The following is a 56,585-nucleotide window of genomic DNA, read 5'->3' on the forward strand; positions in this document are numbered from 1 at the left end:
GCCTCGATGCCTCTGATCTTCAGGCAGACCTGTCTGGCGCCGTCGACGGCCTGCCCCTCGTCGGCGACGAGTCTCGGGTCCACTTCCTCAAGATCGTGCAGCAGCATCTCCTGCTGATCGGCGTCCGGGGACGGTATGGACTGGGGTGCCGCACCGGTGACCGTGGTGGAGCCGACCTCGTCCTGAGGTATTCCTTCGTCGTCCGAGCACGCGGTGAGTGCGGCGGCGGCCGCCACCGCGCACAGGGCCGTGACGGTCATACGCCGCATGCTTCTCGCCGTTTCCTTGCTCCCCATCCCTCTGCTCCGCCCCTCTTCTCTTGGCTTTGCTCAACTCCGGTGAACTGCCCGGTGATTGACCGTGAAAGTAGCCGAATCGGAGTCGGCACGCGGATCGCTGCCGGGCTCTTGGTGGCCGGTGGGGTGGGCGCGGTCGCCGGGGTGGCGTGGGAGCGGGTGCGGGAACTGGTTGACGAAACGGGCTTTTTGGCCTGTCGGGGGTGGGAGTTGCCGTAAGGTCCCCGGGTGAACATGCTGCCCCGCACCGCCGAAACCCTGGTCCTTCGCACCGACTTCTCGCGTCCAGCGGCCTGGAACGCGGTCCGCTCCGTGACGGCGACTCCCAGCGCCGACGGCTTCCTGCCCGGCGTGGAGTTCCTGGACGATCCGGGCTATCGGGACCTGACGGTGGCGGAGCTCCTCGCGCTCGTGCCGAAGGGGGACGAGGACGGGGGCGAGTACGCGCACCCCATCCTCGTCGTGGCCGACACCGTCGCCCTCGCCTCGGGTGAACTTCCGCTGCTCGTCGTCGACTTGTGGGAGGAGCGCGGGCGCACCATCCGCGTCGTCGCCACCGAGCTGTGGGGCATCGAGAACAATCTGTCCCTCGCCAACATGGACTTCTTCGAGTTCGCCGAGTCCGTCGACGAGGACGGTGTCTTCCGGGGGTTCTGAGTCAGGTCCTGACGCCGGGGCAGGATGAGTTCTCACGCCAGTGACAGGAACAGCTTCTCCAGCTCCTCCTCCGTCAGCGGGGGCTGTTCGCCGTCCGCCGCGTTCATGCAGTCCCGCATGCCCGATGCGATGATCTTGAAGCCCGCGCGGTCCAACGCCCTTGACACCGCTGCGAGTTGCGTGACCACGTCCTTGCAGTCGCGGCCCGCCTCGATCATCGCGATCACTCCGGCCAGCTGGCCCTGCGCGCGGCGCAGTCGCTTGAGGACCGCGTCCATGGCCTCCTCGTTGCCGGTCATGAGCGCAGGGCGGCGCGGGCGGTGTCCAGGGCGCCGGGCTCGGGGCGGTTGAAGGGGAGCCTGCCGAGGAGCGCCGCCATGCCGCAGGTATTGCTCACGCCGGAGTAGACCAGGCCGGACGCGACCCCGGCGGCCAGCAGGCGGCCCTTCGGGGCGCGCCTGCCGAGGGCGATGCCCAGCAGGACCAGGGAGCCCGCGGTGAAGCGGACCTGGCGGTCCATCGCCCAGATGGCGCGGCCGGGGCGGGGGGCCGTGTCGACGGCGAGTCCCTCGGCGGTCCACGCCTGCGTGCCGCCCGCCAGGCCGACCGCCGCCACGCCCGCCTCCGCCAGCCTCGCGCAGGCCGTGGCCGAGCGCTGACCGGCCGCGCAGACCACGACGATGCCGCGGTGCTCGGCCGCCGCCCGCAGGTCGGGAAGCAGGTCGTCGAGGTGCTCGGCGGGCACGTTGACCGCGCCGGGGACATGCCCGGAGGCGTACTCGGCGGGGGTGCGCACGTCGACGACGAGGGTGCCGTCGGCCGGGCGGGCCTTCAGCTCCGCCGGGGCGAGCGTGGCGGTGTTCGCCGGGTTCTTGGTGGTCTTGGTGTGTGTGGTGCTCATCGTGATTCTCGGGCTCCAGACATGTGGTGGTGTGCTTCCGGTTACGCGGCCTGCGTCGCCGCCCACGTCGCGTACCCGCCGTCCAGGTTCGCCGCGTCGCGGCCCAGTCCGGCCAGCAGGCGCAGCGCCGTGTGGCCGCGGAGGCCGACCTGGCAGTGGACGACCAGGTCGCCGTCCGGCAGCTCGGTGGCGCGCTCGCGCAGTGCGTCGAGCGGGATGTTCACGGCGCCCGGGATCGCGCCCCGGGCGTGCTCGGTGGGGGTGCGGACGTCGACGACGGTCGCGCCCGCGTCCCGTACCGCCGCCAGCTCGTGCCACTGGACGGTGCGGTCCGTGCCGGTGGCGATGTTCTCGGCGATCATCCCGGCCATGTTGACGGGGTCTTTCGCCGAGCCGTACGGGGGTGCGTACGCCAGCTCCAGATCGGCCAGCTCGGGGGCGGTGAGGCCGCCCGCGATGGCGGTCGCGAGCACGTCGATGCGCTTGTCCGCGCCGTCGGCGCCGACCGCCTGCGCGCCCAGGATGCGCAGGTCGGTGGGGTCGTAGAGGACCTTCAGGGCGATCGGGGAGGCGCCGGGGTAGTAGCCCGCGTGCGAGCCGGGGTGGAGGTGGACCGCCTGGTGGGGGCGGCCCGCGGCGCGCAGCCGCTTCTCGTTCCAGCCGGTCGCCGCGGCCGTCAGCCCGAAGACCTGGACCACCGCCGTGCCGGTGGCGGGCCGGGCCGTCACCGGGCGCCCGGCGATCGCGTCGGCGACCAGGCGGCCGTGCCGGTTGGCGAGGTTCGCCAGCGGGACGAGGGCGCTCTCGCCGCTCAGCCCGTCGCGCTTCTCCGCCGCGTCGCCCACCGCGTAGACGGCGGGGTCGCTGGTGCGGCCCGTCTCGTCCACGGCGATGCCGCCGCGCGGGCCGATCGTGAGTCCGGCGGCGCGGGCGAGGTCCACGTCCGGGCGGACGCCGATCGCCATCAGGACGAGGTCCGCGGGCACGGTCCGGCCGTCGTCAAGGAGGACCTCGCCGTCGCGGACCTCCTTGAGCTGGGTGCCGAGGGCGAGGCGGACGCCGCCCGCGCGGAGCTCGGCGGCGAGCGGGGCCGCCAGCTCCGGGTCGAGCGGCGGGAGGACCTGGTCGGCGAGCTCCACGAGGGTCACGTCCAGGCCGCGGTGGCGGAGGTTCTCCGCCGCTTCCACGCCGATGAAGCCGGCGCCGACGACGACGGCCGTGCGCGCGCCCCCGTCCAGCTCGGCCGCGATCCGGTCGGTGTCCGAGACGTCCCGCAGGGTGAACACCCGCTCCACGCCCGGCAGTTGGGGGACGAAGGGCCGGGCGCCCGGGCTCAGGACGAGACGGTCGTACGTCTCCGTGTACTCCTCGCCGGTCGACAGGTTCCGCACCCGCACCGTCCGCGCGGCCGGGTCCACGGCGGCGGCCTCGTGGCGGACGCGCACGTCGAGCCGGAAGCGGGCGCGCAGGGCCTCGGGGGTCTGCACGAGCAGGGCGTCCCGCTCCTCGATGACACGGCCCAGGTAGTACGGCAGTCCGCAGTTGGCGTAGCTGACGTGGGCGCCGCGCTCCAGCACGACGATCTCCGCGCGCTCGTCCAGCCTGCGCAGCCGCGTGGCCGCGGACATGCCGCCCGCCACACCTCCGATGACCACGACCTTCACGGGTGCCTCCTGGCTCACTTGGATCGACTCTATACCCCCGAGGGTATCAGCTATACCTAGGGGGGTATCAAATCGGGCATTCGTGGGCTCGTGCTCGCCATACGTACAGTGGCCCTTTGCCCAGCGGCGGCACCGGGATCAGGTGCCGCCCTCGCATCCCCGCACCCTCGTGGCAGGAGCTTCTTGTGCGCATACGTAAGCCGTCGGCGTCCGTGTCGGTCTCGGCGGGACTTGCGGCCGTGTTCTGCCTGGCCATGTCCGCCCCGGCGTACGCGGCGGAAGTGACCGTGGCGGAGGGGCAGGTGAGGGAGGCGGGTCCGCACGGGACCCTCCGGTATCCCAGTGTCACCAGCTGTCTGACCGTCACGGTCCGGCTGGGCGGGGGCGGTCTGGTCGGTGCGCACGCGAGCCTGTTCCAGGTGCCGGGTGAGCTGCGCTCGGACCAGATCCTGAGCCGTGCGAAGAGCGTGGTCGGTGCGCGTCCGGTCGGTGCGGTGGAGGTCAGGGGGGCGGTCGGTGCCTGGCACCCGAGCTACTTCAGCAAGGCGATCGAGAGCTATGGGGAGGGCGAGGAGGTCCCCGTCCCCAAGGGCCGTGACTTCACCGGGGTCGCGGGAGCGGTGGCGAAGGGGCTCGGCGTACCGGAGGGCAGCGTCTCGGTGCAGGACGTGCCGGACGGGGACCAGGTCGTCGGCTAGCGAGCCTGCGGGAGGGTCTTGATCCAGTCGTCGACCGTGACGACGTCCGCCCACTGCGGGAACAGCTTCTCCGTGAGGAAGCGGTGCGTCCCGGGGTCGAGGTCGAGACAGCCGTCCGCCAGAACCGTGAGGCCGAAGTCCAGGTCGTTGGCCTGGCACACGGTGTGCAGCACCACTCCGCTGGTGGCGATGCCGGCGAGGACGAGGCTGTCGACGCCGTGCGTTCTGAGGACCAGGTCCAGGTCGCTGCCCGAGAACGCGCTGCCGCGCCTCTTGACCACCACGGTGTCGCCCTCCTGCGGAGCGACCGCGTCGTGGATTGCGGTGCCGGGCTCGCCCGCCTTGAAGAGCCCGGCCCGCAGCGCCGAGGTGAGCCCCTGGTGGCGCGGGCTGACGCGGGTGTCCGGGCGCAGCTCGATGACCACGTAGATCACGGGTATCCGGCGGGCGCGGGCCGCGTCGATCGCCCGGCGCAGGCGCGGCAGAAGGCCGGGGTCCGCGCCGGGGCTGCCGTCCGCGATGCGCACGATGTCGCGCTGCACGTCCATCACGAGGAGCGCGCTGTTCGCCGTGGTCATCTTCTCTGTCCCTTCGCCGGCGGGTGTGCGGGTCTGCGGGACATCTTGATCACTTTCCTCACCAACCCGTCAACAGCAGGGAGTTGAGGAGCAGAGCCAGTGCCGCCTGCGCGGCCAGCCAGGCGCGCGGGTGCGTCAGGAACGCGCCCGCCGCCAGGAGCCACGCCGCGAACGGGAGCCAGATCCGCTCCGTCTCCGCCTTGCTCATCCCGGACAGGTCGGCCATGAGCAGCGCCACGGCCGCCGCGGCGACCAGGGCGGCCAGGCGGCGCTCGGGGGAGGACAGCGGGAGCCGCAGTGTGGTCGCGGTGCGGCGGAGGGCGGCCGCCGTCGCCGGGCCCACGAGCAGGGCCGTACAGGCGAGGTTGGCCCACACCCAGTAGCCGTAGGGGCGGATGCCGCCCGCGCCCTGGTGGTAGCGGTCGACCAACAGACGGTACGCCTCCCACCAGTTGAAGCCCGCGAGCGTGAACGCCAGCGGCACGACGGCCAGTCCGGCCAGGACGTACGGGAGGGTGCGCAGCCGGTGGGCGCCGGTGCCCAGGAGGAGCGTGGCGGCGGCGAGCACCGCGAAGAGCGTGAGCCCGTACGAGAGGTAGCAGGTGAGGCCGAGGAGGAGGCCCGCGGCGCATCCGGTGAGGCGGGGGCGGCGGCCCGTCACGGCCAGGGCGAGGAGCGCGACCGCCCACGCCGCGACCGCCGTGAAGTAGCCGTCCGCCGACGTGCCCATCCACACGGCGGCGGGCGCCAGGACGAGGAACGGCGCCGCCCGGCGTGCGAGCGCCTCGCCGGCCAGGGCACGGACCGTGACCAGGACCGCGGCGCCCGCCGACGCCCCGACGGTGATGCAGAAGACCCCGGCCCACGCCCCGCCGCCGAGCCCCACGCGGTCGAGGAGCACGAACGTGAGCGTCGCCGCCGGAGGGTGGCCCGCCACATGCGGGGGCCAGTGGTCGGGGGAGTCCAGGAGGATGTGGCGGGTGAAGTCCCGCAGGGTCCCGGGGACGTCCTGGAAGCGGTCGATGACCTGCAGATACTCGTACTTGGTGGTGAGCCGGTCCGCGATGCCGCGGCGCCATCCGTCGATGAGCGCGAGGGACCAGGTCCACGCCATGGCCGTGCCCCAGGCGGCCGCGAGCAGCGGGCGCCAGGGGAGCCGGGCCGCCAGGCGCGGACCGTACGCCACGACGGCGGCCGCGACGAGGACCGCCGCGGGGGTGCCGGGGCCGATGTGCGGGCCCCAGTTGGCGTACAGGGGTGGCCAGCCGACGTGCAGGGTGCCGTCGCGGCGTTCGATCGCGGTGCCGACGAGGGCGGCCGCCGTGACGAGGGCGACGGCGACCGCCACGGCCCACAGGTCGCGGGCCAGGTCTCGGGAGAGCGTAAGAGCGGGGGTGGGGGAGGAGGTACGGGCGGACGTACGGGGAAGATCGTGGGGCACAGGGGAACGCTAGGACGCGTGACCCGTTCAGATGGGGCCACGCGTGCGGACGTCAGCGTTTCGTCATGTGTTCCGGAGCCGTTTCGGGGGTCCGCCCGGCCTACGGTCGGCGCATGTCACGGTTGTCAAGGTCGCCGCTTTCCCCCTCGTCCCCGGGTTTCTGGCGCAGTCCGCTGCGCGGTCCGTGGTTCACCTCGGTCCTCGGCGTCGTACTGCTCCTCGGGATCACGGTGCTGTTCCTGACGGGCCTGTTGTCGTACGCGGCGTACAACCCCGATCTGTCGCCGGTCAACGACAAGACGCCGGACAAGGGGCTGCTCGGCTTCTATCTCTTCTCCTGGCCGACCCGTCCGTCCTGGCTCTACCGGTTCACCCAGGGCGTGCACGTCACGCTCGGCATCACCCTGATCCCCGTCCTGCTCGCCAAGCTCTGGTCGGTGGTGCCCAAGCTGTTCGCGCTGCCGCCCGCGCGCTCGCTCGCGCACGCGCTGGAGCGGCTGTCGCTGCTTCTGCTGGTCGGCGGGGCGCTGTTCGAGTTCACCACGGGCGTGCTCAACGTCCAGCTGGACTATGTCTTCCCGGGCTCCTTCTATCCGCTGCACTTCTACGGGGCGTGGGTGTTCTTCGCCGCGTTCGTCGCGCATGCGGTGCTGCGGGTGCCTGCTGCGGTGCGGAATCTGCGGGGGATGCGGGAGTCGCGAGCCGGGGCCACCGAGGTGGCGGCGGAGGCGGAGAGTCCGCTGGTGTCGCCGCGGCCTGCGGGCGCCACGGTGTCGCGGCGCGGGGCGCTCTGGTTCGTCGGGGGCGGCTCGCTGCTGCTGTTCGCGACCACGGTGGGGCGGAGTTTCGACGGGCCGCTGCGGCGGACGGCGCTCCTCGCGCCGCACGGCGGCGCCGATCCGGGCAGCGGGCCCGGCGGCTTCCAGATCAACAAGACGGCCGCGTCCCGGGGGATCGTCGCGGCGGAGACGAGTGACGAGGCGTGGCGGCTCGTCGTCGAGGGGCCGCGCGGACGGACCGTCCGGCTCAGCCGGGCGCAACTGCTGGAACTGCCCCAGTACGAGGCCGAGTTGCCCATCGCCTGCGTGGAGGGATGGTCCACCTCCGATCAGGCGTGGCGGGGCGTGCGGCTGCGTGACCTCGCCGCGCTCGTCGGCCATGAGGCGGGCTCGGCGCCCGGCGTTCTGGTGGAGTCGCTGCAGCGGCGCGGCTCGTTCCGGCGGGCGGCCCTGCGGGCCAACCAAGTACGCGACCCGCGTGCCCTGTTGGCGCTCGACGTCAACGGTGCGCCGCTGACCCCGGACCACGGCTACCCGGCCCGGATCATCGTGCCCGCGCTGCCGGGGGTGCTCAACACGAAGTGGGTGTCGCGGCTGACCTTCGGTGATCCGGCCGGGCTCGGCGGGTGAGGAGATGCGGAGATGCGGAGTGAGGGGACGGGGAGATGGAGTGACGGAGAGATGGCGCGAGGAGCGAGGGAGCGAACTGTGATGCGGCGTCGTGTGCTTGATGTGCTTCGTCCGCGCCGGCCGAAGGTGGGCAGTCCGCTTCACATCCTGTTGCTGTGCTGCTCGTTCGCGCTGGCCGCGTACGCGGGAGTGCGGCTTCTGGAGGGGGACTGGTTCCAGGTCGCGCTGTGGTTCGTGGGGGCGGCCCTGATTCATGACCTCGTCCTGCTGCCCTTGTACGCGGTGGTGGACCGGGCGGCCACGGAGGCGTTCGGCGCGGTCGGGCGCCGGGAGTGGGTGATGTACGTCCGTGTCCCGGCCGCCTTCTCGGGGCTGCTGCTGCTCGTCTGGTTCCCGCTCATCAGCGGCCGGGTGACGGACCGTTACACGTCGTCGACCGCGCTGTCCGGGGACGGGTTCCTCGCCCGCTGGCTGCTGATCACGGCCGTGCTCTTCGGTGGCTCCGCGCTGCTGTGGGTGGGGCGGTCGCTGCGGTCGCTGCGGCTGCGCAGGGCCACGAAGCGGCGGTCGCCGGCCGCCCACTGATCCACGGGGCGCCAGCCGAGGGGGCGGGCGTACCGGAGGAGGGCCGGGGTGCCGAGGCGGGCCCAGGGGAAGGGGGTGCTCGGTGTGGGGGTGGGAACGGGTTCTGGCTCCGGTCCGGATCCTGCAAGGGGGCCGACGAGGCGGACCGTCGCCCGCTCGTCGATGTCCACGAGTGCCGTCTCGGCGATCAACAGGCCGCCTGGGGTGAGGAGTTGGGCCAGGCGGCGGAGGAGGGCGGTCGGGTCGCCGCCGATGCCGAGGTTGCCGTCGGCCAGCAGTGCCGTGCCCCAGCGGCCCTCGCCGGGGAGGGGCGCGAAGACAGAGCGCAGCAGGGCCTGCCCGCCGAGCCCGACCGTGTGGGCCACCGCCGCCTCGCTCACGTCGATGCCGAGCGCGGCCTCGCCCCGGGCGGCGAGCTCCGCGACCAGGCGGCCCGGCCCGCACCCGACGTCGAGGACGGCGCCCTCGCACCGGTCCAGGAGCTCCCGGTCCACGGCGTCGGCGCGGGCGCACCAGCGCTCGACGTCCAGGGGGAGCAGCCAGCCGTCGCCGCGGCGCAGGAAGAGGGGGCCGTGGCCCGTTCGTAGGGCGTCGGAGTAGGGGTCGGCGGCCCAGCTGGGGCGCGTGGCCTCGGCTGAGCTGTCGGGCCGGGTCGGGTTCCGTCCGGTGCTGTTCCGTCCGGTGGAATCCTTTTCGGCGGGGCCCCGCCCGGTGGAGTCCCGTCCGGTGGAGTCCCCTTCGGTGGAGTTCCGTCCGATGTCGGGAGTCCGTACCTCACTCGCCGTGCTCATCGCCCTGTCCGCCCGCCGACCGCCCCGAGCCGGGCCAGCGCCGCGGCGAACCGGCCGTGCGGCGCCGTCGCGGCGACGGCCGCCGCGTCCGCCGCCGTGTCCACGTCCCGCAGCCGCGGCAGGTCGCGTACGCGCAGGCCCGCGGCGACGAGCCGGGCGCGCTGCACGGCGCCGGTGTGGGGCGCCGACATCGGGACGCCGAGCAGCAGCCGGGGGTCGGGCTCGGCCAGGCCGAGCGCCCAGAAGCCGCCGTCCTCGGCCGGGCCGAAGCAGGCGTCGTACCCGCCGTCGTACCCGCCGTTGCACCTGGCGTCGGAGTCGGCGGTCGGCGCGGTGGTGAGCGCGGTGGTGAGCGCGCTGGTCGACTTGGCGGTCAGACCGGCGGTCAGATCGGCAGCCAGACCGGCAGTCAGGTCAGCGTTCGAGTCGATGGCCGAGCCCGTGGACAGATCCCTGGCCGGCTCCGTGGGCAGGCCCGTTGTGAAGTCCACGGTGAGCAGGTCCGGTGTGACCTGCGGGGTGTCCATGCCGATCAGCAGGGCGGGGCCGTCGCAGCCCGCGAAGGCCGCGGCGAGGCGTGCGTCGAGGCCGCCCGGACACTGCGGGACGACGTCGAAGCCGGGTGGCAGCCAGGGGCCGGGCGTTCCGTCGAGGACCAGGACGCGGCGCCGGGCGGGGGTGGCGGCGACCGCGCGCAGCGTGTCGCAGAGCGCGGCCTCGGCCAGCTCCGCCGCCTCCTCGGGGGTGAACGGCGGCGTGAGCCGGGTCTTGACCCGCCCCGGCCGCGGTTCCTTGGCGATCACGAGCAAGGTGGTCGACGGAGTGTCAGGCGGAGTGGCGGGTGGGGTGGCCGGCTGTGTGTCAGGCGGGGTGACCGGCGGGGGTGTCATCGGCGCGGTTCCTTCGTGAGGTGGGGTGCGGTGACGGCGGCCGCGTGGGGCTCCGGGTTCACGCCGGGTTCGGGGGGTGTGGCGGGCTCTGGGGCCGTGTCGGGTTCGGGGGTTGCGTGGGGCTCTGGGGCTGCGCCGGGTTTGCGGGGTGTGGCGGGCTCTGAGGCCACGTCGCATTCGAGGGGTGAGCCGCGCTCTGAGGTCGCGTCGGGCTCCGGGGCCGCGTCGGGCTCCGGGGCCGCGTCGGGCTCCGGGATCGCGTCGGGCTCCGGGCCCGTGTCGGGCTCCTCGGACAGGACGCGGCTCATGTCGCGCACCGCCTGCCAGGTGCCGCGCCAGGTGCCGGTCACCTTGGAGGCGCCGGAGCGCGGCAGATACGGGACGTCGTGCTCGGTGACGCGCCAGCCCGCGTCGGCGGCGCGCACGACCATCTGCAGTGGGTAGCCGCTGCGCCGGTCGGTGAGGCCGAGGGCGAGCAGCGGTTCGCGACGGGCGGCGCGCAGCGGGCCGAGGTCGCGCAGCCGCAGTCCGGTGCGGCGGCGCAGCATCAGGGAGAGCGCGGCGTTCCCGGCGCGCGCGTGTGCGGGCCAGGCGCCCCGGCCCTGCGGGCGCCGCCGTCCGAGCACCAAGTCGGCCTGTCCGGCCTGCACTTCGCGTACGAAGGGGACGAGGAGGCCCGGGTCGAGGGAGGCGTCGCAGTCGCAGAAGCAGACGATGGGGGCGGTCGCGGCGGTCAGGCCCGCGTGGCAGGCGGCGCCGAAGCCGCGCCTCGGCTCGTGCACGACGGTCGCGCCGAGCTCGCGGGCGAGGTCGGGGGAGCCGTCGGTGGAGCCGTTGTCCACGACGAGGGGGCGCCAGCCGGGCGGGATCCGCTCGAGGACCCAGGGGAGGGCCTCGGCTTCGTTCAGGCAGGGGAGGACGAGGTCGACGACGTCGGCGGCCTCGGGGCCGGGGCCCTCGGATGGGGAAGAGGTCATCACGGCTCTCACCCTACGAACACAAAAGCCGCATACCGGACTATGGATCCTTACGAAACACGGACGTCGGTCCGGGCGGGCGGCCGGTGGCCGACGCGGGGCGGCGGCGGGTGCGAGGCTGGGGGCATGGAGCAGCAGCAGGATGTGGCGGGGGCCGCCGGGTGTGATGTCGGGTCCGCCGAGCGAGGGCCTCGGCCTGCCGATGAGACAGCGGGGGCGGGGAACCCTGACTCCCGCCCCGCCGACCACGAGCACACCGGCCCCAGCCCTGACCCGGGCCCCGCCCTCGCCCCCGACCCCGCCCGCATCCTCGTGGTCGACGACGACCCCACCGTCGCCGAGGTCGTCACCGGCTACCTCGAGCGCGCCGGGTATGTCGTGGACCGGGCAGGGGACGGGCCCGGGGCGTTGGACGGGGCGGCGGAGCACTGGCCGGACCTCGTGGTGCTCGATCTGATGCTGCCCGGGATGGACGGGCTCGACGTGTGCCGGCGGCTGCGTGCGCGGGGCCCCGTCCCGGTCATCATGCTCACCGCGCGCGGTGACGAGGACGACCGGATCCTCGGCCTGGAGGTGGGCGCGGACGACTACGTGACCAAGCCCTTCAGCCCCCGGGAGCTGGTGCTGCGCGTGGAGTCGGTGCTGCGGCGCACCCGTCCGGCCGACAGGCCGGCCGCGAACGCCAACGCCAACGCGAACACGAGCGCCCGCCCACTCGGTGCGGCCGGACTCACCCTCGACCCCGAGGCCCGCCGCGCCGCCAAGCACGGCGTGGAACTCGCCCTCACCCTGCGCGAGTTCGACCTGCTCACCTTCTTCCTGCGGCACCCCGCCCGCGCGTACAGCCGAGAGGATCTGATGCGGGAGGTGTGGGGGTGGGACTTCGGTGACCTGTCGACGGTCACGGTCCACGTCCGGCGGCTGCGCAACAAGGTCGAGGACGATCCCGCCCGGCCCCGCCTCATCCAGACGGTGTGGGGCGTCGGTTACCGCTTCGACCCCGAGGGCGCCGCCGGCCCGGAGGTGGCCTGACCGTGCGCGACACCCTTCTCATCGCCCTGTTCGCCTTCCTCGGCGCCGTCGCGGCCGGGCTCCTCGGGGCCGGGGTGCTGTGGCTGCTGCGGCGCCGCTCGCTGACGGCCTCGCTCGCCGTCGTGGCCGCCGTCGCCGTGGGCGCGATGTTCGCGGGCACGCTGGCGGTGGCGCAGGCGATGTTCCTCTCCTCGCACGACCTCACCGTGGTCACGACGGTGGTCGCGATGGCGGCGGTCGTCTCGCTGGTCACCGCGCTGCTGCTCGGCCGGTGGGTGGTGGGCCGCAGCCGCGCCCTGACGCTCGCCGCACGCTCCTTCGGTGACGACGGCGGCTTCACGGCCCCCGTCGGCCCGGCGACGGCGGAACTGGCCGCGCTCAGCCGCGAGTTGGCGGCGACCAGTGCGAAGTTGACCGAGTCCCGGGAACGGGAGCGCCTCCTGGAGACCTCGCGGCGCGAACTCGTCGCCTGGATCTCGCACGATCTGCGCACGCCGCTCGCGGGTCTGCGGGCGATGGCCGAGGCGCTGGAGGACGGGGTCGCCGCCGACCCGGACCGCTACCTCCGGCAGATCCGCACCGAGGTCGAGCGCCTCAACGGCATGGTGAGCGACCTCTTCGAACTGTCCCGCATCCACGCGGGCGCCCTCGCCCTCGTCCCCTCCCGGATCTCCCTGTACGACCTGGTCGGGGACGCTCTCGCGGGGGCGGACCCGCTCGCCCGCGAACACGGGGTGAAACTCGTCGGGGACCGCGTCGAGCCCGTCCCCGTGGACGTGGACGGCAAGGAGATGAGCCGGGTCCTCGGCAACCTCCTGGTCAACGCGATCCGCCGCACCCCCGCCGACGGCACGGTCGCCGTCACCGCCGAGCGCGCCCCCGACGGCGTGGTCCTCTCCGTCTCGGACGGCTGCGGCGGCATCCCCGAGGAGGACCTGCCCCGTGTCTTCGACACAGGCTGGCGCGGCACCCACGCCCGCACACCCCCGGCCGGCGCGGGCCTCGGCCTCGCCATCGTCCGCGGCATCGTCGAGGCCCACGAGGGCCGCGCCACGGTCCGCAACATTCCCGGGGGCTGCTGCTTCGAGGTGACGCTGCCCGTCGGGTAGAGCGGGTGCGGGCGGTGGGGGTGAGAGGCCGTCTCGCCCCGGCGGCAGCGCTCACGTCCGGAGCCGCGCGGCTGCGTGGCCGGCGGCTATGTCACTTCATGCAGGCGCCGTCCCGCGCCCCTCGCGGCCTGCCGCGCCCGCCCCGCTCACCCGTCCTCGCCCCTCCTCACTCCCCACGCAACCCCGCCACCCCCGCGAACTCCCGCATCCCCTCCTCGAATCCGACCTCCGCCTTCCAGCCGAGCTCCGCGCGCAGGCGGGCCGAGTCCGCTGTGATGTGGCGGACGTCGCCCAGGCGGTACTCGCCCGTGACGACGGGGGCCGGGCCGCCGTGTGCCGCGGCGAGTGCCTCGGCCATCTCGCCGACCGTGTGCGGGTCTCCGCTGCCGGTGTTGTAGGCCGTCAGCACGCCGTGGGGGCCGTCCGCCTCCAGAGCTGTCGCGTTGGCCGCCGCCACGTCCCGTACGTGGACGAAGTCCCTTCGCTGGCCGCCGTCTTCGAAGACGCGCGGGGCCTCGCCCCGTGCGAGGGCCGAGCGGAAGAAGGAGGCGACTCCGGCGTACGGGGTGTCGCGGGGCATTCCGGGGCCGTACACGTTGTGGTAGCGCAGCGACACCGCCGTGCCGTCCGTCGCGCGCGCCCACGCGGCGGCCAGGTGTTCCTGGGTGAGCTTCGTCGTGGCGTACACGTTGCGGGGGTCGAGCGGGGCGTCCTCCGCCACCAGTCCCGGGGCCAACTCCCGCCCGCACGCCGGGCAGTTCGGCTCGAAGCGGCCCGCGTCCAGGTCTGTGACCGAGCGGGGGCCCGGCCGCACCACCCCGTGCTCCGCGCACGCGTACCGCCCCTCTCCGTAGACCACCATCGACCCGGCGAGGACCAGCCGTCGTACACCTGCCTCGGCCATGGCCGTGAGCAGCACCGCGGTGCCCAGGTCGTTGCGCGAGACGTACTCCGGCGCGTCGGCGAAGCCGGTGCCGAGGCCGACCATCGCCGCCTGGTGGCACACGGCGTCCACCCCGGCCAGAGCCCGTGCGACCGCCTCCCGGTCGCGCACGTCCGCCGCCGGGTCCGCGCGCACGTCGAACACGACCGGCTCGTGCCCGCGCGCCGCCAGCGCCTCGACGATGTGCGACCCGATGAACCCGGCGCCACCGGTGACCAGTACCCGCATCGCCCGCATGCCCTGCATGGACTTCATGACCTTCATGCGGCCCAAGGTAGGGCGGCAGCCCCGCCCCGCCCCAGGAACGCGGCCGTCACGTCACCGCTCCGTAAGGTCCGCCCACGGGGCTGCCCTCCCTGTCCGGGCAGCCCCGCATCCCCGCGCTCAGGCGTCAGGGATACGACACCACCGTCGACGGCACCGTGTTCGTGCCCGACGTCGGGGCGCCCGTGTCGTTGATGACGCGCTCGTACTGGCCCTTGCCGCCGAGCGAGACCACCAGCAGGTTGTGGAACTTCACGCCGGACGCGTTCGGCGCCGCGAAGCCGTGGTGCTGCACGATCGTCGGGTCGACGTTGTAGTAGCAGTAGCTGCCCAGGCCCCACGCCTCGTGCGCGGTGACGGAGTCGGCGACCTTGTAGGCGGCGAAGCCCTTGATGGAGCCGTTCTGGATCGCCGCCTGGTTCGGGGCGTCGTACGCCTTCTCGTTCTGGAAGAAGATGGTGCGCCCGCGCTGGCCGAGCCACTGCACGTCGTACTTGTTGAAGTGCTCCACGAACAGGCCGGTGGCAAGGACGTCGTCGCCGTTCACGACCACGCCGTAGTCGGCCCGGTTGGTGTCCCAGCCGACTCCGTCGCCGTGGTCGGCGCGCCAGACCCAGGTGTGGTCGACGATGGTGTGCCGGCTGTTGATCACCATGCTGGTGGTGGCCCTGCCCGCGCCCGCGCCGCCGATGCGCACGAACACGTCCTGGACGGTCGTGGGGTTCGCGGAGTGGTCGGCGGACGCGCCCTCGGGGCCGACTTCGAGCAGCGTACGGGAGTTGGCGGAGCCCGCGTCGACGAGGAAGCCCGCGAGGCGCACCCCGTCGACGTCGGCGGTCTTGAGGGCGGTGACGCCGCCGTCGGGCACGAGCGTGGCATAGCCGAGGCCGAGGACGACGGTGCCCGCGCGGTTCACCTGGAGGGGCTGGTCGAGGTGGTAGATGCCGGGGGTGAGGAGCAGGTGCAGCCCTTGCGTGAGCGCCTGGTTGAGGGTGGTGGCGGAGTCGGCGGGCTTCGCCACGTAGAAGTCGGTCAGGGGCAGTGAGGTGCCGCGCGGGGTGCCGTTGCCCCAGGTGACGCCGCGCGCGTCGGTCCGCTTCTCGGGCAGGAACACGCGGTAGGCGGAGCCGTCCAGGTAGAGGAAGGGCTTCTCGCGGGAGACCGGTGTGGTGCCGAGCGTCGTGTACGGGGGGTTGGGGAAGCTCTGCGCGGGCGCGCCCTCGACGCCGGAGAACACCATGTTCCACACGGCGTTGCGCCAGCCCCCGACCGCGCTGTCGCGGGTGTACCACTGCTGCTGCGAGTACGGGCCGACCTCGCCGTCGACACGGCTGTCGGCGATGTAGCCGCCGCTGGCCCAGCCGTACCCGTCGGGCGCGAGGTTGAGGCTGCCGCGCACATGCATGCGGCGGAACGGCGCGGCCTGCGCGACGGCCCAGCGGTTGGTGCCGTTGACGGGGACGAGGGCGAGATTCTCGGCGGAGCGCCAGAAGTTCTGGGTGGCGTTGCCGTTGAACCAGCCCGCGTCGACGGTGACGTCTCCGTTGAAGGTGGTGTCGTCGGGGGAGAGGCCGAGGCCCGCGACGGACATGTAGAAGCCGAGCTGTGCGTTGAGGCCGTTGTAGGTGCCGGGCTTGAAGAGCAACGCGTAGCGGCCGGGGCCGAATTGGGCCGACTCCTGCCGCTTGAAGATCTCGTCGAGCTTGCCCTGGATGCCGGGCGTACCGGGGTCGAAGACGAGCACGTTGGGGCCGAGGTCGCCGCCGCCGGGCAGGGCGCGGGGTCTGCGGCGGGCCGGGGCGGGGGCGGAGGCGTCAGGGGGAGCGGTGGCGGCTGCGGCGGTGCCTACGGTCGCGGCCGTCGCCGCCGCTGCGGCTCCTGCCAGCACGGTCCTGCGGGACGGAGAAGGGGACATGGGGCGGCTCTCCTGGTTCAGGAAGTGAACGGTGGGGGTCGTGAGAGCGCTCTCTCGCCGCTGAATGCTTCATCCGCGTGAACGCCGCGTCAAGAGTTCCGGCACAACTTCCCGCCATGGAGCGGGAGTTGTCCTGGTCTTGTCTTCAAGAAGTGCGCGGACGGCAACTGCCCGCCTTCACACCACACTTCGCGCCATCTCATGACAAGAGGCAACGGACAGCCCGTAGTTGACGTCCTCGTGGACGCAGAAGGGCACGTGGGTTCGCCCCCGGGCGCCCTTGGATGCCTTCGGCTGATGAAGGAAGAGGAGGACCACGTTGAGACGTGGCTCAAGAGTGGCGACGACGGCCCTGGCGGTGCTCGCGCTCGCCGCGGTGTCTCCGGGGCTCGCGCAGGGGAGCGCACCGGGGAGGCCCGCCACCGGCCCGGCGTCGGGACACATATCCGCCGCCCCGGCCGGCGGAACGGATTCCGTCCCCGATTCCGACGACGGCCTGCCGTCCGGCTGGGACATCGAAGGCACCGGCGCCGCACGGCAGTTGGTGTGGACGGCGCCGAAGCCGCAGCCCGTGGGGAACGCCCGCGTCGAGTTCTACGCCGGGAACGACCTGCTGGGGCAGCCCGTCGCCGCCCCGGACCGGCGCACGTACCGGCTCCCGCTGCACGGCGCCGGCCTCGGCCCGGCCAAGGACCTGCGCGCACTCGCCGGCGGACGCCGCCTCGACGCGGCCGCCGAGAAGCCGGACGCCCGCACCCCGGGCCTCGCCCCGTCCGTGCAGCCGCCGACTCGCGGCAGCGCGGCCGACGTCGACCCCGGCAAGCCCGGCGACTACCGCACCGCGAGCGGCGAGTACACCCTGAAGTCCGTGCGCCTGCCCGGCTTCCCCGCGCCCGTGGAGATGCAGGCCCGCGTCATCGGCCCCGTCGACGCCCCCGGCAAGCGGCCGCTCGCCCTCTTCCTGCACGGCCGCCACTACACCTGCTACGGCGGCTCCGGCAACGAGGGCGACCTCGGCTGGCCCTGCAAGGCGGGCGCCAAGCCCGTGCCCAGTCACGAGGGTTACCTCGGCGCCCAGAAGCTCCTGGCCTCCCAGGGCTATGTCACCGTGTCGATCTCCGCGAACGGCATCAACGCCCAGGACGGCGACGTGCCCGACGGCGGCGCCCAGGCCCGCTCCTCGCTGGTGCGACAGCACCTCGCCCGCTGGGCGGACTGGGCCAAGGACCAGGGCGGCGCCCCGGACGCGGTGCGCGCCGTCGCCCCCGCCGACCTGGACCAGGTCCTGCTCGTCGGCCACTCGCGGGGCGGCGAGGGCGTCAACCGGGCGGCGCTCGACAGCCAGTACCGGCCGCCCGCCGCCGAGGACGGCTACCGCGGCCCGGTGCGCTGGAAGATCCGCGGCAACGTCCTCATCGGCCCCACCATCTTCGGGCAGAACCCGGCCCCCGACGTGCCCTCCATGACGATCCTGCCGGGCTGCGACGGCGACGTGAACGACCTCCAGGGCGAGCTCTACACCGACGGCACGCGCGGCGTCAGCCGGGGCCGGGCCCTGCACAGCTCGGTCTACGTGGTCGGCGCGAACCACAATTTCTTCAACAGCGAGTGGACCCCGGGCCAGTCGCAGGCGCCCGCCGACGACGACTTCGCCGGGCGCGACCCGGTGTGCTCGGTCGGCAAGCCGACCCGGCTGAAGGCCACCCAGCAGCAGACCGTGGGCAACGCCTACATCGCCGCGGCCGCCCGCCTGTTCGTCGCGGGCGACGACCGGGCGCGGCCGCTCCTGGACGGCACCGGGCGCAGCATGCCCTCGGCGGGCCCGGCGCGCGTCCTGACCCACGCGGTCGGCGGCCACCGCACGAGCGCCGTCCTGCCCGGCAGTTCGGTCACCGTGCGCGGCGGCGGCCGCCTCTGCGCCCAGGTGAGCAACAGCCGCACCGGGTCCTGCCTGTGGACCGACGCGATCGGCTCCTCCCCGCACTTCGCGACCTGGGACGTCATCCCCGAACCCGGCCGCGACGCGGTGGCGATGACGTGGACGCGGCCGGGGGCGCCCTCGGCGACCCGCATCACCCCGGCCCGCTCCTTCTCCCTCGCGGGCGCCGACGCGCTGGCGCTGCGCGTGATCGTGCCGCCCAACTCCACCGGCACCAAGCTGGACGTCGCCGTCACCGACGCGTCCGGCCGCACGGCGACCCTCGGCCGGACCACCGTCGACGGACTCCCGGGCAGCCGGCAGATCGCCGCCTACTGGGGCCGCGAGATCCGCGTCCCGCTGTCGGCGCCGGTCAAGGCGAAGGTCGACCTCGGGCACATCAAGACCCTCCGGCTCACCCCGCGCAGCGCCAAGGGCACGGCGTGGCTGATGGACGCGTGGGGCTGGCGCCCCGGCACCCCGGCCGTCACGACCGCCGCCCTGCCGCGCGTCGACTTCGGCCGCCTCAAGGTCAAGGAGGGCGACTCCGGGGTGCGCACCTACCGGATGCCCGTCCGCGTCTCGGGCCAAGGCGTGGGCCGCGTCCGCCTGTTCGTGCCCAAGCCCGGCACGGACCGGACCACGTCCCGCACCGTGACGGTCCGCCCCGGCTCCCACGCCGTCGACGTGCCGGTGAAGGTCCGCGGCGACAAGCGCTACGGCTACGACGTCGCGTACTCCGCGATGGCCAAGGCCGTGCGCGGCGCCGTCGTCGGCTCCTATCAGGGCGGCGTGACCGTCCTGAACGACGACCCGCTGCCCAGGCTGACCGTGAAGCCGGTCGCCGGGACCGTCGTCGAGGGCAAGCGCCTGAAGTGGCGGGTGACCCTGGCACACCCCGTCGACGTGGACATCCAGGGCCAGATCGGCTTCCTTCCCGTACGGAGCGGAGCCGAGCTCTCCACGAAGGACGTCGACCGCACCTGGCTGCGGGACAACCTCGGCCAGCGGCCCGACCCGGAGCGCGCCCTGTCGGCGATGCCGGACCACCCGGTGTTCTTCGTGTCCGTCCCGGCCGGGAAGACCAGCGTCGACGTCTCGATGCCCACCGCCAAGGACCGCGTCCGCGAACCGGCGGAGTCGCTGCGCGCCCGGCTGAGCCCGCTCGACCAGAACTACGAACCGCTGCCGGGCGGGCCGGAGTTCACGGGGAAGGTGAAGGACGCCTCGTAAGCCTGCCCGTCCCCATGGCGAGGCGCCCGGTCCGTCCTGGACCGGGCGCCCTCGGTTCACCGCTTCACCCGCCCCCGGATCGCGAGAGCCCCGAGGCCCAGCAGGATCGGCTCGGTGAACCGCGACCCCATCTCGATGTAGTCGCCCGCGGTGGTCAGGTTCTGCCCGCTCGACCGGAAGACGACCGAGTTCAGCGTGACCTTCAGCGCCTTCTCGAAGCGTTGCGTCGTGAACCGGTCGCCGGAGGGGTTCTTCGGATCGTCCTCGTCGATGACGAAGGTGACCTTGCCGCCGCCGGAGGGGACGGTGCCGGTGGCCGCCTGCCGGGGCGAGTCCTGGGGCAGACCGAAGCCCATCATCAGCGCGACGGTGGTCGTCATCGCGAGGGTGAGCCAGCCCAGGGCGCGCGAGGCGCGCAGGCCGTACCCGGACAGCAGCCAGTACGCCTGGAGGAGCCAGCGTTCCGCCTCGCTCCACTTGCGGCTGTGGCGGCGCATCTCCATCTCGCCGTAATAGAAGTCGGCGGCGCCCGGTTCGTCCTTGGCGTCCTCAAGGGCCTTGCGCAGATGCCGGTAGATGGCGGCCGCCAACGCGAAGTCCCGGCGCCGCGATTCCTGGGCGGTGATCCGCCGACCGCCCGGGCGGTGACCGTGATGGACACTCCTGCGGACGGTTGCCTCCTCCGCGATGGTCTGGCGCCTCGTCCAGTGGAAGGGAATGAATCCGTGCCGCCACACCCAGCCCGGCGGGGTCGACGCGAATCTGCAGGCGCCCTCGATACGAATCTGATCGAGGTTGAAGGCCGCGGAGAACAGGCACTCGGAGAGATCGACGTTCATCAGGCGGAGCAGCGAGGCGTCGACCGAGCCGACGCCGCGCACCGTGACGTCGTCGGTCGCCCCTCGGATGGGATCTTCGCGGACATCGTGTCCCCACACCTTGAAGGGGCGCCGCTGCCTGCCCAGTGCGAAAGGAGCCGTGATGGAGGCCATGCTCAGGCTCACCGTGGCGTAGCGCAGGCGCAGTGAGCAGGGTGCGTCCCAGCGCGTGTCCTGACAGTTCACGTACGTTGCGCACAGGGCGAGCAGGGTCTGGTCCCTGAAGGTCGCTCCCCGCAGGTCGACCGCCTGGGCGCAGACCAGCGGTCCGACCACTTGTGGCGTGGCGAACTCCGCCTTTCGCATCAGCAGATCGCTGTAGAACCACGCGTGGCCCAGATCGAGGCGTGCACTGAAGGTGGCGGAGACGAAACCGGCGGCACGGTGAAACGTCGTCCAGTAGAAGTTCGCGTCCTCTCCGCCGAACTCCGCGCCACTGAACCCCGCGTACCGCACGAACGTCGCCCCGGCGAAGTCGCACGAGTCGATGAACTTCGCCCGCCCGAAGTAGGCGGCCGCCTGGAAGGTGGCATCGGTGAAGTCGGCTTCCGCGTGAAAGGTCGAGCCCTCGAAGCTCGCCGTACCGGTGAATCGCACCCCCGTGAAGCCGGCGGTCTCGGTGAAGACCGCACCGTCGAACGACGCCGCGCCGACCCTCGGGTCCCCGGCCGTCTCGTCGCGCAGCGAACGGATGAGCCGCGTCAGCAGGTCCGCGGTGAAACGGGTGCCCCGGTGATCGATGTCGCTGCCCGCGGACAAGGTCGCGAAGTAGTCGCTCACCTGCTGGGCCGCCAGGTGGGCGAGGCACGCGCGGTACGGCTCGACCACGCGGCCCGGACAGGGGGAGGAGCTGTCACCTTGGCAGTGGAGTGCGGGCGGCGAGCTCGGGTGCGGTGACGGCGGGGACGCGGGCATGCCCCTACGGATACCTCAACTGCCCCTGGAACCGGCAGGAGTTGGGGATCTCCGCCCCCTGAGATGCCCGTCCTGAACACGACGCCGGGCGGGCCCGAGGGGCGCCGCCCGGCGTGCTGTCGAGGGCGAGGAGAGCGAACGGACTGGCGTCATAGGAAGGTGAGAAGGAAGCCCGTTCATGGCCTCGCCAGAACCGAAGGTAGCAGTCACTCCGGGATCATGTCGCGGAGATTTTCCGGGGTGAGGATCCGGGAGTCCGGGTGCAGGCCGTCGGGGCGCTCCAGGCCGATGTACGTGACCGGGGCGTCCGGGACCGTCTTGCCGTCCCACAGCTCCGTGACCGTGCCGCCGTCCGCCGCCATCAGGTCGGTGAGGTGGCGCACCGTGAGGTAGTCGCGTTCCACGACGCCGCGCAGCAGCGCCGCGACCGACACCTGGTTGTTCTCGACGCGGTTGGCCGCGGGCCGGCCCTTCAGGTACAGGTGCAGCCACTTCGCCTGCCACCGGCCGTCCCGCCCGCGCAGGAACACCAGGGGCAGCGCCACCCGGCCCGGACCGCGCAGCTCCGACTTCATGCGCACCGTCCGCGGCTCGAACGGGCGGCCCTGCTGGTCGGAACCGCGCAGCATGAAGCCGAAGAACGACTCCTCGGTCTCCTCGAAGCCCTCGCCCGAGAAGATGTTGACCTGCGGCACGATGAAGGCGCCGCGCACCGCTCCCAGACGCAGGTTGATGAACTCCGAGGCGCCGTCGGGGGCCTCGGTGATGTCCCCGGAGTGCTCTCCCTCGACATCGGAGAGCGCGGTGTAGGACAGCCACGACACCGTGTCGTAGCCCGCGTCGAGCAGCAGCGCCGACAGGTCGTAGTCGGTGTCGTACCCCGTCTGCTTCCAGTACACGAAGAAGCGCAGCAGCTCGCCGTCCACGGGCGAGAGGGAGCCGCGCGGCAGCACGCCGAGGCCCGCCGCGGTGGCCTTGCCGCTGAGCGGCAGCGCGACGTCCAGGGCGTCCGGGTCGATCAACAGGCGGGCGGGGGACGGGAGTCGGCGCCGGGTTTCCGCGTCGAGCGCGGCGATCAGCCGCTCCCGCTCCCGCGCCGGTACGGGCGCGCGCGTGTCGGAGGCGACCCAGGCCCGGCCGAGCCGGTTGACGAAGACCCGTCGCGCGCCGCCGCCCGTGGTCCCGGCCCCGGTCCCGGCCGCGCGGTTGTGGAGGTGCTCGCGCACCGACAGCACGACACGCCCCGCCACCAGCGGTGCGACTTCCTCGGCCGCGGCCGCCACCGCCGCGCGCTCGCCCTCGTCACCGGCCAGCCGCAGCAGCCGGTCGAGGGACCGGAACAGCTTCCCGGGCGCCGACGTGAGGAGCCGCACGGCCGCGCGGACCTCACCCTCGCCGAGCAGCTTCTCGACCTCGCTGTCGAAGGACGGCGCGGCCTTCTCGCCCCGCGCGACGGCGAACACGTCGGCGGCGTGCGGCCAGCGAGCCGCGAACTCGTGCGGGTGCAGCCGCTCCCCGAGGCGCTTGAACGGCTCACGGTGCACGTGGACGTCGGCGAGCTTCGCGGGCGCCGCGGCGACCACCGCGTCCAGGCCCGCGAGCAGTGCGCGGCGGACCGGGCGGCGCAGGGCACGGAACCGGGTGGGCTCCTGGAGGGTCACGTCGCCGTCCGAGAGCGCACAGGCCAGGCGGAGCACGTCGGTGACGGTGTCGAGGAGGAGGCCCGAACCGGCGTACAGGCGGGCGCGGTTGATGACGGCGCGGCTCTCCCGCACGGGGATCGCCGCGGGCTGCGGCCCGTCCACGCAGTGCCCGGCCAGGGCGGCCAGGTCGCGCAGGTGCTCCTCGCCCAGCGGCGTGCTGCTCCCGGCGAGCGCCAGGTACAGGTCGCGGACCTCGTCGTCCCGGGCGCCGCCGAGGTGCAGGACCGTCATGCGGTCACCGGCGGCGGCGATCAGATCGTCGTGGGCGGCGAGCATCTCCTCGTACGTGTGCTGGTACTTGCCGTACGACGGCAGGGTCAGGAGGTCGACGACGCCGGTCTCCAGCTGCGCGAGGGTGCTCTCGCGCGTGCTCTCGTCCGCGAGCGCCTCGGCGATGCAGCTTCTCCAGAAGTCGTACGTGTCCGGGACGTTGGCCGGGAAGTCGATGAAGTAGGCGTTGTGCCGGACGTGGTCGCCGACCAGCTCGCGGACGGTGCGCAGGGTGCGCTCGGCCGTGTCGACGACGACGTCCGCGGACAGGCCCGACAGATGCGCGAGCAGTTCTCCCGAGAGCTTGAACCCCACGGACAGCAGCGCGGCGTCGAACTGCCGTGCCGCGACGGCGCCTTCCCCGGCCGGGCCGGCGGGGGAGGGGATGCGGTGGGTGTGGCGGATAACCAGCTGTTCGAGTTCGAGAGGGTGGACCATGAGGGGGATCGTGGCAGAGGGGGACAGGTGAGCGCACTCGGGTTTTCCGGCGGTGATGGTGGCGCGGGGCTGTCCGCGCGCCGTGCCGCCCACGCGGCCGTGAGCACCCACCTCGCCCTGCTCAGCGACCGCCGTCTCAAGGAACGGGTCGCCGCCGCCGACCCGGTCGGGGCCGGGATCGGGGGCCGGGCGGGGGAGCTGGACGTCGAGGGAGCGCGGGTCTTCGTCAAGCGGGTGCCGCTGACGGACCTCGAACTGGAGCCCGCCCATGTGCGGTCGACCGCCAACCTCTTCGGGCTGCCGATGTTCTACCAGTACGGCGTGGGCTCGGCCGGGTTCGGGGCGTGGCGGGAGCTCGCCGCGCACATCATGACGACGAACTGGGCGCTCGGCGACGCGTATGCCGGGTTCCCGCTGCTCCACCACTGGCGGGTCCTGCCCGATGCGCCGCCCGAAGGGTTCGTCGACGAGTTCGGGGGAGTGGAGGGCGCCGTCGCGCACTGGGACGGGTCGTCGGCGGTACGGCGGCGCCTGGAGGCCATCGGCGCGGTGTCGTCGAGCCTGGTGCTGTTCCTGGAGCACGTGCCGCACACGCTCGCGGAGTCACTGCGCCGCCACCGTGGCGGATACGCGTGGGCGGAAGGGGAGTTGGGGCGGGGGACCGCCTTCATGAGCGCGCAGGGGTTCGTCCACTTCGACGCCCACTTCGCGAACGTCCTGACCGACGGGCACCGGATCTGCTTCGCCGACCTCGGTCTGGCCCTGAGCTCCCGCTTCGAACTCGCCGAGAAGGAGCGGGAGTTCCTCGATCGGCACCTCCTCTATGACCGGTCCCACACCGTGAGCCACCTGATCCGGCACCATCTGCTCGACGGGGTCCTCGGTGACCGGGATCCCGAGGTCTTCCTCAGAGAGTGGATCGCCGGTCGGCGGCCCGACGGCCTGACCGCGGAGGCCGCCGGGATCCTCGACCGGCACGCTCACCACACGCTCGTTCTCCATGGCTTCCACCGGCGTCTGCTCACGCGGAGCAAGCAGACGCCGTTCCCCGCCACGGAGATCGAGCGTGCCCTCAACACCCCCGCGACTACGGCTGGTTGAGCTTCCACTGCTGGCTCGCCGCGCCGCTGTCCGGCTGCTGTGTGACCTTCGCGCCGTCCGCCGTGGAGCCGCCCTCGACGCCGAGGACCTTGCCGCTGTGGACATTCACGAGCTTCACGTAGCCGCCGCCCGCGTTCGCCACGCGCCACTGCTGGTTGGCGCCGCTGTTGGAGGGCCACTGCACGACGGGGGCGCCGTCGGCCGTGGACGCGCCCTGGACGTCGGCCACATGGCCGGAGCGGACGTTGGCGAGGGTGCTGCGGTCGTGGGCGCCGGTGGCCAGGCACCACTGCTGGTCGGCGCCGTCGTCGCGGGTCCACTGGACGAGCTGGACGCCCTGGGCGGTCGAGGAGCCGGGCACGGCGAGGACCTTGCCGCTCTTGCGGTTGGTCAGGACGTGGCGGGCCTGGAGGGCGCCCGCGAAGGCGATGGGGGCAGCCGACGTCTGGTGCAGGTCGAAGAGGACGATCTCGTTGCGGCCCTTCTTCAGCCAGGGCGCCGGACAGTAGAGGCGCTGCTGCGGGCCCACCGACCAGAACCGGCCCAGATTGTGGCCGTTGACCCACACCACGCCCTTGGTCCAGGCGGCGAGGTCCAGGTAGGTGTCGCCGACCTTGTCGAGGGTGAGCGTGGTGCGGAAGAACTGGCCCCCTCGTTCCGGGTCGCTGATCTTCGGGCGCAGGCGCGCCACGAACGTCTCGTCGACGGGAAGGCCGTACGTCTGCCAGTGTGTGAGCGGTCCGTCGAGGGCGCCCGCGTCGGTGAGCGAGACCTCGCCGGTGATGCCCTTGCGGTCGGCGATGGCGTGGCCGAAGTTGATGCGGCCGAGGCCCTCCACCAGGACGTCCAGGGTCGCGTCAGCGCCCGTATCTGTATCTGTATCTGCATTCGCTGAGCCAAGTTTCAGGCTGCTGCCCGTCGTCACCTTCAGCGGTTCGGTGTACGGGGCGGGGAGCGCGGGCCTGCTGAAGCCGCCCTGGTAGGCGCCGTTGAGGTGGACCGTGGCGTAGTCGTGCAGGCCGGTGATGGTGAGGGTCGCGCCCGCGTAGCCCTTCAGGAGGCGGCGGTAGAGCATGAAGCCGGAGTTCTGGCCGTAGCTCTCCATCGGCTGGGCGGTCACCGTCTGGGCCGGGGGCAGCGCGTCCGGGAGGTTGTCCCACAGGGATGCGAACGCCTTGGGGGTGACGGGACCCGGGGCGATCGTGGGGACGGGCGCGGGGATCTCGGGGAGCGGCTCGTCGAGGTGGCCGCCGATGAGGTCGCGGTAGGTGGCGTAGGTCTCGGAGGGGCGGCCCTGCTCGGTGATCGCGGCGGCGTAGTCGTAGCTGGTGATGTCGGGCGTGTAGTGGCCGCCGTCGTCGTTGGCATTGGCTCCGGCCCAGTAACCGAAGCTGGTGCCGCCGTGGATCATGTAGATGTTGAAGGACAGCTTGGACTCCATGAGCCCGCGCAGGATGGGGGACTTGTCCTTGCCGATGCCGCCGAAGACGGGGTCGCCCCAGGCGGTGAACCACCCGGCCCAGGACTCCCCGATGAAGGACGGCACCGCGGGGAAGCTGCCCCGGCAGTCACCGATGGCGGCCGCGTCGCCGTCGGAGAGGCCGATGGCCCCGCCGGGCACGTTGGTGTGGTTGCCCTTGACCTGGCCGAGCCCGTCCTGGGTGTAGAAGGGGCCGGGGATCCCGGCGTCGAGCCAGGTCTGGCGGATCTCGTTCAGATAGGTGGAGTCGTCCCCGAAGGAGCCGTACTCGTTCTCGATCTGCACCATCAGGACGGGGCCGCCGCCCGCCACCAGGAGCGGCTTCACGACCGGGGCGATCTTCTTGATGTAGCGGCGCACGGCCGCCATGTACGCCGGGTTCTGTTCCGTGCGCACGCGCAGCTTCGCCTGTGGGTCCTTGAGCAGCCAGGCGGGCAGCCCGCCGAGGTCCCACTCGGCGCACACGTACGGGCCGGGGCGCAGCAGCACCCACATGCCCTCCTCCTGGCACAGCCTGATGAACGCGGCGAAGTCGCGCCGGTCGGTGGTGAGATCGAAGACGCCGGGCCGCTCTTCGAGGTAGTTCCACATGAGGTAGAGGGCGATGGTGTTCATGCCCATCGCCTTGGCCATGCGGATGCGGTGACGCCAGTACGGCACCGGGATGCGGCACGGGTGGAGCTCGCCGCTGCGTATCTGGAAGGGCTTCCCGTCGAGCAGGAACTGGCTGCCGTCGGCGGAGAAGCCGAAGGTGTGGTCGGCGGCGGACGCCTGACCGGAGGCCGACGCCTGCCCGGCGGTGGCGAGGATTCCCGCGGCCGGGGTGAGGGCGGTGACGGCCAGGAAGGTGCGTCTCTCCATGGTGAGCACTCCAGAGGGTGGGGGGCCACGTGGTCGTGCGGGAGGGAGGAGCGGTCCGAAGTCTCAACCGTTATCGCGCACACGTCAACAGGAACAGACAGGAACGCTCAGATTGAATCAGGCCAACTGGCGTGCCTGACATAGGTGTTGACGGAACGTCGGTTGCTTTCTACCGTCCCTACGTCATATATGAGACGCCATATGCGAGCCGGCGAGGTGTGCATGACCGCAGTCCCCGTCCCGATCCCGTCCCGCACCCAGTTCGTGCAGGACGCGATCAAGCACCGCATCCTGGCCGGGCAGTTGACGCCTGGTCAGGCGCTGGTCGAGACCGAACTGGCCGAGCAGTTCGGGGTGTCCAAGACCCCCGTGCGCGAGGCCCTCAAGACCCTCGCCGGTACCGGCCTCGTCGTGATGAGCCAGTTCAAGGGCGCCACGGTGCGCGAGGTCGACGCGGCCATGGCGCACGAGGTGCACGACGTGCGGCTGCTCCTCGAACCCGAGGCGGTGCGCCGGGCGGTGCGCGCCGGGGCTGCCCTCGACGCGGCCCTCGCCGCCGCCCGCGAGGCCCTCGCCCGCGCCGACGGGGCCGCCGACGCCGCCGAACGCTCCCTCGCCAACCGGGAGTTCCACCGCTCCCTCTATCTGCCGTGCGGCAACCCGCTGCTCGTCCGGATGCTCGACGAGGTGCGCGACCAGGCCGCCCTGGTCTCCGCCGTCGCCTGGGCCGGTGAGCCCTCCTGGGAGCGGGAGGCCGACGAGCACAGGGAGATCCTGCGGCTGGCCGAGGAGCGGGACGCGGACGGGACCGGGCGGGCGCTGCACGCGCACATCGCGTCCTTCGTACGGCGGGCCTTTCCCGGCCCCGAGGGAGCGGGGGCGCGGGCGTGAGCACGACGGCCTTCGACACTCGCTTCGATGCCCGACGCGCCGCCCTCGCCGACGTCGTGGCCATCCCCGTGACCCCCTTCGCCGCCGACGGAACCATCGACCGGGAGGCCCACGCGGCCCTGCTGCACCGGCTGCTCGACGGCGGCGTCCGCACGCTCACGCCGAACGGGAACACCGGTGAGTTCTATGCGCTGAGCCCCGAAGAGCGTGACGAGAACGTCGAGTTGACGCTTCAACAGGTGAGGGGGCGGGTGCGGGGAAGCACCACCGTCCTCGTCGGCATCGGCCACGACGTGCCCACCGCCGTCGCCGCCGCACGGCACGCCCGCGACGCCGGGGCCGACATGGTGATGGTGCATCAGCCCGTGCACCCGTACGTCTCCCAGGCGGGCTGGGTCGACTACCACCGGGCCGTCGCCGAGGCCGTGCCCGAGCTCGGCGTCGTGCCCTATCTGCGGGACCCGCTGCTGCCCGGGGCGCGCCTCGCCGAGCTCGCCGGCCACTGCCCGAACGTCATCGGCGTGAAGTACGCGGTGCCGGACGCGGCCCGGTTCGCGGGCTTCGCGCGGGACGCGGGCCTGGACCGCTTCGTCTGGGTGGCCGGGCTCGCGGAGTCGTACGCGCCCGCGTACTTCTCGGCCGGGGCCACCGGCTTCACCTCCGGGCTCGTGAACGTCGCACCGCACCTCTCGCTGCGCATGCTCGAAGCGCTGCGGTCCGGCGACCACCCGGCCGCGATGAAGGTCTGGGAGCGGATCCGCCGCTTCGAGGAGCTGCGCGCCGCACACGCCTCCGCCGACAACGTCACCGTCGTCAAGGAGGCCCTCGCCTCCCTCGGCCTGTGCCGCCGCGACGTCCGGCCGCCCGGCAAGGAGCTGCCCGAGGAGCGGCGCGCGGAGGTCGCGGCGATCGCGGCGGAGTGGGCCGCCGGAGGGCGCGCATCCGGAGGCGCCGTATCCGAAGGAGCCGTATCCGGAGGCGACATATGAAGCGCCCTGAGGAGCAGACGAAGCACTCTGAGGCCCACATGAAGCACCCCGAGGCCCGCATGAAACGCCCCGAGGACCTCCGCAGCCACCAGTGGTACGGCAGCGGCCTCTCCTCCGGCCTGCGCTCCTTCAGCCACCGCGCCCGCACCCGCCAGCTCGGCTATCTCCCCGAGGAGCACCTGGGCAAGCCGGTCGTCGCGATCCTCAACACCTGGTCGGACATCAACCCCTGCCATGTGCATCTGCGCGACCGCGCCCAGGCGGTGAAGCGGGGCGTGTGGCAGGCCGGGGGATTCCCCCTCGAATTCCCGGTGGCCACGCTCTCCGAGACCTTCCAGAAGCCGACCCCGATGCTCTACCGCAACCTCCTCGCCATGGAGACCGAGGAGCTGCTCCGCTCCTACCCGGTGGACGGCGCCGTCCTCCTCGGCGGCTGCGACAAGACGACCCCCGCCCTGCTCATGGGCGCCGCGTCGGCCGGCCTGCCCGGCGTCTTCGTGCCCGCCGGACCGATGCTGCCCGGGCACTGGCGGGGCGAGGTCCTCGGCTCCGGCACCGACATGTGGAAGTACTGGGACGACATGCGGGCCGGGCTCATCGGGGACTGTGAACTGGCCGAGCTGGAGGCCGGGTTGGCGCGTTCGCCCGGGCACTGCATGACGATGGGGACCGCCTCCACGCTCACCGCGGCGGCCGAGGCGCTCGGCGTCACGCTGCCCGGCGCCTCCTCGATCCCGGCCGTCGCCTCCGAGCACGAGCGGATGGCCGCCGCGAGCGGCCGCAGGATCGTCGAACTCGTCTGGCAGGACCGCACGTTGGGCGAACTCCTCACCCCGGACGCCTTCGCGGACGCGGTGACGACCGTCCTCGGCCTCGGCGGCTCCACCAACGCCGTCATCCACCTCATCGCGATGGCCGGACGCGCGGGCGTGCGGCTCACCCTCGACGACTTCGACCGCATCGCCCGCACCGTGCCGGTCCTCGCCAATGTGCGCCCCGGCGGCGGCCCGTACCTGATGGAGGACTTCCACTTCGCGGGCGGACTGCCCGGCTTCCTCTCGCGGATCCCGGACCTGCTGCACCTGGACCGCCCCACGGTGGCGCACGACTCGCTCCGCGACCAGCTCGCGGGCGCGGGCGTCCACGACGACGACGTGATCCGCACCCGCGCACGTCCGGTCGCCGCCGAGGGCGGCCTCGCGGTGCTGCGCGGCAACCTCTGTCCGGACGGCGCCGTGATCAAGCACATCAGCGCCGAGCCCCGGCTGCTCCGGCACACCGGCCCCGCCGTCGTCTTCGACGACTACCAGACCCTGCGGCGCACCATCGACGACCCGGACCTCGGCATCACCGCCGACAGCGTGCTCGTGCTCCGCGGCTCCGGCCCCAAGGGCGGCCCCGGCATGCCCGAGTACGGGATGCTGCCGATCCCCGAGCACCTCCTCAAGCAGGGCGTGCGCGACATGGTGCGGATCTCCGACGCCCGCATGAGCGGCACGAGCTACGGGGCCTGCGTGCTCCATATCGCACCGGAGTCCCACGTCGGCGGCCCCCTCGCCCTCGTCCGCACCGGCGACCCGATCACCCTGGACGTCGCGGCGCGCAGCCTCCGGCTCGACGTGCCGGAGGAGGAACTGGCCCGACGCCGTGCCGCGTGGACCCCACCGCCCCAGCGGTACGGGCGCGGCTACGGCGCGCTCTACGAGGAACAGATCACCCAGGCCGACACCGGCTGCGACTTCGCGTTCCTGGCCCGGCCGGGCGAGATACCGGAACCGCACGCGGGCTGAACCCGCGCGGCGGCGGGGCCGCCCTTCCCCTCTCACTCTGCGTACCGCCCCCGCCCCCGTCACCGCCTGCTCCCGGAAAACCGGCTTTGCATGACCATGCGTCTTCATGCATACTCTTCCTATGTCCAAGGTCCTCACCTCCCTCCCGGCCGGCGAGCTCGTCGGCATCGCCTTCTCCGGTGGCCTCGACACCTCTGTCGCGGTCGCGTGGATGCGCGACAAGGGCGCCGTCCCGTGCACCTACACCGCTGACATCGGTCAGTACGACGAGCCCGACATCGCCTCGGTGCCCGGTCGTGCGAAGACCTACGGTGCCGAGATCGCGCGTCTCGTCGACTGCCGCGCGGCGCTCGTCGAAGAGGGCCTGGCCGCGCTGACCTGCGGGGCGTTCCACATCCGCTCCGGTGGTCGCGCCTACTTCAACACCACGCCGCTGGGCCGTGCCGTGACCGGCACGCTCCTGGTGCGCGCGATGCTGGAGGACAACGTCCAGATCTGGGGCGACGGCTCGACGTACAAGGGCAATGACATCGAGCGGTTCTACCGCTACGGCCTGCTCGCCAACCCGAACCTGCGGATCTACAAGCCGTGGCTCGACGCGGGCTTCGTGGCCGAGCTCGGTGGCCGCCAGGAGATGTCGGAGTGGCTCGTCGCCCACGGCCTGCCCTACCGGGACTCCGCCGAGAAGGCGTACTCCACCGACGCCAACATCTGGGGCGCCACCCACGAGGCCAAGACCCTTGAGCACCTCGACGTCTCCCTGGAGATCGTCGAGCCGATCATGGGCGTCAAGTTCTGGGACCCCTCGGTCGAGATCCCGACCGAGGACGTCACCATCGGCTTCGAGCAGGGCCGCCCGGTCACGATCAACGGCAAGGAGTTCGCCTCCGCCGTCGACCTGGTCATGGAGGCCAACGCCATCGGCGGCCGCCACGGCATGGGCATGTCCGACCAGATCGAGAACCGGATCATCGAGGCCAAGAGCCGCGGGATCTACGAGGCCCCCGGCATGGCCCTCCTGCACGCCGCGTACGAGCGCCTCGTCAACGCCATCCACAACGAGGACACCCTCGCCCAGTACCACATCGAGGGCCGGCGCCTCGGCCGGCTGATGTACGAGGGCCGCTGGCTCGACCCGCAGGCCCTGATGATCCGGGAGTCCCTGCAGCGCTGGGTCGGCGCCGCCGTCACCGGCGAGGTCACCCTGCGGCTGCGGCGCGGCGAGGACTACTCGATCCTCGACACCACGGGCCCGGCCTTCAGCTACCACCCGGACAAGCTCTCCATGGAGCGCACCGAGGACTCCGCGTTCGGCCCGGTCGACCGGATCGGCCAGCTCACCATGCGGAACCTCGACATCGCCGACTCCCGCGCCAAGCTGGAGCAGTACGCGGGCCTCGGCCTGCTCGGCGCGGGCGACTCCGCGGTCGGCTCCGCCCAGGCGGCGGCGACCGGCCTCATCGGCCCCATGCCGGAGGGCGGCGCCCAGGCCATCGCCTCGCGCGGCGAGGCGTCCGACGAGGACGTGGCGCTCGACCGTGCCGCGATGGAGTCGGGCACGGACTGACCGGCCCGGGCCCGGTCTCGGGTCCCAGAGGTGAGAAAGGCCGGTTCGGCGCCTGTGGCGTCGAACCGGCCGCGTTAGGCTCCTGCCCGTCTCTCTTCGTAGCGCACATGCGTGCTCCACATGCGTACTGCACGTGCGTACTGCACATGCCCTGTTCGTACGTGACCGGTCACCGGTCACCGGTCGACGTAGCGATCGGTGACGGCATCAGGAGGCGATCTCCCATGAGCACCGCTGCCGGCCCGAAAGTCACCATCGGGCGCCTGTTCCTCACCTTGGCCCTCGTCGTCACCGCAGCCCTCGGGACGGTGACGGCCACCGCCTCGTCGGCCGCCGCCGCGACCTGCCGGACGCTCGGCCACGCGTACAACATCTTCAACGGCGGGGTCTACTTCTCGGGATACGAGGGCGACCAGCGCTTCGGCGTCCAGCGCATCACGATGGCCCGTGGTGCCCGCTATGAACTGGGCGGCAACGGCATCAAGCCGGGGACGAGCATCACCTTCGAAGCGGTCGGCCCGGCCACGTACTTCCAGACCGTCGGCACGGCGGGAAGCAACTGCGTCGTGAACCAACGCCCCTTCTTCCAGGGCGGGTTGCCCGGCGAATACCGGCTGTTCGCCACGTACCAGGTGCCCGGCCGCACCATCAACGACGACCCGGTCGTGGACGTGACGGTCACCTGAGGGAGCAACACAGCCCCCTGTTAGGGTGCGCCGATGTCTGCGATCAAGAAGTTCCAAGTCACCTTCGCCTGTGCGGAACCCGAGCGTCTCGCGCGCTTCTGGTGCGAGGTGCTGGGGTACGTCGTGGAGCCGCCGCCCGGGCAGGGGGATTCCTGGTCCGCCTGCAGTGATCCCTCAGGTGTGGGCCCGCGCCTGTACTTCCAGCGCGTTCCCGAGGGGAAGGCGGTCAAGAACCGGGTGCATCTCGATGTGCGGGTCGGCACCGGACTCAGGGGGCCGGAGCGCCTCGCCGCGCTCGAGGCCGAGTGCGCACGGCTGGTCCCGCTCGGCGCGGTCCATGTGCGCACGCTGTATGACGGCGACGACGCGTGCATCTCGATGCTGGACATCGAGGGCAACGAGTTCTGCATCGACTGAGAGTATCGACCGAGAGGTGGGACGGCTCTCAGCGCTGGATCTCGGCCCGCATCCGCTCCTTCTTCGTGGCGATGTCCCAATAGGTGGCGGTGCCGCGTGCGTTGCTGAAGTCGCCCGTGCCACCGGTGATGGCCATGTCGAGCGGGGCTGTTGACCCGCTCGTCCAGAGCGACTGCATCGTCAGGGAGCCACGGTCGAGTTCGATCGTGATCAGACACTGCGTCGTGCGCTTCTCACCCTCGATGCGCACGACCTGACATGTCCCGCCCCCCACTCCGGCCCTGCGCCCGTCCTCGTGGAGCGCGAGGCCGGAGTAGACGTCCATGTCGCCCAGGCTCGGCCCCGCCGGGCCGAGGTCGGTGGCCGTGTACTGGTCGTTGTGAATCTTGAGTTCGAGGACTTCGACGTTGCCTCTGTCGCCGCTGCTCGGGGTGTCCGGGCTGTCGGCGTCCGCGCTGCCCACGGCGCAGACCCCGACCAGAGCGGTGACCAGAGACAGGGCAGAGAGCTTCCTGAGCGTGACCATGGTGCTTCCTCCTGGCGGCAGTTGTCCTTGAGGACACTGCGACGCTATGGCTCGCCAACTCATAGCGTCCAAGACCAATAGCGCTATGGCCTCATGATGGAGGAGGCATGACAGCGGTGCGGGCCGCCTGTTCGTTCCGGCGGCCCGCACCAGTGGAGCCGTGTCAGCAGGGCTTCACGTAGAAGGTCCTGCCGGGGTACTTGACCTTGCCCTTGACCGGGCCACTGCTGGAGGCGGGCTTGCTCTTCTGGATCGTGCGCTTGTCCACGTCCTTGAACTTCGCGACGGTGCCGTGGGTCTGGTTGTTGATGTAGGACGTCGGCATCCACTTCTTCCACGGGCCGTGGTTGACGCAGGAGTACTTCGGGGACGCCCAGGAGTACTTCTTGTGACCGTTCACCACCTTGTAGCCGTGTACGCAGATCGCCCCTGAGGGACAGCGGTAGGCGGCCGCCGACGAGGACTCGGCCGACGCCGAGGTCGACGCCGAGCTCTGCGCCTGGGCCGACACCGTGGTGGCGCCGCCCACGGCCAGGACCGCGGCGCCGGCCACGGCCACTCCCGCGATGCGGTGCTTGATTCCGGCGTTCCGGATGCTTGCGATGTTCATGTGTCCCCCGCGCTCTTGTCTCTGGGCTGATGCGTCGGCGGCCTCGTTCCCGCCGTGCACACGCCACTCTGCCCGGCGTGCGTTGCTGCGGGCGACGCTCTTCGGGCGTACCCGAAACAGCGAGCTCAGGGGAACGCCTACCCCAAGACGTGAGCCCGGCGGATCATGCCCCGGTACGACGTCGAGGACGAGGTCGTACGACCGTGAAGTGCCGCCGTACGACCACGGTCTCCATCTTGATCGGTTCCCTTCCCGGCGCTCAACTCGGCTGCCTAGGTTCGGCGTCACACCCACCACAGGGGCGAGTTCGGCCCCTTCCGTGACAGTGACTCGGAGGCAGCAACAATGAAGCAGCGCACCGCACTTACCGCCTCACTCGCCCTGGCCGTGAGCGCCACCCTGGCGGTCGGCGCCCTCGCCCCGACGGCGGCGCAGGCCGCCCCGGAGGAGAGAGGGCACAAGGCGACCGAGGCGGCTCTGCGCGCCCTCGTCGAGAAGGGCAACTTGCCCGGCGTCGCCGCCAAGGTCCGTGACGGAAAAGGGACTTGGTACGGGGCCGCCGGATACGCGGACACCGCCACGGGGCGCAAGCGGTCGGGCGACGACCACTTCCGTGGAGCCAGCGTGACCAAGACCTTCATCGCCACCGTCCTGCTCCAGCTGGAGGCGGAAGGGCGGCTGAGCCTCGACGACACCGTCGAGCGGTGGCTGCCCGGACTCATCCACGGCAATGGGTACGACGGTGACGCGATCACCCTGCGGCAGCTCCTCAACCACACCAGCGGACTGGCCAATTACACCGACGACGCCGACTTCATACGCGACGCCGCGGGCCCCGGCTTCGAGCAGCACCGCTACGACACGCACACCCCCGAAGAGCTCGTGGCGATCGCCCTGAAGCACCCGCCGCACCCCGACCCGCAGAAGAACCCCGTGTACTCGAACACGGCCTACGTGATCGCCGGAATGGTCATCGAGAAGGTCACCGGCCGCGATTACGCCAAGGAGGTCACCCGGCGCCTCATCAACCCGCTGAAGCTGCGCGAGACGTCCTTCCCCGGTACGGTGCCCCAGATGCCGGCCCCGCACCCCGTCGCGTACTCCCGTCTCCACGAGGACGCCCCCGACGCCTCCGTCGTCGACGCGACCGAGCAGAACATGACCTGGCTCGGCGCCGCGGGCGACATCATCTCCACCAGCGGAGACCTGAACCGCTTCCAACGCGCCCTGATGCGGGGCGAGTTGCTGCCCCGCGCCCAGATGAAGGAGATGCTCCAGGAAGTGCCGTTCGGGGAAGGCGTCGGCTACGGGCTCGGGGTCGAGTTCGCGGAACTGACCTGCGGGGTGCGGGTCGTGGGCAAGACCGGCCGCGCCAACGGCTCGCTCTCCGCCATGGTCGGCACGCCCGACGGCAAGCACCAGCTGACGTTCAACATCAACGGCGACTGGCTGCCGAAGAGCTCGCTCTACACGGATGTGATCGAGGCGGAGTTCTGCGGCGGCTAGCGCGAGGCCAGGAAGGCGCGCCAGGCGTCGGGGGTGACGGTGAAGTGGGGGAGGGAGGTGTCCTTCGAGTCGCGGACGTGGATGAGGGTGGGGCAGGTGGCTGTCTCTACGCAGTCGTCGCCTTGTGCGGTGCTGTACGACGACTTGTGCCAGTCGAGGGCGACTTCTATGCAGGAGTCGCCTTGGTCGCTGCTGTAGCTTGACTTGAACCAGGCGAGTTCGGCGGTGCTCATAGTTCTCCTCGCAGTCGCTCCAGCAGGCCCAAGGAGTCTGCGGGAGTGAGGGCCTGCGAGCGCAGTGTTGCATACCGCTGATGGAGTTCAGCAGCTTCGTTCGGGTCGTAGATCAGGCGGCCGTTCTTCTGCCCCTCCGAGTAGGCGAACCGTTGTCGATCCGGGGTCTCCAGCAGCTGCATGGGCCCCGCCAGGCTGGCGTGCCGACCGGACTTCAACGGCATCACTTGGAGTACGACGTTCCGTGCCTGTGCGCACCTGATCATGTGATCGAGGAGGTCGCGAGTGACCCCCGGCCCGCCCAACTGCCTTCTCAGTACGGCCTCTTCGATGATGAAGCTGAACGCCGTGTTGGGCCGCTCCTGCAGGATCCGCTGACGCTCCAGCCGCATGAGTACCTGGGATTCCAGGTACTCATCGGTGACTGGCGGGATCGAGTTGTCGTACACGGCGCGGATGTACCCCTCCGACTGGAGCAGCCCAGGCACGAGCCTGCACTCGTACGTATCGAGGCTGATCGCCAGGGCGGCGGCCCGTACTCCGCGACAGAGTACGGGCGTGCGAGTGATCAACAGGCGCACTGGAAGGCCGACTTCGGGTGAGGCATGCTGGCCGCGGCGCCCGGGGCGGGGCGTGCGGTGAAGTCGTCGAAGGGACTCACGTGGTCGAGCGTCGGATACCCCGGCCCAAGGAGCTGGCCGAGATCCTGCGGCCCAGGAAGCCGATCCTGGATCCGGTCGAGCGGCGTCTCGCGCAGGCGCACACCATCGCGGATCTGCGGCGCCTCGCCGTCCGCCGGTGCCCGCGCGCGGTCTTCGACTACGTCGACGGGGCCGCCGAGGGCGAGATCAGCCTGCGGCGGGCCCGACGGGCCTTCGCGCGGGCCGAGTTCCACCCCCACGTGCTGCGCGGGGTCGCCGACGTCGACCTCGGAGTGGACGTCCTGGGCAAGCGGTCGGAGCTGCCCTTCGCCCTCGCCCCCACCGGGTTCACGCGGATGATGCACCACGAGGGCGAGCGCGCCGTCGTCGCGGCGGCCCGCCCGGCCGGGATCCCGTACGCCCTGTCGACCATGGGCACGACGTCCATCGAGGACGTCGCCGCGGCCGAGCCCGATGCCCGCCGCTGGTTCCAGCTGTACGTGTGGAAGGACCGGGCCGCCTGCCGCGAGCTCATCGAGCGGGCCCGCGCCGCCGGGTACGACACGCTGATCCTGACCGTGGACACTCCGGTCTCCGGGGCCCGGCTGCGGGACGTGCGCAACGGACTGACCCTGCCCCCGAGCCTGGGCCTGCGGACTTTTGTCGACGGCGCCCTGCATCCCTCGTGGTGGGCGAACCTCCTCACCACCGAGCCGCTCACCTTCGCCTCCCTCACCTCCTGGGACGGCACGGTGGCCGAGCTGGTGAACGCGATGTTCGACCCGTCGCTCGACTTCGACGACCTCGACTGGGTGCGCGCGGCCTGGCCCGGCAAGCTCGTCGTCAAGGGCATCCAGAACAGCGACGACGCGCGCGACGTGGTCAAGCACGGCGCCGACGCGGTCGTCGTCTCCAATCACGGGGGACGCCAACTCGACCGCGCGCCCACGCCGTTGGAGCTGCTGCCGAAGACTGTGGACGCCGTCCAGGGCGAGGCCGAGGTCTGGCTGGACACCGGCATCATGTCCGGCGCCGACATCGTGGCGGGCCTCGCGCGCGGCGCCGACCTGTGCCTGGTCGGCCGCGCCTACCTGTACGGGCTCATGGCGGGCGGCCGACGTGGCGTCGAGCGGACCGTCGACATTCTGCGCACGGAGATCCTGCGGACGATGCAGCTGCTCGGCGTCGAGCGGGTCGCGGACCTGCGGCCCGAGCACGTCACGCTGACGTAGTGCCCGCTCGGGCTCAGTGCGGTCCGGCCATCAGCGCAAGCGCTCGTACCAGTGGAAGGACACCGTCGGACCGGTGACCAGCGAGTGGGGCGGCAGGCGGGCACGCCGGACTTCGGCGTGCCGCTCGCCGACGGGCGCAGGGCGTGACCGGCCCCCGTCCGGTACGGGCCCTATGCGCGCGCAGTGAAACGGTGCACCGTGCTCGACCGGTACGTCCGGCCGGGCCGCAGCACCGTCGACGGGAACGACGGGTGGTTCGGTGAGTCCGGGAAGTGCTGGGTCTCCAGGCACAGCCCGTCGCTCTGCCGGTAGATCCGCCCGCCGGTCCCGGTGAGCGTGCCGTCGAGGAAGTTCCCCGAGTAGAACTGCACGCCCGGCTCGGTGGTGGCGATCGTCATGGTCCGCCCCGAGTCCGGGTCGCGCAGCGTGGCGAAGGGCTCGGGGGAGCGGGTCAGGCCCTTGTCGAGGACCCAGTTGTGGTCGTAGCCCTGGGCCGTCACCAGCTGCGGGTGCGCGGCCCTGATGTCGTCCCCGATGCACTTGCCGCGCCGGAAGTCGAAGGGCGTGCCGGCGACCCCGGCCAGCTCGCCGGTCGGGATGAGCCCCTTGTCGGTGGGAGTGAACCGGCCGGCGGCGAGCCGCAGTTCATGGCCGAGGACGTCGCCGCTGCCCTCGCCCGCGAGGTTGTAGTACGTGTGGTTGGTGAGGTTGACGACGGTGGCCTTGTCGGTGGTCGCCGCGTAGTCGATGTGCCAGTCTCCGCGCACGGTCAGCGTGTACGTGACCTGGACGCGCAGGGTCCCGGGGTAGCCCATCTCGCCGTCCCCGCTGACGCGGCTGAGGACGAGCCCGACGCCACGGCGGCCGTCCGCGAAGGGCTCGACGTCCCACACGCGCTTGTCGAACCCCTTGGCCCCGCCGTGCAGGCTGTTCTCGCCGTCGTTGACGGAGAGCTGGTGCGTGGTGCCGTCGAGGGTGAAGCGGCCCTTGGCGATGCGGTTGCCGTAGCGGCCGATGAGGGCGCCGAAGAAGGTGGTGGCGTCGAGATAGTCGTCGAGGTTGTCGAAGCCCAGCGAGACGTTCGCGTACCGGCCGTGACGGTCCGGCAGTTCGAGGGACTGCACGATGCCGCCGTAGGAGAGGACCTTGAGGCGGGTGCCGCCGTTCTCCAGGGTCCAGCGGTGGACCCTGGTGCCGTCGGGGGTGCGGCCGAAGGGTTCCTTGGTGGGGGGCTTTCCGCCTGTGGTGGCCCGTGCGGTGCCTGCGGTGGCCGCCGTGAGGCCCACGGCGGTGGCCGCGGCGAGGACGGTGCGTCTGTTCGTTTCCATCTGTGGCTCCTGGGTCGGGAGTTGATTTCCCTTCCCCGATCCCGTCCCTTCCCGAAACCCGGCTCCGCCGGGGCCTGGGGCGCCCCGATCGCGGCCTGCGGCCGGCCCGTCCGGCGTTTGAGGACGAGGCGCGGAGCGCCGATCGGGGGCAAGGGGCGCAGCCCCATGAGCGGTGCCCCAGGGGCGACGGAGTCGCCGGATCGGGAAGGGGCGGGGTTGGGGAAGGAGAAGCGGGCGGGGCCTAGCGGCCCACCTTGCGTTTGTTCCACACGTCGAAGCCGACCGCGGCCAGCAGCACAAGCCCCTTGATGACCTGCTGATAGTCCGTGCCGATCCCGACGAGCGACATGCCGTTGTTCAGCACACCCAGCACAAGGCCGCCGATGACCGCCCCCATCACCGTGCCGACCCCACCACTCATCGACGCGCCGCCGATGAACGACGCGGCGATGGCCTCGAGTTCGAAGTTGAGGCCCGCCTGCGGGGTGCCCGCGTTGAGGCGGGCCGCGTAGACACAGCCCGCGAGCGCCGCGAGGACGCCCATGTTGACGAAGACCAGGAAGGTGACGCGCTGGTCCCGCACGCCGGACAGCTTCGCGGCGGCCTTGTTGCCGCCGAGCGCGTACACGTGCCGTCCCACGACCGCGTTGCGCATCACATAGCCGAGCCCGATCAGCAGGCCGCACATGATGAGCATGACCACGGGGACGCCGTGGAAGCTGGCGAGGGTGAGGGTGAAGGCCACGACCGCCGCCGTCATCGCCACGCACTTCGCCGCCCACAGACCGGCGGGGAGCACGTCGAGTTCGTACGCCGACTGCCGCTTGCGGTCCCGCCATTCGCGCAGCAGCAGGAAGGCGACCGTCGCCAGGCCGAGGACGAGCGTCGGGTTGTGGTACTGCGTGTACGGGCCCATCTCGGGGATGAAGCCCTTGGCGATGTTCTGGAAGCCGTCAGGGAAGGGGGCCAGGGACTGGCCCTCCAGGACGATCTGCGTCAGGCCGCGGAACAGCAGCATCCCGGCGAGCGTCACGATGAACGACGGGATGCCGAGATACGCGATGAAGAAGCCCTGCCAGGCCCCGGCCACCGCGCCGATCAGCAAGGAGAGGACGAGGGCCAGCACCCAGGGCAGGTCGTGCTTCACCATCATCACCGCCGCCATGGCGCCCACGAACGCCACCAGCGAGCCCACCGACAGGTCGATGTGGCCCGCGATGATGACGATCATCATGCCGATGGCCAGGATGAGGATGTAGCCGTTCTGCTGGATCAGGTTCGAGACGTTGCCCGGCAGCAGCAGCGTGCCGTCGGTCCAGATCTGGAACAGGACGACGATGAAGGCGAGCGCGATCAGCATCCCGTACTGGCGCATGTTGGCGCGCACGCTGTCGAGGAGGACCGCTCCCGCCGAGTGAACGGCGTTACCGGCAGCGGTCGTTGGCGGGGTGTCCTTGGAGGGAGTGGTCGTCGTGGTCATGGCGGGGCCTCAGCTTCTGGTCCGGGTCATCTGGCGCATCAGGACTTCCTGGGTGGCGTCGGCCCGCTCCACCTCGCCGGTGAACCGCCCCTCGGCCATCGTGTAGATCCGGTCGCACATCCCGAGCAGCTCGGGCAGTTCGGAGGAGATGAACACCACCGCCTTGCCCTGCGCCGCGAGCCGGTCGATGACCGTGTAGATCTCGTACTTGGCGCCGACGTCGATGCCGCGCGTCGGCTCGTCGAGGATCAGCACCTGAGGGTCGGCGTGGATCCACTTGCTCAGCACGACCTTCTGCTGGTTCCCGCCGGAGAGTCGGCCCACCTGCTCGAAGACCGTGGGCGCCTTGATGTTCATGGAGGTGCGGTACCGCTCGGCGACCGAGCGCTCGTGGTGCTCGTCGACGACGCCGCGCCGGGTCATCCCGGACAGGGACGCCAGGGAGACATTGCGGTTGATGGTGTCGATGAGGTTGAGGCCGTAGCGCTTGCGGTCCTCCGTGACGTACGCGATCCCGGCCGCCACGGCCGCCGGCACCGTCTTCGTCTGCACGCCCCGGCCGTTCACGGCGACGGTTCCGGCCTCATAGATCCCGTAGGACCGCCCGAACACCGACATGGCGAGTTCCGTGCGGCCCGCGCCCATCAGGCCCGCGATGCCGACGATCTCCCCGCGCCGCACGGTCAGCGACACGTCGTCGACGACGGTGCGCTGGTGGTCGACGGGGTGCCGCACCGTCCAGCCGGAGACCTCCAGGGCCGTCGCCGGCTCGCCCTCGTACGCCGTCCGCTCCGGGAAGCGGTGGTCGAGGTCCCGCCCGACCATGCCCCGGATGATCCGGTCCTCGCTCAACTCCGGTTCGGCGCCCTGCCGTTCGCGCACCGTCAGTGTTTCGATGGACCGGCCGTCGCGCAGGATCGTCACCGCGTCCGCGATCTGCCGGATCTCGCCCAGCTTGTGGGAGATGACGATCGAGGCGATGCCCTGCTCCCGCAGCTCCACGATCAGATCGAGGAGCGTGGCGCTGTCCTCGTCGTTGAGGGCGGCCGTCGGCTCGTCGAGGATCAGCAGCCGCACCTCCTTGGACAGCGCCTTCGCGATCTCCACGAGCTGCTGTTTGCCGACGCCGATGTCCGCGACCGGCGTCTGCGGGTTCTCGCGCAGCCCCACCCGCTTGAGCAGCCGGGAGGCCCGCCGCAGCGTGCCGTTCCAGTCGACGAAGCCGCCGAGGCCGCGCGGTGACGTCTGCTCGTTGCCGAGGAAGATGTTCTCCGCGATCGACAAGTACGGGACGAGAGCCAGCTCCTGATGGATGATCACGATGCCGCGCTTCTCGCTGGCCCGGATGTCCTTGAAGGCGACGGGCTCCCCGTCGAAGAGGATCTCCCCCTCGTACGAGCCGTGCGCGTGCACTCCGCTCAGGACCTTCATCAGGGTCGACTTCCCGGCCCCGTTCTCGCCGCAGATCGCGTGGATCTCCCCGGGCCGGACCGCCAGGTTCACCTCGGAGAGCGCCTTGACGCCGGGGAACGTCTTGGTGATCTGGCGCATCTCCAGTACGGGCTTCCCCGTCACCGCCGCCGTCACTTGAGCTGCCCGGCCTTGAAGTACCCCTCATCGACGAGGAGTTGCGTATTGGACCTGTCGATGCTGACCGGGTCGAGCAGATACGCGGGCACGGTCTTCTTGCCGTTGTTGTAGTCGGTGGTGTTGTTGACCTTCACCTTCTTCTTGTTGAGGAGCGCGTCGCCCATCTGCACTGCCTGCTCGGCGAGCTTGCGGGTGTCCTTGAAGACGGTCTGCGTCTGCTCGCCCCGGTTGATCGACTTGATCGAGGCCAGCTCCGCGTCCTGCCCGGTGATGACCGGCAGCGGCTCGCTCTTCGAGCCGTACCCCGCGCTCTTGAGCGCCGAGATGATGCCGATGGAGATCCCGTCGTACGGGGAGAGGACCGCGTCGACGCGCCGCTCCCCGTAACTCTTGCTGATCAGGTCGTCCATGCGCTTCTGCGCGGTGCCGCCGTCCCACTTCAGCGTGGTGGCCTGGTTCATCCGCGTCTGCTTGCTGCGCACGACGAGCTGGCCGCTGTCAAAGTACGGCTTCAGCACCTTCATGGCGCCGTTCCAGAAGTACCGGGTGTTGTTGTCGTCGGGGTCGCCCGCGAACAGCTCGATGGACTTCGCCTCGCCCGCGTCCTTGTCGGGCTTGCCGAGCTTCAACTTGTCGACGAGGTACTGGGCCTGCAGGCGGCCGACGCGCTCGTTGTCGAACGACGCGTAGTAGTCGACGTTCTTGGTGCCGAGAATGAGGCGGTCGTACGAGATCACGGGGATGCCCGCGTCGTGCGCCTGCTTCAGCACGTCGGTGAGCGCGGAGCCGTTGACCGCGGCGATCACGAGAAGCCGGTGCCCCTTGGTGATCATGTTCTCGATCTGGGCGACCTGGTTCTCGACCTTGTCGTCGGCGTACTGCAGGTCGGTGTCGTACCCGGCCTTCTTGAACTGCGACGCCATGTTCTTGCCGTCGGCTATCCACCGCTCGGAGGACTTCACGGGCATCGCGAGGCCAATGGTGCCGCCCTTGCCGGCCGGTGGCTTGTAGCGGCTGCCGCCCTTGGCCTCCTGGCCGCAGGCGGTGAGGGCGAGGGAGAGGGGGAGCGCGAGGGCGAGGAGCGTGGCGCTCGCCCTCGTACGGATTCTGCGGGTGCGCATGGGATCAGTCCCCTTCCGGGACGGGGAAACGGCTCAGTTCGCCCGGCAGGCGCGCGCCGAGCGGCGACATCCCGCCGTCGGCGCCGTGCCGGGCGAGGAGGTCGAGGACGAGGCGGCCGCGCCGCACCCGCTCGCGCGCGGTGGCGAGGGTGTGCTCGCGCAGATGGGCGCCGTAGGGGTAGATGCCGGGCGACTTGCTCAGGCCGAACTTCAGATACAGGGGCGCGCCGCGCCGGATCAGCTCGGCCGCCTCGTACATCCGGACATAGCCGCCGAGGTCGTCGGGCGCCTCCACGTACATGTCCATGGGGGCGCGGCTGACCCGGCGGATCTCCGTGAGGTGGTCCAGGGTCAGGTCGGACGGCACGTTGAGGGAGTCGGCGCCGAGCCGCTCGTAGACGGCGTACGAGGCGGGGTTCACCGGGCCGGTCAGCGCGGACAGCTTGAGGGTCGTGTCGGCGGGCAGCAGCCCGGCGGCGCGCAGCCGGTGCAGCGTCCACAGCACGCCCTCGTCCGCCACGAGCAGGCAGCGCACCCCCGACTCGGCGGCGCGCAGGGCGTCTTCGACGCAGCCGGCGAGCGCGTCGTGGCCCCGGGCGCGGAGCCCGGCGCCGCCGGAGTCGCTGCGTGTGGAGCCGCCGATGTCCCAGGTGCCGCGCGGGCCGGTGAACAGGCACAGCTCGATGTCGCGCTCGGCGCACGCCTCGGCCATCTCGGTGATCTCGACGTCGGTGAGCATCCACACACCGCTGCCCTGGCTGATCCGGTGCACGGGCAGATCCAGGCGCGCGCTCTCCTTGAGCACGACGGACAGCGCCTCCGGGCCCTCCACGGAGGGGATCTCGGTGCGCCAGGTGCCGCCGTCGGGGAACGTGTGCGGGGAGGCGTCGGCCGGGTCGACGCGGGGGACGGCGTGGCCGACGCGGGCGAGGGCGGCGGCGCCGGGGCGGCGGGGCGGTGAGGGGGTGGTCACGGGACTCCCAGGGTGGTCCGGTCAGGGGTGTTCGGTATCTCGAACGACGTTCGGAAAGGTGGGCAAAGAGAGGGTGGGCAGAGAGGAAGAGAGAGGGTGGGCAGGCAGAGCCCGTCCGGAGGTTGAGGACGAGCCCGAAGGGCGTGGGCGGTACGGAGGTGAGAGGGTGCCCGTCGCGGCACGGTCAGGGACGCAGCAGGACCTTCCCGGTCTTCGGGTCACCCCCGCCCACCAGGTCGACCGCCTCCGCGAACCGCTCCAGCGGAAACTCGTGCGTGATCAGCGGCGCCGGGTCGAGCAGCCCCAGGCCGAAGGCCCGTACCGCCGCGGTCCAGGCCGACGACGGGGCCCCGAAGACGCTGCGGATCTCCAGCTGGCTCAGCGACAGATGCACCGGGTCGATCCCGGCCGCGCCCGGCGTGAACATCCCGGTGAGCACGACGCGGCCGCCCCTGCGGGCGAGCAGGCACGAGTCGGCGGCCGTGGACGGGCCGCCCGCGGTCTCCACCACGAGGTCGAAGTGGCTGGTCAGGGACGGGAGTTCGACGGGAGAGTGCGCGGCGCTCGCACCGAACCTCAGGGACTGTTCGCCGCGGGCCGCGCGCGGGTCCAGGACCACCAGCTCGGCGGGCGAGACCGCGGCGAGCAGCTGCACGGCGAGCAGCCCGAGCGTCCCGGCCCCCACGACCGCGACGCGCTCGCCCGGAGCCGGACGCCCGGCCCGTACCGCCGCCGCGACGACGGCGGCGGGCTCCAGCAGGGACGCGGCCCGCAGGTCGGCGTCGTCGGGCAGCGGGTGCAACAGGCGTGCGGGGACGGTGAGATGGTCCGCGAAGGCGCCCGGCTCGGTGAACCCGGTCTCCGCGTACCCGCCGGTGCACAGGCTCGTCTCGCCGCACCGGCAGCGCTCGCACACCCCGCACGCCCGGAACCCCTCGGCGACCGTCCTGCGGCCCACGAGCCCGGGGTCCACGCCGTCGCCGGCCGCCGTCACCGTGCCGGACCACTCGTGGCCGGGCACGACGGGGTAGCGGACGTAGGCGGCGTCCCGGTGGCCGTCGTACACCTCCCGGTCGCTCATGCAGATCCCGGCGGCGGCGACCCGCACCAGGACCTCGCCGGGGCCCGGCTCCGGCACCTCGCCGACGGCCAGGCGGTGCACGCCGGGCCGGTCGACGACCAGGGCCCGGCTCACTTCGGGGACCTCTGCTCCCAGCCCTCGGCCCACAGGTCGAACCGGGCCTTCTGCTGCGGGAACTCGGCGGCCGCGTCCACGTCGAACTCGACGCCGAGCCCGGGCGCGTGCGAGATCTCGAAGCAGCCGGTCTCCGGGTCCACCTGCGGGGCGCCCCGCACGACCTTCTTGATCTCCGCGTCCGCGAAGTCGTTGAAGTGCTCCAGGATCTTGAAGTTCGGGGTGCAGGCGGCGAGTTGGAGCGAGGCGGCCGTGAGTACCGAGCCGCCCACGTTGTGCGGGGCCACCAGCACATAGTGGGTCTCGGCGGTCGCGGCGAGCTTGCGGGTCTCCAGGATGCCGCCCATGTGGCCGAGGTCGGGCTGGACGATGTCGGCGGCCTGCGACTCGAAGAGCTCGCGGAAGTCGATCCGGTCGTGGATGCGTTCACCGGTCGCCACCGGCAGGTCCACCTTGTCCGCGACCTTCTTCAGCGTCTTCAGGTTCTCCGGCGGCACCGGCTCCTCCAGCCACGCGGGCCGGAAGGGGGCGAGGTCGTGGGCGAGCCGCACCGCCGTCGAGGGGCTGAACCGGCCGTGCATCTCCAGCATCAGCTCGGCCTCGGGCCCGATCGCGTCCCGCACCGCCTCGATCAAGTCCACGGCGTCACGGGTCTGTTGGTGGTCGAGCTCGTAGTGCCCGGTCCCGAACGGGTCGATCTTCAGCGCGCGGTAGCCGCGCGCCGTCACCTCCTGGGCCGCCTTGTGGTACGCCTCCGGAGTGCGCTCGGTGGTGTACCAGCCGTTCGCGTACGCCTTGACCCGGTCCGTGACCTTGCCGCCGAGCAGCTGCCACACCGGCACCCCGAGGGCCTTGCCCTTGATGTCCCAGCAGGCCGTCTCCACGACCGCTATGCCGGACATGACGATCTCGCCGGCCCGCCCGTAGTCGCCGTACTTCATGCGCCGCACCAGGTCCTCGACCGCGAACGGGTCGGACCCGGCGATGTGGTTGGCCTCGGCTTCGCGGAGGTATCCGATGAGCGCGTCGGTGTGCCCGAGCATCCGGGTCTCGCCGACGCCCGTGAGGCCCTCGTCGGTGTGGACGAGAACATAGGTGAGGTTGCGCCAGGGGGTCCCGACGACATGAGTGCTGATTCCCGTGATGCGCACGGCAGTTGCCCCTGAGGTTCGTAGGGTTCGTGGGGTTCGTGAGCTGCGTTCGAGATTTCGTCACACGTTCGAAATGGTGGCGTGACCGTAATCAGCCGTCGCTGGGGGTGTCAATGGGTCGTGCGGCGGCTACTTTCGCAGGGTCCGCGGTCGCCTTCGCGGGACCATTGCCGGGCGAACGAGGCTGTGGCTAGCCTGTGTTCGCTATACCGGCCATTGGTCGGAGTTTCGAACAATCAGGGTGGGTGAGGACCATGGGACGTCTCGTCCCCGCGGTGACCAGGGCGCTGGACATACTCGAACTGTTCCTGGAGAGCGACGGCACGCTCTCGGCCCCCGACATCACCCGCAGGCTCCAGCTGCCGCGCACCACCGTGCACGAGCTGGTCACCACCCTCGCGGCGCGCAACTACCTGGCGCAGCTGCCCGATCAGCCCGGCCGCTACCGCCTCGGCGTCCGCGCCTACCAGCTCGGCAGCCGGTACGGGGAGCAGCTGGACCTCGCCGCCGAGGGCCGGGAGGTGGCCCGCGAGGTCGCCGAGACCTGCGACGAGACCGTGCACGTCGCGATCCTCGAGGGCCTGGACGTCATCTACATCGCCAAGGTCGACTCCACGCACGCGGTCCGCATGGTCTCGGCCGCGGGCCGCCGCCTCCCCGCGCACTGCACCTCGGTCGGCAAGATGCTGCTCGCCGCGCTGCCCCCGGACGAGCTGGACCTGCGCATCGAGGAGGAGGGCGGCGAGCTCGTCGGCATGACCCACAACAGCATCACCGACCCCGACGCCCTGCGCACCGCCCTCGCCGGGATCCGCGAGCGCGGCATCGCCACCGAACACCGCGAGTCGAACCCGGACGTGAGCTGTGTCGCCGCCCCCGTCCGCGACGCCTCGGGCCGCGTCGTCGCCGCGCTCTCCGTCTCGGTGCCGATGATCCGCTGGACCGAGGAGCGCGAGGCGGAGCTCGCCGACCTGGCCGCGAAGGGCGCCGCGGACCTCTCCGCACGCCTGGGGCACCGGGGCGGCCACCGATGAGGCGTCACGTGGACGTGGCGGTACGGGAGTTCGCGTCCCTGGGCGAGGGCCCCACCTGGGACCCGGCGACGGACCGGCTGATCTGGGTGGACATCCTGGGCTCCCGCGTCCACACGTACCACCCGGCGAGCGGCGCCCGCACGGTCATGGCGACGGAGCAGCACGTCGGCGCGGCGAAGCCCCGCGCGGGCGGCGGCCTCGTGGTCAACCTCCGCGACGGCGTCGCCCGCTACGACGCGGACGGCGCCTTCTCCTGGCTGCTGCGCGACCCGGTCCCCGGCCGCCGCGGCAACGACGCGGCCGTGGCCCCCGACGGCGCGCTCTGGGCGGGCACCATGCGCTACGACGAGGAGCCCGGCGGCGGCACCCTCACCCGCCTCGCCCCGGACGGCACGCACACGGAGGTCTCCGACGCGGTGGCCGTCAGCAACGGCACCGGCTGGAGCCCCGACGGCACCCGGATGTACTACGTGGACAGCCCCACGCGCCGCGTCGACGTCTGCCGCATGGACGGCCGACTCCCCGTCGACCGAAGCCCGTTGGCGGTGATCGAGGAGGGCGCAGGCTACCCGGACGGCCTCACCGTCGACGCCGACGGCTGCGTCTGGGTGGCGCTGTGGGACGGCGCCCAGGTCCGCCGCTACACCCCGGACGGGACCCTGGACCGCGTGGTCGAGCTCCCGGTGCGCCGCCCCACGGCCTGCGCGTTCGGCGGCCCCGGGCTGCGCGACCTCTACATCACGACGGCCCGTACGGGTCTCCGGCAACCCCACCCGCTGGCGGGCTCCGTCCTCGTACTGCCGGACGCGGGCCAGGGGCTGCCGGGGACTCCGTTCGCGGGCTGACTGACGTCCGCGGGCTGAATCAGGAGGTCTGGGCCTTGTCGTACGCGGCCTTCGCCTCATTGCCGAAGTACGGGCCGAACATGGTGTTGGGCAGGAACGTGTAGCCGAAGCTGTTCACCGAGGACTGGAGCCCGGTCCCGGTCGACTCGTTGAACGACCGGAACCACGGGCCGCCGCTGGAGCCGCCCGTCATGTTGCAGCCGAGGCTGTGGTCCTTGGTGAGCAGGAAGTCCTTGCCCGACGTGCCGCTGCAGTAGATCAGCTTGCTGCCGTCGTACGGGGACGCGGCGGGGTAGCCGAACGCGTACATCGGCTTGTTGTACGCGCCGTTGAACTCCAGACCCTGCGCGCCCACCGTGTCCGCCAGCTTCTTGCCGTTCAGCGGCGCGACGACGGCGAGACCCACGTCGTAGTTCATCTCCTCGCTCGCCGCCCACTGGTCGGTGGCGAGCGTCTTGGTCGCGGACCAGGTGCCGTACGGCGCCTGGCCGTCGTGGTAGCCGGGCACGAAGGTCCAGTTGGTGTGCCAGGAGCCCTGGTACTTCACGCAGTGCCCGGCGGTGATCACGGTCGAGCCGTTCTGGCTGGTGACCGAGGAACCGGAGCAGGAGGCGTTCTTGCCCTGGAAGGTGAAGAAGACGCGGCCCGTGGTCTTCACCACCGCGCCGTTGCCCGTCCAGGGCCCGCCCGGCTGCGGAATGGCGGTCGGCGCGACGACGCTGCGCTTCCCGCCGGGGCGGGGTGCGCTCCGGGCCGTGGGGCTCTTCAGGTCGAGCATGTCGAGCGGCTTCGCGGAGCGCATCCGCTCGGCGGTCCAGTAGCCCTTGGCCTGGTGGGTCTGCGTGAACGAGGCGGCCGGGGCGGGTGCCGGTGCCGGGGCGGCGGCCGCCGTGGTGGCGGAGAGGGCCCCGGCCAGCAGGGCGCCGACCGATAACAGGACGGCTGTGGCGGTGCGTTGACGTCTCACGCGTGTCTCCTTCTGCCGCGGTGGGGGACGAGCCGGACTGGCATTGCGGTGCCTGGCTGTGCGGTGCGGAGCGTTGTGCGCGAGAGGAAGAGTGCTCTTCCGGCAGGGGCGGGTCAATATGGCGTCCCTTCGGGGAGGCGGCCCCGACTGGCGCCGACTGGCCCCGACTGTCCCCGTACGAAAGTCTCTGACTAGAGTCAGAGAATGAGTGAGGTGACGCACGGCAGAGACACGGCACAGGTCGCGCAGGTGCGGCGGTTCAACCGCACCGTCACCGAGCGCGTGGGCGTGCTGCACGACCACTACCTCGGCCGCGCCCGCCCCATCGGCGAGGCCCGGCTGCTCTGGGAGATCGGTGCGGAGGGCCAGGACGTACGGCGCCTGCGGGAGCGGCTGCGGCTCGACTCCGGGTACGTCAGCCGACTGCTGCGCGCCCTGGAGGGCGACGGCCTGGTCACGGTCGAGCAGCACCCCGAGGACCGCAGGGTGCGCACCGTCCGCCTCACCCGCGCGGGCCGCGCCGAGCGCGAGCTGGTCGACGGCCTCAGCGACGAGCTCGCCGCCTCACTCCTGGAGCCGCTCAACTCCGGCCAGCGCGCCCGCCTCGTGGCCGCCATGGCGGAGGTCGACCGGCTGCTCACGGCCGCCACGGTCACGCTGGACACCGTCGACCCGGACCACCCCGAAGCCGCCGCCTGTCTGCGCGCGTACTTCGCCGAGATCCAGGAGCGCTTCGAGAGCGGCTTCGACCCCGCCCGCAGCCTGCTGCCCGACGCGGGCGAACTCCGGCCGCCGCACGGCCTGTTCCTGGTGGCCCGGCTGCACGGCGAGGCCGTCGGCTGCGCCGGACTGAAGCTGCCGCCCGGCGCCCCCGCCGAGATCAAGCGCATGTGGGTCGCGCCCGCCGCCCGCGGACTGGGCCTCGGCCGCCGGTTCCTGGCCGAGCTGGAGCAGCGGGCCGCCGAGCACGGCCGCGAGGCGCTGCGCCTCGACACCAACAAGGCCCTGAGCGCCGCGATCGGCCTCTACCACGCCGCCGGATTCGAGGAGGTCCCCGCCTTCAACGACGAGCCGTATGCCGACCATTGGTTCGAGAAGCGCATCGGCCCGTAGGCAAGCAGGCGGATCGGGGGGACCGGCGCGTCGTGGCGTCGGTACTCTGTCCCGGTTCAGGCACTTGGTGGGGGCGGGGGAGTGGACGTGGATCCGTTGCGCGACGGTGATCCCACGGTGGTGGGGCGGTACCGGATTCTGGGGCGGCTCGGCAGCGGTGGCATGGGCGCCGTGTTCCTGGGGCGGTCCCCGGGCGGGCGGCTCGTCGCGGTGAAGTGCGTGCACCGGGAGCTCGCGGGCGACGCGGAGTTCCGGGTCCGCTTCACCAGGGAGATGGAGGCGATCCGGCGCGTCGGCGGCTTCCACACCGCGGACGTCGTGGACGCCGATCCGCACGGCGATCCGCCCTGGATGGTCACCGCGTACATCCCCGGGCCGTCCCTGGCGGAGGCCGTGTCCGCGCACGGACCGCTGCCCGAGTCGGCCCTGCGGGTCCTCGGCGCGGGGCTCGCCGAGGCCCTCGACGCCATCCACGCGGTCGGCCTCGTCCACCGCGACCTGAAGCCGTCGAACGTGCTGCTCGCCGACGACGGCCCCCGCGTCATCGACTTCGGGATCGCCCGCGCCCTCGACGGTACGGGGATCACGCGCCCCCATATGGTCGTCGGGACACCGGCGTTCATGGCGCCCGAGCAGATCTCCGGCGCCCCCGTCGGCCCGGCCTGCGATGTGTTCAGCCTCGGCCATGTGCTGTGCCACGCCGCCGGGTTCGCGGCCTTCGGCAAGGGGGACCCCCAGGTCCTGCTGTACCGCGTCACGCACACCGAACCCGACCTCCGCCGGCTGCCCGAGGCGCTGCGCCCGGCCGTCGCGGCCTGCCTCGCCAAGGACCCCGCGGACCGGCCGACGCCCGCGTCGCTCATCGAGCGGTTCGCGCCCGCGCACGGCGGACCGGCGGGTGCGCCGGGGCCGTGGCTGCCGCCGCAGATGCAGCGGACGCTGGTGGCGCCGACGGGGGCGCCGCAGCCCGAGCCGTCGGACGCGGTGCCGGCGGGGTCGTCGTCCGCGGCGGCGCCAGCAGCGGCAGCCTCACGACCTGCTGCCGCACCACCGACCGCCGCAGCACTCGCTGCCCCGACTGCCGCCTCGGCCCCGCCCGCGCCGCCCGCCGACCACATGGTCACCATGGCCGGGCCGCCCGCCCCGGCCGCCCGCCGCCCCGCCTCCCGGCGCCGCAGGACGGCGATCGTCCTGACCCTCGCGGGTCTCGCCGTGGCCGGCGCCATCGGTGCGAGCGTGCCGCTCCTGCTCTCCAAGGCCAACGGCCATGACACGGTGGCGAGTTGCTTCGCGGACAAGAAAGCCGACAGCGAGGGCGAGGAGAAGGACACCGACGCCGGGGCGTCCGCCGAGCCGGGCAGGCTGCCCACGGGCGTGCCCCGTTCGCCCGTGCAGACCGCACCCGCCGACCAGGCCACGTTCGTCGTCGGCAAGCCGATCACGTTCGACTGGGACACCAAGGGCGCGGTCTCCGAGATCTCCTTCGACCTCGACAACAAGAGCAACTGGGCGCGCACCCGGCGCATGCACACGGACCGCTGCGCCTTCACGCCCACGCGCCCCGGGGTCTACCGCTGGTCGGTGAGCACGGCGCAGGCCGGGCGCGGCAAGACGGGCAGCGTCTGGAGCGAACAGCGCTACTTCGTCGTCACGCCGAAGGACGAGCCGAGCGGCGAGCCCCGCGTCCGGCGCCCCCACCCGCCGCGCCCGCTCACCCCCGCGGACCGGGCCACCGCCACCGCGGACAGCCCGGTCACCCTCACCTGGAAGGCGACGGGCCCCGTCTCCCGGGTCGCCGTCCAACAGCCCGACGGCAGCTGGCGGCACCAGCCCTGGATGAAGGGCTCCAGCTACTCCTACACACCCCCGGGCCCCGGCCGCTACGTCTGGATCGTCTTCACCGCGAGCAAGGCCGACTGCGCGAGCATGGACTGCACGAGCGGGGCGAGCGAACAGCGCTACCTGCTGGTCCGCTGATGACGCGGCGGCAGTGGGCGGCCCTGGTGCTCTCGGCCGCCGCGACCGGCTCGGTCCTCGCCCTGGTGATGAAGCCGGTCTCGGGAGACCCGTGGTGGCCCGACTCGGTGGCGCGGGGCGGGACATGGACCGTGGCGTACGTGATCATCTGGGGCGTCCTGGGCACCCGCACCGAGCGGCGGCGCCGACGCGCCGCACAGCACGACGGAGGCGGCGTGATTCCAAGCCCACACATCCCCGCGCCTCCGGGCCCCGCGCCGCCGCACCCCACACCCCCGCATCCCCCAAGCGAAGGGCCCGCCCCACCGGCGTGAACCAGTGGGGCGGGCCCGGACCGCCAGCCGGACCGCCAGCCGGACCGGCTCAGGACAGGCCCCGGACCGGCCAGTCCGTACTACCGCGCCAGCACCGCCGACGACACCGCCGCCGGCACCCCCGCGTACCCGACCGGCCGCGTCGTGAACGTGCCGCGGCCCTGTGTGCGGCTGCGCAACCGCGTTGCGTAGCCGAACAGTTCGGCCAGCGGCACCGTCGCGGTGATCACCGTCGTGCCGCCGCGCACCGCCGTGCCCGAGACCCGGCCGCGGCGTGCCGCCAGGTCGCCGAGCACGCCGCCGACCGCGTCGTCCGGCACCGTGGCCGTGACCTCGACGACCGGTTCCAGGAGCTCCATGGCGCCGGCCCGCAGAGCCTCGCGCAGCGCGAAGCGGCCCGCCGTGCGGAACGCCACCTCCGAGGAGTCGTTGGGATGGGTCGCCCCGTCGGTGAGCGTCACACGGACGCCGGTCACCGGGTGGCCGCCCAGCGGACCCTCCGCCAGCGCGTCCCGGCAGCCCGCCTCGACCGCCCGCACGTACTCCTGCGGCACCCGGCCCCCGACGACCGTGGACCGGAACACGAAGCCCCGGTCATCCGCGGCCTCGCCCGCACCATCAGGACCGGTGTCCGGCAGCGGCTCCACGTCGACGACCACCTGCGCGAACTGCCCCGGCCCGCCGTCCTGTTTGACGTGCCGGTACACGAAGCCGGACACGCCGCGGACGACCGTCTCGCGGTACGTCACCTGGGGGCGGCCCACGCCGACGTCGAGGCCGTGGGCGCGGCGGATCTTCTCCACCGCGACCTCCAGGTGCAGCTCACCCATGCCGGACAGGACCGTCTGGCCCGTTTCCGGATCGGTCCGCACCGACAGCGACGGATCCTCTTCCAGCAGGCGCGCCAGGGCAGTTGAGAGCCGGCCAGTGTCGGTGGACCGGCGCGCCTCGACCGCCACGGACACCACCGCCGCGGCCACCACCGGCGGCTCCAGGACCAGCGGTGCCGACGGCGCGCACAGCGTGCTGCCCGCGCGGGCCGTCTTCAGGCCGATCACGGCCACGATGTCCCCGGCCACCGCCCGGTCCACGTCCGCGTGCCGGTCGGCCTGCACCCGCAGGATCCGGCCGACGCGCTCGGTGCGGCCCGTGGCCCCGTCCATGACGGTGTCTCCCTTCGTGAGCGTGCCCGAGTAGACGCGTACATAGGTCATGCGGCCCGTCGGCGTCGCGTTCACCTTGAACGCCAGGCCCGCGAACGGCACGTGGGGGTCGGCGGGCCGTTCCTGCTCCGTGTCGCCGCTGGACGTGCCGCGCACCGGTGGCACGTCCAGGGGTGACGGCAGATACGCCACCACGGCCTCCAGGAGCGGCTCGATCCCGCGGTTGCGGTACGCGGAACCGCACAGCACCACCGTGCCGTCACCGCCGACGGTCAGCTCGCGCAGCGCCGTGGCGAGCGTCGCCGCGGAGAGCGCCGCCGTCGCGCAGTACTCCTCCAGCGCGGCCGGGTGGAGCTCCGCGACGGCCTCCTCCAGGAGGCGGCGTCGATGGCGGGCCTCGTCCGCCAACTCCGGGGAGACGGGCGTGACTTCGTACGTGTCCGCGCCCGGGGACCAGAGCAGGGCCCGCATCGCCAGCAGGTCCACGACCCCCGTGAACGCGTCCTCGCGCCCGATCGGCAGCTGCACCACGAGCGGCACGGTGTGCAGGCGCTCCCGGATCGAGGCGACCGCCGCGTCCAGGTCGGCGCCCGCGCGGTCCAGCTTGTTGACGAAGGCGATGCGCGGCACCCCGTACCGGTCGGCCTGCCGCCACACGGACTCGCTCTGCGGCTCGACCCCGGCGACACCGTCGAAGACGGCGACCGCCCCGTCCAGCACCCGCAGCGAACGCTCCACCTCGTCGGCGAAGTCGACGTGCCCGGGGGTGTCGATGAGGTTGATCCGGTGGCCGTCCCAGTCGCAGCTCACCGCCGCCGCGAAGATGGTGATCCCACGGTCGCGCTCCTGCGTGTCGAAGTCCGTGACGGTCGTGCCGTCGTGCACCTCGCCCCGCTTGTAGGTGGCGCCGGTGCGGAACAGGATCCGCTCGGTGAGCGTCGTCTTGCCAGCGTCTACGTGCGCGAGGATGCCGAGATTTCGGACCGTGTTCGACGAAGGGCTGGTGGAAGGGTTGGTGGGAGGGCTGGTGCTGCGCATGGCCCGGGGCCTTTCGATGCGTGGAGTCGGTGAGAGGGCAGCGCGATGCCCGGACGCGGGAACAGGGACCCGTGAAGAAGGCGGGTCAGGTCAGGTGTGCGTCGCGGGAGTTCAGTGACGGCCGCGCAGCCGGCACCGAGCGCGGCAGGACACCAGGATCACGTCGAATCGCGTCCAGGAAGCGTTCACGGCGGTGCGGTGGTGGTCATGCACGGCCGGGCTCCCTTCGCTCGTTTCGCTCGACGGCATCCGCAGCGTAGGGATCAAGGGCGGACGAGGTCACCTGATTTTCTGGTGGCCGGTCCTCTGATGGCCGGTCCTCTGATGGTCAGTCTTCTGGTGGCGAGATCCTTGCGGGCTCTGTCCATCTGGCCAGTGGTTGCCCCGGGGGCGCACGACGCAAGCTCGGACACATGAGAATTCTGTGGATCTCCGCGCACCCCGACCAGCGCTCCCTGAACGGCTCCCTGATGGCCGACGGGCTGCGCGCCCTGGAGGAGTCCGGGCACGAGCACCGCACGTCCGACCTGTACGCGATGGGCTGGAAGGCCGTCGTGGACGCCGACGACTTCCGGCGCGAGTCGACCGAGCGGCTCTTCGTGGGCGACGAGCAGGAACGCGCGTACAAGGAAGGGAAGTTGAGCGACGACATCCTCGCCGAGCAGGAGAAGATCAGCTGGGCGGACGCCCTGGTCTTCCAGTTCCCGCTCTGGTGGTTCGGGCCGCCCGCCATTCTGAAGGGCTGGTTCGACCGCGTCCTGCTCCAGGGCTTCGCGTTCGGGCTCCATGACGCCGAAGGGCGCGTCCTGCGCTACGGGGACGGGCCCCTCGCGGGCAAGCGCGCCCTGATCGTCACCTCGGTCGGCGGCCGCGAGTCCGCCTTCGGGCCGCGCGGCATCAACGGCCAGCTCGACCAGGTGCTCTTCCCGATGCTGCACGGCACGTTCTGGTACACGGGCATGACCGCGCTGCCCCCGCTCGCGGTGTACAGCGCGGACCGCTCCACGGACGCGAGCTACGCGCGGGACCTGGCGGCCCTGCGTGAGCGCCTGCGCACCCTGGACACCGCGGAGCCGCTGTCCTTCCGCCGTCAGAACGGCGGCGACTACGACGAACACATGGTGCTGCGGCCCGAGTTGGCACCGGGCCGCACGGGCCTCGCCGTCCACCAGGCGGAAACCCAGGGGCTCCGGGCAGCGGGTTAGGGCAGCCGCTCGCCCCGCGCCGCGAGCCACAGCCCGTACCACTCCTCGTGCCCGAG

The 56,585-nt window shown here is 72.0% G+C and carries 48 protein-coding genes and 1 pseudogene (2 of these 49 cut by a window edge); 21 read left to right on the forward strand and 28 right to left on the reverse strand.

The genetic code is table 11. The features are described 5' to 3' along the window. Positions 1-260, reverse strand: partial view of a hypothetical protein gene (locus ACFWYM_RS19470; RefSeq protein WP_384838205.1) — the 5' portion only. Its footprint begins 112 nt before the window's first position; only the first 260 of its 372 coding nucleotides appear in the window; it begins with the start codon at positions 258-260; its stop codon lies off the left edge, out of view. A 270-nt stretch (positions 261-530) separates the two neighbouring features. Here ACFWYM_RS19470 and ACFWYM_RS19475 point away from each other — a divergent pair, with 270 nt between their 5' ends. Further along, entirely contained in the window at positions 531-953 is a 423-nt protein-coding gene (locus ACFWYM_RS19475; protein WP_384838450.1) for a DUF6924 domain-containing protein, read from the forward strand. 32 nt (positions 954-985) lie between these two features. Here ACFWYM_RS19475 and ACFWYM_RS19480 read toward each other — a convergent pair whose 3' ends face one another. Genes ACFWYM_RS19480 through ACFWYM_RS19490 form a run of 3 tightly spaced genes read right to left on the reverse strand, consistent with a single transcriptional unit; the run spans position 986 to position 3,536 of the window. Then, positions 986-1,252 carry a metal-sensitive transcriptional regulator gene (locus ACFWYM_RS19480; RefSeq protein WP_384838207.1) on the reverse strand — a complete coding sequence of 89 codons (267 nt, stop codon included), beginning with the start codon at positions 1,250-1,252 and terminating at the stop codon, positions 986-988. Further along, complete coding sequence (locus ACFWYM_RS19485) at positions 1,249-1,854, reverse strand: rhodanese-like domain-containing protein (RefSeq protein ID WP_384838210.1); 606 nt, start codon at positions 1,852-1,854, stop codon at positions 1,249-1,251. Before ACFWYM_RS19485 ends, ACFWYM_RS19480 begins: the two co-directional genes overlap by 4 nt. A gap of 41 nt (positions 1,855-1,895) precedes the next feature. Then, positions 1,896-3,536, reverse strand: a complete 1,641-nt coding sequence (locus ACFWYM_RS19490) for an FAD-dependent oxidoreductase (RefSeq protein ID WP_384838213.1) — start codon at positions 3,534-3,536, stop codon at positions 1,896-1,898. Positions 3,537-3,703: 167 nt separating this feature from the next. On the opposite strand from ACFWYM_RS19490, the gene ACFWYM_RS19495 reads away from it, so the two are divergent. Further along, the gene (locus ACFWYM_RS19495) at positions 3,704-4,216 is read left to right on the forward strand and encodes a hypothetical protein (RefSeq protein ID WP_384838215.1); all 513 of its coding nucleotides are present in this window, start codon (positions 3,704-3,706) and stop codon (positions 4,214-4,216) included. Here ACFWYM_RS19495 and ACFWYM_RS19500 read toward each other — a convergent pair. After that, a complete protein-coding gene (locus tag ACFWYM_RS19500; RefSeq protein ID WP_384838218.1) occupies positions 4,213-4,794 on the reverse strand; it encodes a cysteine hydrolase in 582 nt (193 codons plus the stop codon). The two genes, ACFWYM_RS19495 and ACFWYM_RS19500, sit on opposite strands and share 4 nt — an antisense overlap. Positions 4,795-4,852: 58 nt before the next feature. Beyond that, complete coding sequence (locus ACFWYM_RS19505) at positions 4,853-6,235, reverse strand: hypothetical protein (RefSeq protein WP_384838221.1); 1,383 nt, start codon at positions 6,233-6,235, stop codon at positions 4,853-4,855. A gap of 113 nt (positions 6,236-6,348) precedes the next feature. Here ACFWYM_RS19505 and ACFWYM_RS19510 point away from each other — a divergent pair, with 113 nt between their 5' ends. Then, positions 6,349-7,644, forward strand: coding sequence for a molybdopterin-dependent oxidoreductase (locus tag ACFWYM_RS19510; protein ID WP_384838223.1), 1,296 nt, complete (start codon positions 6,349-6,351; stop codon positions 7,642-7,644). Between the two features lie 422 nt (positions 7,645-8,066). Here the strand turns inward: ACFWYM_RS19510 and ACFWYM_RS19515 are convergent, their stop codons facing one another. The 3 genes and pseudogenes from ACFWYM_RS19515 to ACFWYM_RS19525 form a co-directional block, all read right to left on the reverse strand. Beyond that, positions 8,067-9,020, reverse strand: coding sequence for a class I SAM-dependent methyltransferase (locus ACFWYM_RS19515; RefSeq protein WP_384838226.1), 954 nt, complete (start codon positions 9,018-9,020; stop codon positions 8,067-8,069). Next, positions 9,017-9,823, reverse strand: a complete 807-nt coding sequence (locus tag ACFWYM_RS19520; RefSeq protein WP_384838229.1) for a DUF2064 domain-containing protein — start codon at positions 9,821-9,823, stop codon at positions 9,017-9,019. The genes ACFWYM_RS19515 and ACFWYM_RS19520 overlap by 4 nt, the downstream gene beginning before the upstream one ends. A 350-nt stretch (positions 9,824-10,173) precedes the next feature. Next, a pseudogene (locus tag ACFWYM_RS19525) lies at positions 10,174-10,887 on the reverse strand (glycosyltransferase family 2 protein); the annotation flags it as partial. A 126-nt stretch (positions 10,888-11,013) separates the two neighbouring features. On the opposite strand from ACFWYM_RS19525, the gene ACFWYM_RS19530 reads away from it, so the two are divergent. Next, positions 11,014-11,919: a response regulator transcription factor gene (locus tag ACFWYM_RS19530; protein WP_384838232.1), complete on the forward strand. Its 906-nt coding sequence runs from the start codon at positions 11,014-11,016 to the stop codon at positions 11,917-11,919. Between the two features lie 2 nt (positions 11,920-11,921). Then, the gene (locus ACFWYM_RS19535) at positions 11,922-13,028 is read left to right on the forward strand and encodes a sensor histidine kinase (RefSeq protein ID WP_384838235.1); all 1,107 of its coding nucleotides are present in this window, start codon (positions 11,922-11,924) and stop codon (positions 13,026-13,028) included. Positions 13,029-13,194: 166 nt separating this feature from the next. Here ACFWYM_RS19535 and ACFWYM_RS19540 read toward each other — a convergent pair whose 3' ends face one another. After that, positions 13,195-14,199, reverse strand: a complete 1,005-nt coding sequence (locus ACFWYM_RS19540) for an NAD-dependent epimerase/dehydratase family protein (RefSeq protein ID WP_384838452.1) — start codon at positions 14,197-14,199, stop codon at positions 13,195-13,197. A gap of 163 nt (positions 14,200-14,362) precedes the next feature. Continuing rightward, entirely contained in the window at positions 14,363-16,150 is a 1,788-nt protein-coding gene (locus tag ACFWYM_RS19545) for a coagulation factor 5/8 type domain-containing protein (protein ID WP_384838238.1), read from the reverse strand. A gap of 337 nt (positions 16,151-16,487) precedes the next feature. Between ACFWYM_RS19545 and ACFWYM_RS19550 the strand changes: the two genes are divergently transcribed. Continuing rightward, positions 16,488-19,301, forward strand: a complete 2,814-nt coding sequence (locus ACFWYM_RS19550) for a hypothetical protein (protein WP_384838241.1) — start codon at positions 16,488-16,490, stop codon at positions 19,299-19,301. Between the two features lie 56 nt (positions 19,302-19,357). Here ACFWYM_RS19550 and ACFWYM_RS19555 read toward each other — a convergent pair whose 3' ends face one another. Both ACFWYM_RS19555 and ACFWYM_RS19560 read right to left on the reverse strand, forming a co-directional pair. After that, complete coding sequence (locus tag ACFWYM_RS19555) at positions 19,358-21,007, reverse strand: pentapeptide repeat-containing protein (protein ID WP_384838244.1); 1,650 nt, start codon at positions 21,005-21,007, stop codon at positions 19,358-19,360. A 293-nt stretch (positions 21,008-21,300) separates the two neighbouring features. Beyond that, a complete protein-coding gene (locus ACFWYM_RS19560) occupies positions 21,301-23,505 on the reverse strand; it encodes a hypothetical protein (protein ID WP_384838247.1) in 2,205 nt (734 codons plus the stop codon). A gap of 27 nt (positions 23,506-23,532) precedes the next feature. On the opposite strand from ACFWYM_RS19560, the gene ACFWYM_RS19565 reads away from it, so the two are divergent. Further along, positions 23,533-24,606, forward strand: coding sequence for a protein kinase family protein (locus ACFWYM_RS19565; protein ID WP_384838250.1), 1,074 nt, complete (start codon positions 23,533-23,535; stop codon positions 24,604-24,606). Here ACFWYM_RS19565 and ACFWYM_RS19570 read toward each other — a convergent pair. Then, positions 24,593-26,947, reverse strand: coding sequence for a beta-galactosidase (locus ACFWYM_RS19570; RefSeq protein WP_384838253.1), 2,355 nt, complete (start codon positions 26,945-26,947; stop codon positions 24,593-24,595). The two genes, ACFWYM_RS19565 and ACFWYM_RS19570, sit on opposite strands and share 14 nt — an antisense overlap. Before the next feature lie 222 nt (positions 26,948-27,169). On the opposite strand from ACFWYM_RS19570, the gene ACFWYM_RS19575 reads away from it, so the two are divergent. The 6 genes from ACFWYM_RS19575 to ACFWYM_RS19600 all read left to right on the forward strand — a co-directional run bounded on the left by ACFWYM_RS19575 (position 27,170) and on the right by ACFWYM_RS19600 (position 33,287). Then, complete coding sequence (locus tag ACFWYM_RS19575; protein WP_384838255.1) at positions 27,170-27,838, forward strand: GntR family transcriptional regulator; 669 nt, start codon at positions 27,170-27,172, stop codon at positions 27,836-27,838. Beyond that, the gene (locus ACFWYM_RS19580) at positions 27,835-28,827 is read left to right on the forward strand and encodes a dihydrodipicolinate synthase family protein (protein WP_384838258.1); all 993 of its coding nucleotides are present in this window, start codon (positions 27,835-27,837) and stop codon (positions 28,825-28,827) included. Before ACFWYM_RS19575 ends, ACFWYM_RS19580 begins: the two co-directional genes overlap by 4 nt. A gap of 59 nt (positions 28,828-28,886) precedes the next feature. After that, entirely contained in the window at positions 28,887-30,617 is a 1,731-nt protein-coding gene (araD, locus tag ACFWYM_RS19585) for an L-arabinonate dehydratase (protein ID WP_384838455.1), read from the forward strand. Between the two features lie 121 nt (positions 30,618-30,738). Continuing rightward, positions 30,739-32,184: an argininosuccinate synthase gene (gene argG / locus ACFWYM_RS19590; protein ID WP_384838261.1), complete on the forward strand. Its 1,446-nt coding sequence runs from the start codon at positions 30,739-30,741 to the stop codon at positions 32,182-32,184. A 224-nt stretch (positions 32,185-32,408) separates the two neighbouring features. Beyond that, positions 32,409-32,870: a hypothetical protein gene (locus ACFWYM_RS19595; RefSeq protein WP_384838263.1), complete on the forward strand. Its 462-nt coding sequence runs from the start codon at positions 32,409-32,411 to the stop codon at positions 32,868-32,870. Between the two features lie 33 nt (positions 32,871-32,903). Next, positions 32,904-33,287 carry a VOC family protein gene (locus ACFWYM_RS19600; protein WP_384838266.1) on the forward strand — a complete coding sequence of 128 codons (384 nt, stop codon included), beginning with the start codon at positions 32,904-32,906 and terminating at the stop codon, positions 33,285-33,287. Positions 33,288-33,315: 28 nt separating this feature from the next. Here the strand turns inward: ACFWYM_RS19600 and ACFWYM_RS19605 are convergent, their stop codons facing one another. Both ACFWYM_RS19605 and ACFWYM_RS19610 read right to left on the reverse strand, forming a co-directional pair. Further along, a complete protein-coding gene (locus ACFWYM_RS19605) occupies positions 33,316-33,813 on the reverse strand; it encodes a hypothetical protein (RefSeq protein ID WP_384838269.1) in 498 nt (165 codons plus the stop codon). A 163-nt stretch (positions 33,814-33,976) separates the two neighbouring features. Further along, entirely contained in the window at positions 33,977-34,423 is a 447-nt protein-coding gene (locus ACFWYM_RS19610; protein ID WP_384838272.1) for a hypothetical protein, read from the reverse strand. A 345-nt stretch (positions 34,424-34,768) separates the two neighbouring features. On the opposite strand from ACFWYM_RS19610, the gene ACFWYM_RS19615 reads away from it, so the two are divergent. Beyond that, positions 34,769-35,929, forward strand: coding sequence for a serine hydrolase domain-containing protein (locus ACFWYM_RS19615; RefSeq protein WP_384838275.1), 1,161 nt, complete (start codon positions 34,769-34,771; stop codon positions 35,927-35,929). Here the strand turns inward: ACFWYM_RS19615 and ACFWYM_RS19620 are convergent. Then, positions 35,926-36,162, reverse strand: coding sequence for a DUF397 domain-containing protein (locus tag ACFWYM_RS19620; protein WP_384838278.1), 237 nt, complete (start codon positions 36,160-36,162; stop codon positions 35,926-35,928). The genes ACFWYM_RS19615 and ACFWYM_RS19620 overlap by 4 nt on opposite strands. Continuing rightward, positions 36,159-36,743 (reverse strand): DUF5753 domain-containing protein, encoded by a 585-nt coding sequence (locus ACFWYM_RS19625; RefSeq protein ID WP_384838281.1) that lies wholly within the window; start codon positions 36,741-36,743, stop codon positions 36,159-36,161. The genes ACFWYM_RS19620 and ACFWYM_RS19625 overlap by 4 nt, the downstream gene beginning before the upstream one ends. An 80-nt stretch (positions 36,744-36,823) precedes the next feature. Here ACFWYM_RS19625 and ACFWYM_RS19630 point away from each other — a divergent pair, with 80 nt between their 5' ends. Then, a complete protein-coding gene (locus tag ACFWYM_RS19630; protein WP_384838284.1) occupies positions 36,824-38,035 on the forward strand; it encodes an alpha-hydroxy-acid oxidizing protein in 1,212 nt (403 codons plus the stop codon). Positions 38,036-38,205: 170 nt separating this feature from the next. On the opposite strand, the gene ACFWYM_RS19635 is transcribed toward ACFWYM_RS19630, so the two are convergent. The 7 genes from ACFWYM_RS19635 to ACFWYM_RS19665 all read right to left on the reverse strand — a co-directional run bounded on the left by ACFWYM_RS19635 (position 38,206) and on the right by ACFWYM_RS19665 (position 46,873). Then, positions 38,206-39,363, reverse strand: a complete 1,158-nt coding sequence (locus tag ACFWYM_RS19635) for an aldose epimerase family protein (protein WP_384838286.1) — start codon at positions 39,361-39,363, stop codon at positions 38,206-38,208. 241 nt (positions 39,364-39,604) lie between these two features. Next, on the reverse strand, positions 39,605-40,843 hold the full coding sequence (mmsB, locus tag ACFWYM_RS19640; protein WP_384838289.1) for a multiple monosaccharide ABC transporter permease: 1,239 nt from the start codon (positions 40,841-40,843) through the stop codon (positions 39,605-39,607). A gap of 9 nt (positions 40,844-40,852) precedes the next feature. After that, a complete protein-coding gene (mmsA, locus tag ACFWYM_RS19645) occupies positions 40,853-42,394 on the reverse strand; it encodes a multiple monosaccharide ABC transporter ATP-binding protein (RefSeq protein ID WP_384838457.1) in 1,542 nt (513 codons plus the stop codon). A gap of 32 nt (positions 42,395-42,426) precedes the next feature. After that, positions 42,427-43,554 (reverse strand): multiple monosaccharide ABC transporter substrate-binding protein, encoded by a 1,128-nt coding sequence (gene chvE, locus ACFWYM_RS19650; protein ID WP_384838292.1) that lies wholly within the window; start codon positions 43,552-43,554, stop codon positions 42,427-42,429. Between the two features lie 4 nt (positions 43,555-43,558). Then, complete coding sequence (locus tag ACFWYM_RS19655; protein WP_384838295.1) at positions 43,559-44,527, reverse strand: hypothetical protein; 969 nt, start codon at positions 44,525-44,527, stop codon at positions 43,559-43,561. 184 nt (positions 44,528-44,711) lie between these two features. Beyond that, on the reverse strand, positions 44,712-45,722 hold the full coding sequence (locus tag ACFWYM_RS19660) for a zinc-binding dehydrogenase (protein WP_384838298.1): 1,011 nt from the start codon (positions 45,720-45,722) through the stop codon (positions 44,712-44,714). Next, positions 45,719-46,873 (reverse strand): mandelate racemase/muconate lactonizing enzyme family protein, encoded by a 1,155-nt coding sequence (locus ACFWYM_RS19665; protein ID WP_384838301.1) that lies wholly within the window; start codon positions 46,871-46,873, stop codon positions 45,719-45,721. The genes ACFWYM_RS19660 and ACFWYM_RS19665 overlap by 4 nt, the downstream gene beginning before the upstream one ends. Positions 46,874-47,127: 254 nt before the next feature. On the opposite strand from ACFWYM_RS19665, the gene ACFWYM_RS19670 reads away from it, so the two are divergent. Next, positions 47,128-47,907, forward strand: coding sequence for an IclR family transcriptional regulator (locus ACFWYM_RS19670; RefSeq protein ID WP_384838304.1), 780 nt, complete (start codon positions 47,128-47,130; stop codon positions 47,905-47,907). Further along, complete coding sequence (locus tag ACFWYM_RS19675; RefSeq protein ID WP_384838307.1) at positions 47,904-48,752, forward strand: SMP-30/gluconolactonase/LRE family protein; 849 nt, start codon at positions 47,904-47,906, stop codon at positions 48,750-48,752. The genes ACFWYM_RS19670 and ACFWYM_RS19675 overlap by 4 nt, the downstream gene beginning before the upstream one ends. A 19-nt stretch (positions 48,753-48,771) precedes the next feature. Here the strand turns inward: ACFWYM_RS19675 and ACFWYM_RS19680 are convergent, their stop codons facing one another. Continuing rightward, positions 48,772-49,719, reverse strand: a complete 948-nt coding sequence (locus ACFWYM_RS19680) for a trypsin-like serine peptidase (protein WP_384838310.1) — start codon at positions 49,717-49,719, stop codon at positions 48,772-48,774. Positions 49,720-49,923: 204 nt separating this feature from the next. On the opposite strand from ACFWYM_RS19680, the gene ACFWYM_RS19685 reads away from it, so the two are divergent. The 3 genes from ACFWYM_RS19685 to ACFWYM_RS19695 all read left to right on the forward strand — a co-directional run bounded on the left by ACFWYM_RS19685 (position 49,924) and on the right by ACFWYM_RS19695 (position 53,123). Next, a complete protein-coding gene (locus ACFWYM_RS19685) occupies positions 49,924-50,832 on the forward strand; it encodes a GNAT family N-acetyltransferase (RefSeq protein ID WP_384838315.1) in 909 nt (302 codons plus the stop codon). Positions 50,833-50,919: 87 nt separating this feature from the next. Further along, entirely contained in the window at positions 50,920-52,809 is a 1,890-nt protein-coding gene (locus ACFWYM_RS19690; RefSeq protein ID WP_384838318.1) for a serine/threonine-protein kinase, read from the forward strand. Then, the gene (locus ACFWYM_RS19695; protein ID WP_384838321.1) at positions 52,809-53,123 is read left to right on the forward strand and encodes a hypothetical protein; all 315 of its coding nucleotides are present in this window, start codon (positions 52,809-52,811) and stop codon (positions 53,121-53,123) included. The genes ACFWYM_RS19690 and ACFWYM_RS19695 overlap by 1 nt, the downstream gene beginning before the upstream one ends. Positions 53,124-53,203: 80 nt before the next feature. Here the strand turns inward: ACFWYM_RS19695 and fusA are convergent, their stop codons facing one another. Further along, positions 53,204-55,324, reverse strand: a complete 2,121-nt coding sequence (fusA, locus tag ACFWYM_RS19700; protein ID WP_384838324.1) for an elongation factor G — start codon at positions 55,322-55,324, stop codon at positions 53,204-53,206. Positions 55,325-55,737: 413 nt separating this feature from the next. Between fusA and ACFWYM_RS19705 the strand changes: the two genes are divergently transcribed. Further along, positions 55,738-56,529: an NAD(P)H-dependent oxidoreductase gene (locus ACFWYM_RS19705; protein ID WP_384838327.1), complete on the forward strand. Its 792-nt coding sequence runs from the start codon at positions 55,738-55,740 to the stop codon at positions 56,527-56,529. Here the strand turns inward: ACFWYM_RS19705 and ACFWYM_RS19710 are convergent. After that, positions 56,526-56,585 carry the final stretch of an aldo/keto reductase family oxidoreductase gene (locus ACFWYM_RS19710; RefSeq protein WP_384838330.1) on the reverse strand. The gene runs 915 nt beyond the window's last position, so the window shows 60 of its 975 coding nt (coding positions 916-975); its start codon lies beyond the right edge, outside the window — the gene reads right to left on this strand; the stop codon is at positions 56,526-56,528. The genes ACFWYM_RS19705 and ACFWYM_RS19710 overlap by 4 nt on opposite strands.

It is taken from the genome of Streptomyces sp. NPDC059009 (genome assembly GCF_042740175.1).
Classification (GTDB): domain Bacteria; phylum Actinomycetota; class Actinomycetes; order Streptomycetales; family Streptomycetaceae; genus Streptomyces.

Excerpts from the sequence above, each read along its gene's own strand:
- ACFWYM_RS19475 (WP_384838450.1), top strand. The coding sequence starts at position 531 with ATGCTGCCCCGCACCGCCGAAACCCTGGTCCTTCGCACCGACTTCTCG.
- ACFWYM_RS19480 (WP_384838207.1), bottom strand. The coding sequence starts at position 1,252 with ATGACCGGCAACGAGGAGGCCATGGACGCGGTCCTCAAGCGACTGCGC.
- ACFWYM_RS19485 (WP_384838210.1), bottom strand. The coding sequence starts at position 1,854 with ATGAGCACCACACACACCAAGACCACCAAGAACCCGGCGAACACCGCC.
- ACFWYM_RS19500 (WP_384838218.1), bottom strand. The coding sequence starts at position 4,794 with ATGACCACGGCGAACAGCGCGCTCCTCGTGATGGACGTGCAGCGCGAC.
- ACFWYM_RS19510 (WP_384838223.1), top strand. The coding sequence starts at position 6,349 with ATGTCACGGTTGTCAAGGTCGCCGCTTTCCCCCTCGTCCCCGGGTTTC.
- ACFWYM_RS19515 (WP_384838226.1), bottom strand. The coding sequence starts at position 9,020 with ATGAGCACGGCGAGTGAGGTACGGACTCCCGACATCGGACGGAACTCC.
- ACFWYM_RS19530 (WP_384838232.1), top strand. The coding sequence starts at position 11,014 with ATGGAGCAGCAGCAGGATGTGGCGGGGGCCGCCGGGTGTGATGTCGGG.
- ACFWYM_RS19540 (WP_384838452.1), bottom strand. The coding sequence starts at position 14,199 with ATGCGGGTACTGGTCACCGGTGGCGCCGGGTTCATCGGGTCGCACATC.
- ACFWYM_RS19545 (WP_384838238.1), bottom strand. The coding sequence starts at position 16,150 with ATGTCCCCTTCTCCGTCCCGCAGGACCGTGCTGGCAGGAGCCGCAGCG.
- ACFWYM_RS19560 (WP_384838247.1), bottom strand. The coding sequence starts at position 23,505 with ATGGTCCACCCTCTCGAACTCGAACAGCTGGTTATCCGCCACACCCAC.
- ACFWYM_RS19570 (WP_384838253.1), bottom strand. The coding sequence starts at position 26,947 with ATGGAGAGACGCACCTTCCTGGCCGTCACCGCCCTCACCCCGGCCGCG.
- ACFWYM_RS19575 (WP_384838255.1), top strand. The coding sequence starts at position 27,170 with ATGACCGCAGTCCCCGTCCCGATCCCGTCCCGCACCCAGTTCGTGCAG.
- araD (WP_384838455.1), top strand. The coding sequence starts at position 28,887 with ATGAAACGCCCCGAGGACCTCCGCAGCCACCAGTGGTACGGCAGCGGC.
- argG (WP_384838261.1), top strand. The coding sequence starts at position 30,739 with ATGTCCAAGGTCCTCACCTCCCTCCCGGCCGGCGAGCTCGTCGGCATC.
- ACFWYM_RS19595 (WP_384838263.1), top strand. The coding sequence starts at position 32,409 with ATGAGCACCGCTGCCGGCCCGAAAGTCACCATCGGGCGCCTGTTCCTC.
- ACFWYM_RS19600 (WP_384838266.1), top strand. The coding sequence starts at position 32,904 with ATGTCTGCGATCAAGAAGTTCCAAGTCACCTTCGCCTGTGCGGAACCC.
- ACFWYM_RS19605 (WP_384838269.1), bottom strand. The coding sequence starts at position 33,813 with ATGGTCACGCTCAGGAAGCTCTCTGCCCTGTCTCTGGTCACCGCTCTG.
- ACFWYM_RS19610 (WP_384838272.1), bottom strand. The coding sequence starts at position 34,423 with ATGAACATCGCAAGCATCCGGAACGCCGGAATCAAGCACCGCATCGCG.
- ACFWYM_RS19615 (WP_384838275.1), top strand. The coding sequence starts at position 34,769 with ATGAAGCAGCGCACCGCACTTACCGCCTCACTCGCCCTGGCCGTGAGC.
- ACFWYM_RS19620 (WP_384838278.1), bottom strand. The coding sequence starts at position 36,162 with ATGAGCACCGCCGAACTCGCCTGGTTCAAGTCAAGCTACAGCAGCGAC.
- ACFWYM_RS19635 (WP_384838286.1), bottom strand. The coding sequence starts at position 39,363 with ATGGAAACGAACAGACGCACCGTCCTCGCCGCGGCCACCGCCGTGGGC.
- mmsB (WP_384838289.1), bottom strand. The coding sequence starts at position 40,843 with ATGACCACGACGACCACTCCCTCCAAGGACACCCCGCCAACGACCGCT.
- mmsA (WP_384838457.1), bottom strand. The coding sequence starts at position 42,394 with ATGCGCCAGATCACCAAGACGTTCCCCGGCGTCAAGGCGCTCTCCGAG.
- chvE (WP_384838292.1), bottom strand. The coding sequence starts at position 43,554 with ATGCGCACCCGCAGAATCCGTACGAGGGCGAGCGCCACGCTCCTCGCC.
- ACFWYM_RS19670 (WP_384838304.1), top strand. The coding sequence starts at position 47,128 with ATGGGACGTCTCGTCCCCGCGGTGACCAGGGCGCTGGACATACTCGAA.
- ACFWYM_RS19675 (WP_384838307.1), top strand. The coding sequence starts at position 47,904 with ATGAGGCGTCACGTGGACGTGGCGGTACGGGAGTTCGCGTCCCTGGGC.
- ACFWYM_RS19685 (WP_384838315.1), top strand. The coding sequence starts at position 49,924 with ATGAGTGAGGTGACGCACGGCAGAGACACGGCACAGGTCGCGCAGGTG.
- ACFWYM_RS19695 (WP_384838321.1), top strand. The coding sequence starts at position 52,809 with ATGACGCGGCGGCAGTGGGCGGCCCTGGTGCTCTCGGCCGCCGCGACC.
- fusA (WP_384838324.1), bottom strand. The coding sequence starts at position 55,324 with ATGCGCAGCACCAGCCCTCCCACCAACCCTTCCACCAGCCCTTCGTCG.
- ACFWYM_RS19705 (WP_384838327.1), top strand. The coding sequence starts at position 55,738 with ATGAGAATTCTGTGGATCTCCGCGCACCCCGACCAGCGCTCCCTGAAC.